The organism is Cupriavidus respiraculi (genome assembly GCF_914271545.1).
GTDB classification, from domain to species: Bacteria; Pseudomonadota; Gammaproteobacteria; order Burkholderiales; family Burkholderiaceae; genus Cupriavidus; species Cupriavidus respiraculi.
Window position 1 is genome coordinate 1 of the sequence record NZ_CAJZAH010000001.1, and the last position, 57,671, is coordinate 57,671.

At 68.3% G+C, this 57,671-nt stretch carries 36 protein-coding genes; 20 read left to right on the forward strand and 16 right to left on the reverse strand.

Annotated elements, in window-relative coordinates:
- The 3 genes from LDO27_RS00005 to fhuF form a co-directional block, all read right to left on the reverse strand.
- Positions 1-1,640, reverse strand: a 1,640-nt coding sequence (locus LDO27_RS00005) for a condensation domain-containing protein (protein WP_224038867.1), incomplete at its 3' end; no start/stop codon positions are given.
- 3 nt (positions 1,641-1,643) lie between these two features.
- Positions 1,644-11,243, reverse strand: coding sequence for a non-ribosomal peptide synthetase (locus LDO27_RS00010; protein ID WP_224038869.1), 9,600 nt, complete (start codon positions 11,241-11,243; stop codon positions 1,644-1,646).
- Positions 11,244-11,358: 115 nt separating this feature from the next.
- The gene (gene fhuF, locus LDO27_RS00015; RefSeq protein WP_224038871.1) at positions 11,359-12,123 is read right to left on the reverse strand and encodes a siderophore-iron reductase FhuF; all 765 of its coding nucleotides are present in this window, start codon (positions 12,121-12,123) and stop codon (positions 11,359-11,361) included.
- 364 nt (positions 12,124-12,487) lie between these two features.
- On the opposite strand from fhuF, the gene LDO27_RS00020 reads away from it, so the two are divergent.
- The 4 genes from LDO27_RS00020 (at position 12,488) to LDO27_RS00035 (ending at position 17,559) form a co-directional block, all read left to right on the forward strand.
- Positions 12,488-14,539 carry a TonB-dependent siderophore receptor gene (locus LDO27_RS00020; RefSeq protein ID WP_224038873.1) on the forward strand — a complete coding sequence of 684 codons (2,052 nt, stop codon included), beginning with the start codon at positions 12,488-12,490 and terminating at the stop codon, positions 14,537-14,539.
- A 179-nt stretch (positions 14,540-14,718) separates the two neighbouring features.
- A complete protein-coding gene (locus LDO27_RS00025; RefSeq protein ID WP_224038875.1) occupies positions 14,719-16,419 on the forward strand; it encodes a cyclic peptide export ABC transporter in 1,701 nt (566 codons plus the stop codon).
- Between the two features lie 117 nt (positions 16,420-16,536).
- Positions 16,537-16,800: a FecR/PupR family sigma factor regulator gene (locus tag LDO27_RS00030; protein WP_222209359.1), complete on the forward strand. Its 264-nt coding sequence runs from the start codon at positions 16,537-16,539 to the stop codon at positions 16,798-16,800.
- Positions 16,801-17,007: 207 nt separating this feature from the next.
- Positions 17,008-17,559, forward strand: a complete 552-nt coding sequence (locus LDO27_RS00035) for an RNA polymerase factor sigma-70 (protein WP_290368783.1) — start codon at positions 17,008-17,010, stop codon at positions 17,557-17,559.
- A gap of 6 nt (positions 17,560-17,565) precedes the next feature.
- Here the strand turns inward: LDO27_RS00035 and LDO27_RS00040 are convergent, their stop codons facing one another.
- Genes LDO27_RS00040 through LDO27_RS00050 form a run of 3 tightly spaced genes read right to left on the reverse strand, consistent with a single transcriptional unit; the run spans position 17,566 to position 20,500 of the window.
- Positions 17,566-18,723, reverse strand: a complete 1,158-nt coding sequence (locus LDO27_RS00040) for a CaiB/BaiF CoA transferase family protein (RefSeq protein ID WP_224038876.1) — start codon at positions 18,721-18,723, stop codon at positions 17,566-17,568.
- A 13-nt stretch (positions 18,724-18,736) separates the two neighbouring features.
- Positions 18,737-19,705, reverse strand: a complete 969-nt coding sequence (locus LDO27_RS00045) for a Bug family tripartite tricarboxylate transporter substrate binding protein (RefSeq protein ID WP_224038878.1) — start codon at positions 19,703-19,705, stop codon at positions 18,737-18,739.
- Positions 19,706-19,741: 36 nt separating this feature from the next.
- Positions 19,742-20,500 (reverse strand): enoyl-CoA hydratase/isomerase family protein, encoded by a 759-nt coding sequence (locus LDO27_RS00050; RefSeq protein WP_224038880.1) that lies wholly within the window; start codon positions 20,498-20,500, stop codon positions 19,742-19,744.
- 83 nt (positions 20,501-20,583) lie between these two features.
- Here LDO27_RS00050 and LDO27_RS00055 point away from each other — a divergent pair, with 83 nt between their 5' ends.
- Positions 20,584-21,240 (forward strand): GntR family transcriptional regulator, encoded by a 657-nt coding sequence (locus tag LDO27_RS00055; protein WP_224038881.1) that lies wholly within the window; start codon positions 20,584-20,586, stop codon positions 21,238-21,240.
- A gap of 151 nt (positions 21,241-21,391) precedes the next feature.
- On the forward strand, positions 21,392-24,973 hold the full coding sequence (locus LDO27_RS00060) for an error-prone DNA polymerase (protein WP_224038883.1): 3,582 nt from the start codon (positions 21,392-21,394) through the stop codon (positions 24,971-24,973).
- 36 nt (positions 24,974-25,009) lie between these two features.
- Here the strand turns inward: LDO27_RS00060 and LDO27_RS00065 are convergent, their stop codons facing one another.
- From LDO27_RS00065 to LDO27_RS00080, 4 genes are all read right to left on the reverse strand, one after another.
- The gene (locus LDO27_RS00065; protein ID WP_222209346.1) at positions 25,010-25,912 is read right to left on the reverse strand and encodes a patatin-like phospholipase family protein; all 903 of its coding nucleotides are present in this window, start codon (positions 25,910-25,912) and stop codon (positions 25,010-25,012) included.
- 227 nt (positions 25,913-26,139) lie between these two features.
- On the reverse strand, positions 26,140-28,104 hold the full coding sequence (locus tag LDO27_RS00070) for a TRAP transporter large permease (RefSeq protein WP_224038885.1): 1,965 nt from the start codon (positions 28,102-28,104) through the stop codon (positions 26,140-26,142).
- The gene (locus tag LDO27_RS00075; RefSeq protein WP_222209342.1) at positions 28,101-28,709 is read right to left on the reverse strand and encodes a TRAP transporter small permease subunit; all 609 of its coding nucleotides are present in this window, start codon (positions 28,707-28,709) and stop codon (positions 28,101-28,103) included. Before LDO27_RS00075 ends, LDO27_RS00070 begins: the two co-directional genes overlap by 4 nt.
- 110 nt (positions 28,710-28,819) lie before the next feature.
- Positions 28,820-29,944, reverse strand: coding sequence for a TRAP transporter substrate-binding protein (locus tag LDO27_RS00080; RefSeq protein WP_224038886.1), 1,125 nt, complete (start codon positions 29,942-29,944; stop codon positions 28,820-28,822).
- Between the two features lie 467 nt (positions 29,945-30,411).
- Between LDO27_RS00080 and LDO27_RS00085 the strand changes: the two genes are divergently transcribed.
- The 10 genes from LDO27_RS00085 to LDO27_RS00130 all read left to right on the forward strand — a co-directional run bounded on the left by LDO27_RS00085 (position 30,412) and on the right by LDO27_RS00130 (position 44,790).
- Positions 30,412-31,338, forward strand: a complete 927-nt coding sequence (locus tag LDO27_RS00085; RefSeq protein WP_224038887.1) for a TauD/TfdA dioxygenase family protein — start codon at positions 30,412-30,414, stop codon at positions 31,336-31,338.
- 92 nt (positions 31,339-31,430) lie between these two features.
- Positions 31,431-32,477, forward strand: a complete 1,047-nt coding sequence (locus tag LDO27_RS00090) for an ABC transporter substrate-binding protein (RefSeq protein WP_224040733.1) — start codon at positions 31,431-31,433, stop codon at positions 32,475-32,477.
- A gap of 1 nt (position 32,478) precedes the next feature.
- Positions 32,479-33,336 carry an ABC transporter ATP-binding protein gene (locus LDO27_RS00095; protein WP_224038888.1) on the forward strand — a complete coding sequence of 286 codons (858 nt, stop codon included), beginning with the start codon at positions 32,479-32,481 and terminating at the stop codon, positions 33,334-33,336.
- A gap of 36 nt (positions 33,337-33,372) precedes the next feature.
- A complete protein-coding gene (locus LDO27_RS00100; protein WP_222209334.1) occupies positions 33,373-34,260 on the forward strand; it encodes an ABC transporter permease in 888 nt (295 codons plus the stop codon).
- Positions 34,261-34,350: 90 nt separating this feature from the next.
- Complete coding sequence (locus LDO27_RS00105) at positions 34,351-35,586, forward strand: bifunctional alpha/beta hydrolase/OsmC family protein (RefSeq protein WP_224038890.1); 1,236 nt, start codon at positions 34,351-34,353, stop codon at positions 35,584-35,586.
- Positions 35,587-35,806: 220 nt separating this feature from the next.
- Positions 35,807-38,575, forward strand: coding sequence for a pentapeptide repeat-containing protein (locus LDO27_RS00110; RefSeq protein WP_224038892.1), 2,769 nt, complete (start codon positions 35,807-35,809; stop codon positions 38,573-38,575).
- A 237-nt stretch (positions 38,576-38,812) separates the two neighbouring features.
- Positions 38,813-41,359, forward strand: a complete 2,547-nt coding sequence (locus tag LDO27_RS00115; protein ID WP_224038894.1) for a pentapeptide repeat-containing protein — start codon at positions 38,813-38,815, stop codon at positions 41,357-41,359.
- A gap of 127 nt (positions 41,360-41,486) precedes the next feature.
- A complete protein-coding gene (locus LDO27_RS00120) occupies positions 41,487-42,518 on the forward strand; it encodes an isocitrate/isopropylmalate dehydrogenase family protein (protein WP_224038896.1) in 1,032 nt (343 codons plus the stop codon).
- A gap of 135 nt (positions 42,519-42,653) precedes the next feature.
- Positions 42,654-43,382 (forward strand): IclR family transcriptional regulator, encoded by a 729-nt coding sequence (locus LDO27_RS00125; protein WP_222209323.1) that lies wholly within the window; start codon positions 42,654-42,656, stop codon positions 43,380-43,382.
- A 172-nt stretch (positions 43,383-43,554) separates the two neighbouring features.
- Complete coding sequence (locus LDO27_RS00130) at positions 43,555-44,790, forward strand: GGDEF domain-containing protein (protein WP_224038897.1); 1,236 nt, start codon at positions 43,555-43,557, stop codon at positions 44,788-44,790.
- A 19-nt stretch (positions 44,791-44,809) separates the two neighbouring features.
- Here LDO27_RS00130 and LDO27_RS00135 read toward each other — a convergent pair whose 3' ends face one another.
- Together LDO27_RS00135 and LDO27_RS00140 are read right to left on the reverse strand one after the other, a co-directional pair.
- Positions 44,810-45,673 (reverse strand): citryl-CoA lyase, encoded by an 864-nt coding sequence (locus LDO27_RS00135; protein ID WP_224038899.1) that lies wholly within the window; start codon positions 45,671-45,673, stop codon positions 44,810-44,812.
- Entirely contained in the window at positions 45,670-46,869 is a 1,200-nt protein-coding gene (locus LDO27_RS00140) for a CaiB/BaiF CoA transferase family protein (protein WP_224038901.1), read from the reverse strand. Before LDO27_RS00140 ends, LDO27_RS00135 begins: the two co-directional genes overlap by 4 nt.
- Positions 46,870-47,140: 271 nt before the next feature.
- On the opposite strand from LDO27_RS00140, the gene hpnD reads away from it, so the two are divergent.
- From hpnD to LDO27_RS00155, 3 genes are all read left to right on the forward strand, one after another.
- A complete protein-coding gene (hpnD, locus tag LDO27_RS00145) occupies positions 47,141-47,989 on the forward strand; it encodes a presqualene diphosphate synthase HpnD (protein WP_377747399.1) in 849 nt (282 codons plus the stop codon).
- A 75-nt stretch (positions 47,990-48,064) separates the two neighbouring features.
- A complete protein-coding gene (gene shc, locus LDO27_RS00150) occupies positions 48,065-50,113 on the forward strand; it encodes a squalene--hopene cyclase (protein WP_377747401.1) in 2,049 nt (682 codons plus the stop codon).
- 14 nt (positions 50,114-50,127) lie between these two features.
- Positions 50,128-50,838: a phosphorylase gene (locus tag LDO27_RS00155; RefSeq protein WP_322790797.1), complete on the forward strand. Its 711-nt coding sequence runs from the start codon at positions 50,128-50,130 to the stop codon at positions 50,836-50,838.
- Here the strand turns inward: LDO27_RS00155 and hpnN are convergent.
- From hpnN to ispH, 3 genes are all read right to left on the reverse strand, one after another.
- The gene (gene hpnN / locus LDO27_RS00160; protein WP_224038903.1) at positions 50,835-53,504 is read right to left on the reverse strand and encodes a hopanoid transporter HpnN; all 2,670 of its coding nucleotides are present in this window, start codon (positions 53,502-53,504) and stop codon (positions 50,835-50,837) included. The two genes, LDO27_RS00155 and hpnN, sit on opposite strands and share 4 nt — an antisense overlap.
- A gap of 103 nt (positions 53,505-53,607) precedes the next feature.
- Positions 53,608-54,768, reverse strand: coding sequence for an adenosyl-hopene transferase HpnH (gene hpnH / locus LDO27_RS00165; RefSeq protein WP_222209312.1), 1,161 nt, complete (start codon positions 54,766-54,768; stop codon positions 53,608-53,610).
- Between the two features lie 52 nt (positions 54,769-54,820).
- Positions 54,821-55,771 (reverse strand): 4-hydroxy-3-methylbut-2-enyl diphosphate reductase, encoded by a 951-nt coding sequence (gene ispH / locus LDO27_RS00170; RefSeq protein WP_224038905.1) that lies wholly within the window; start codon positions 55,769-55,771, stop codon positions 54,821-54,823.
- A gap of 198 nt (positions 55,772-55,969) precedes the next feature.
- Here ispH and hpnA point away from each other — a divergent pair, with 198 nt between their 5' ends.
- Complete coding sequence (gene hpnA / locus LDO27_RS00175) at positions 55,970-56,965, forward strand: hopanoid-associated sugar epimerase (protein ID WP_222209307.1); 996 nt, start codon at positions 55,970-55,972, stop codon at positions 56,963-56,965.
- Positions 56,966-56,970: 5 nt separating this feature from the next.
- On the opposite strand, the gene LDO27_RS00180 is transcribed toward hpnA, so the two are convergent.
- Complete coding sequence (locus tag LDO27_RS00180) at positions 56,971-57,561, reverse strand: hypothetical protein (RefSeq protein ID WP_224038906.1); 591 nt, start codon at positions 57,559-57,561, stop codon at positions 56,971-56,973.
- Positions 57,562-57,671 lie beyond the last annotated feature (110 nt).

A 57,671-nucleotide genomic window follows, 5' to 3' on the forward strand; every position in this document is an offset into this window, starting at 1 on the left:
TGGGACGCCGCATCCAGCTCCGCGTAGCTCAGGGTCTTGTCTCCACACCGCACGGCCACCGCGTCGGGCTGCATCCGGGCTCGTCTAGCGATGGCCACATGCACCGGCTCGACCTCGCGGAAGCGATCATCGACGGCATTCCATTCGCGCATCTGCTGTTGTTCGCTCTCGTCGAGCAGTCCGAGCGTGCCGACCAGCGCATCGGGATTGGCCGCGATCTGCCGAAGGATGGCGACATAGTGTTTCTGTAGCCGTTCAATGGTCCCGTGATCGAACAGGTCGGCGGCATAGCCGAACACGCCTTCCAGACCCCCCGCCTCGTCCTCCTGCGTATCCAGCGCCAGATCGACCTTGGCCGCATTGGCAGTGCGCTCGACCTTCTCCAGCGCCAAGCCAGTCAACTGCCGCAGCGCGCGCAGATCCCGGCGCTGATGGTTGACCATGACCTGGAACAGCGGGTTATGCGAGAGGCTGCGCTCGGGCTGCAGGGCCTCGACCAGTTGCTCGAAGGGCAGTTCCTGATGCGCCTGTGCTTGGAGCATGGTCTCGCGCACCTGCCGCAGCAGCACGGCAAACGACAGCGTGCCGTCGATCTGCGTGCGCAGCACCTGCGTGTTGACGAAAAAGCCGACCACGCCTTCGGTCTCGACGCGGTTGCGGTTGGCGATGGGCACGCCCACGCGCAGATCGCGCTGGCCGGTGTAGCGGTAGAGCAGGACCTGGAAGGCCGTCAAGAGCACGGTGAAGAGCGTGGTGTCGGCCTGTCGGGCCGCGGCGCGCAGCTTGTCGGCCAGTGGCAGTTCCAGTGAAAACGAAACGGCGCCGCCCCGATGTGAAGGCACGGCGGGACGGGGTCGGTCGGTTGGCAGTTCGAGCACCACCGGGTCCATGCCCAACTGTTCCTTCCAGTAAGCGAGCTGGCGCTCCAGTTCGCCGGCTTCGAGCCACTGCTTCTGCCAGGCGGCATAGTCCGCGTACTGGATCGGCAGGTCGGCCAGCCGTGCCGGTGTGCCGAGCACAAAGCTCTCGTAGAGGCGGGCGAACTCGTCGACGATCACGTTCATGGACCAGCCATCGGAGATGATGTGGTGCATGGTGACGAGCAGGATATGGTCGTCGTCGGCCAGGCGCAGCAGGCGCACGCGCAGCAGCGGCCCGCGCTCCAGGTCGAAGGGGGCCTGTGCCTCGGCATCGACCAGCGACTGGACAAGGCTGTCGCGGGCAGTGGCGTCCGTGGCGGTCAGGTCGGATACCGCGATGGTGAAGGGCGCCGGCGCATGGATGCGCTGCACGGCGGCCTCGCCCTCCTGGTGGAAGGTCGTGCGCAGGCTTTCGTGGCGGGCGACCAACGCGTCGAAGGTCTGGCGCAGCGCCGCTTCGTTCAGCGTGCCGCGCAGTCGCAGCATGCCCGCGAGATGATAGGCGCTACCCTCGGGATCGAGCTTCCACAGGAACCACATGCGCTGCTGCGCCGGGGACAATGGCAATGCCGCGTCGCCGGCCCTCCAGTCGGGGGTGATCGGCAACACGGAAAACTCGACGCCCTGATCGCGCAGCCGCTGCAGGAGGAGGGTCCGCTTGGCGGGGCTCAGGCTGATGAAACGCCGGATAAGCTCGCGGCTGGCTTGCTGGTCTGTCATCAATTACGAAGCCTCAAGGTCGGCCATCAGGTCATCGAAGGTCTGCAATTGCTGCGCGGCGGCGGCTTTCTGCTCCGACGGCTTGCGCATGGCGACCCACAGTGCGAGCTGTTCGACCGTCGGCAATTCCATCGCCTCGCGCAGGGTCAGGGTGACGCCGAGGTCGGCCCGAAGCCGGGACACAAGACGGGTAAGCAGCAGGGAATGGCCACCGAGCTCGAAGAAGTTGTCGGTGATGCCCACTTTCTCGACACCGAGCACCTCCTGCCACACCTGCGCGAGCAGGGTCTCGGTGTCGTTGCGCGGCGCGACGTAGCCCTGCGTCTCCCATACCGGCTCGGGCAGTGCGCGGCGATCCAGCTTGCCGTTGCCGGTGACCGGCAGGCGCGCCAGCGTGATGCACTGCGCCGGTACCATGTAGGGCGGCAGGCAGTCTTCCAGATGACGACGGACCGCTGCGGCCGGATCGTCCTGCGGATCGGTGGGAACTACGTAAGCGACCAGTTGCTTGCCACCCGGCCCGTCATGCGGCACGACGACCGCCTCGCGCACCGCCGGATGCGCCCGCAGGCGGGCCTCGATCTCGCCCGGCTCGATGCGATAGCCACGGATCTTGACCTGATGATCCAGACGGCCGACGTACTCGATATTGCCGTCTGTGGCCCGGCGCACCAGATCGCCGGTGCGGTACATGCGGGCACCCGCGGCGAAGGGGTCGGGCAGGAAGCGCTCTGCGGTCAAGGCGGGTCTGCCGACATAGCCGCGCGCCAGCCCGAAGCCGCCGATATAGAGTTCGCCGGTGACGCCGACCGGAACGGGGTTCAGGTCGGCATCGAGTACGTACGCAGTACGGGTGCCTACGGGACGGCCGATGGGCACATACGGCGCCGTGCACTCATCCTCGGGCGAGGCGACCCATGCCAGCGGCGTGACGACGGCCTCGGTGGGACCATACCCATTGATCAGCGTGCGGGCGCCAAAGGTGCGGCGGATGCGGGCAAAGCTTTCTCGCGACATCGCCTCGCCACCGAAGGACAACAGGCGCATCGAGATCGAGCCCGGTGTGGCGGCTTCCGCCAGTCGCTGCAGATAGGCGGGCGGGAAGCCCGCGTTGGTGACACCGTGCTGGCGGAAGGCGTCCAGCGTCTGCTCGGCGCTCCACAGTTCGTCGTCACGCAGCACGACTTGCGCGCCGGCGATCAGGGGCACGAGCCAGCGCTCGTGGGCGCCGTCGAAGTTGAAGGAGAGGAAGTGCAGCTCACGGTCGTCCGGGGTCATGCCGTACTGCACGGCGGTTGCGTGGCAGTGCATGGCCAAGGGGCCGTGTTCGACAGCGACGCCCTTGGGGGTACCGGTGGAGCCGGAGGTGTAGATCAGGTAGGCGAGTTGATGGGGGCTGACCGAAGGCAGTGTTCCGTCCTCTTCACCAGCATCCTCCATTAGCACCGTCGGCAAACCGCTTGGGATGCGGTCGACCAGATCACCGGTCGTCAGGATCATGGACACGCGGGCATCGTCGAGCAGGTAAGCGATGCGATGCGAGGGAAGCTCCGGATCCAGTGGCAAGTAGGCGGCGCCAGCCTTCAATACGGCGAGCAGGCGAACGAGCAGTTCGGGCGACCGGTCCAGCGCTACGCCAACAACCGTCTCCGGTCCAACGCCAGCGTTATGCAGGGCGAGAGCGAGACGATGCGAAGCCGCATCCAGCTCCGCGTAGCTCATGATCTTGTTCCCACACCGTACCGCCACCGCATCGGGTTGCATCCGGGCTCGTCTCGCGATGGCCACATGCACCGGGTCCGCATGGCGGAAGCGGGCATCCGCGGCATTCCAGTCGCGCAACTGATGTTGCTCGACCCCATCGAGCAGCGTTAGCGTGCCGACCAGCGCGTCGGGACCGGTGGCAATCCGTTCGAGGATGGCGACGTAGTGCCGCTGCATGCGTTCGATGGTTTCGGCATCGAAGAGGTCCGCGGCATAGCTGCACACGATCTCTAGCGTCTCGCCGGCGGAGACGACCAGCGTCAGCGGATAGTTGGTGGTGGCGGCATGGTCGACCTCGCCCAGTTGCAATCCGTGCTGGTTGCGTTCACGCAGGGCCGCGTCGACCGGATAGTTCTCGAACACGAGGATGCTGTCGAACAGCGCCTGCCCGCCAAGGCCGGCCCAGCGCTGGATGTCGAACAGTGGCACGTGTTCGTGCTCGCGCAGCGCGATGTTCTCGGCTTGCAGCGCTTGCAGCCAGCTGCCGATGGACTGCTCCGCAGACGGCGCCTGGATCACCGGCAGCGTGTTGATGAACAGCCCCAGCATGGTGTCGGCGCCGGGCAGGGCGGCGGGACGACCCGAGACGGTGGCACCGAAGGCGACGGCGCGCTGGCCGGTATAGCGCTGCAGGACGACGATCCACGCCGCCTGGAGCAGCGTGTTCAGCGTCAGGTGCTGTTGCTGCGCGCAGCGCTGCAACGTAGCGAGCGCGGCGGCATCGAGGCTCGTGCGGCGCACCGCGTGGCCCTTGGCGGGATGGCGCACCGGGATGGCATCGGCCAGCCGCGTGGGCATCTCCAGCACTTGCAGGCGCTGGCGCCAGAAGGCTTCGCTGGCGCTGGCGTCCTGCTGCTGCAGCCACGCGATATGGTCGCGATAGCGGCCCGGCGAGGCGGGCGGCGTCTGGCCGTGATAGCGCTGCAGGACTTCGCCGATCAGGCAGGCAGTGCTCCAGCCGTCGAGCAGCAGATGGTGGCTGGTCCAGATCATGCGGTAGCGCTGGGGTTCGGTACGCACCAGGCGCACGCGCATCAGCGGGGCGGTGTCCAGGGCAAAGGGCCGCTGGCGTTCGTTGAGGGCGATGGCATCAACGCTTGATTCGATAGCATCTTCGATGCACACCGGCGACGGCACATGGCGGTGCACCGCTTGCAGCGCCTGTCCGTCGAGCTGGATAAAGCTGGTGCGCAGAATCTCGTGACGGGCGACGGCCTCGTCCCAGGCGCGCTGGAAGCGCGGGGCGTCCAGGCCATCGAGCGTGATGGCAAGCTGGTTCACGTAGATGCCGGCTTCCGGGGTGTAGAGGGTGTGGAACAGCATCCCCTGCTGCATGGGGGTCAGGGGATAGAGGTCGTCGATCTGCGCGTGATCGAGCGGCAGCCGATCCAGTTGGGCCTGCGTCAGCGCGGCCAGCGGCACGTCGGAGGGCGTCAGCGCACCGGCCGGCGCTTGCAGGCAGTGGTCGATGGTGGCGTCCAGTGCTGCCTCGCAAGCGCGCACCAGCGCGGCGACGGTGTCGCGGTCATAGCGGGCGGTGCTGAAGGCGAAGTCCAGTTCGAGCGCGCCGGCCGCGACCTGGCCGTTGACGGTGATCCAGTTGCCAAGCGGCGCGTCGGGACTGCGCGGCGCGCCGTGCGGCTCGGAGGCGCGCGCGAACAGCGCGTCGTCGCCGAAGCCCTGGTCGAACTGGCCGAGGTAGTTGAAGGTGAGGCGGGGCAGATCCAGTGCAGCGAGTTCGTGCCGCACGGCCTCCGGTCCGAGGTAACGCAGCACGCCGTAGCCGAGACCGTTGGCCGGGATGGCGCGCAGCGCTTCCTTGACTTGGCGGATCGACTGCGCCGGATCGTGCAGCACCGGCAGCGCCACGGGAAACACGGTGGTGAACCAGCCGACGGTGCGGGACAGGTCGGTGGACTCGGACAAGGCTTCGCGGCCGTGGCCCTCGAGCAGGATGCCGGCGCGGTCGGTGCCGGCCCACTGGCCCAACGCTTGCGAGAGGGCGCTCAGCAGCAGGTCGTTGATCTGCGTGCGATAGGCGGCGTGGGCCTGGGTGAGCAGCAGACGGGTGCGCTCGGGGGAGAGGCGAAGGGTCAGGGTGTCGGCGTCGGCGATGCGGTCTTGATGCGGCTGCCGGTCGCAGGGCAAGGTGGGCGCCTGCTGGGCGAGCCAGTAGCCGACATGCTTCAACACGGCGTCTTGCCGTGCATACGCTATCAAGGCTCGGGCCCATGCCTGATAAGAGGTTGTACGAGCGGGCAGCACGATCGCTTGGTTATGTGCTGCCTGCGCATACGCGGCCTGCAAGTCTTCGAGCAGGATGCGCCAGGAGACGCCGTCGACCGCGAGATGGTGGATGGCAAGGAACAGGCGCTCGGTGCCATCTGGCAGCCGCAGGTGCAGCGCACGCAGGAGCGGCCCGCTGTCCAGGCGCAGGCTCTGTTGGGCGCGGCAGCACGCGTCGGTCAACTCGGCGGTATCGGCGACGGATTGCTGCCACAGCAGATCGGCCGGCACTGCGTCGGCATAGTGCTGCTTCCATTGGCCATCCACTTGGGTGAAGGACAGGCGCAGCGCGTCGTGGTGTGCGACTACCGCGTGCAAGGCCCTGTCCAGCACGGACGTATCCAAGGGTTTCACCGGCCGCAGCAACGCCGACTGGTTCCAGTGGTGCCGGTTCGGGATGGCCGATTCGAAGAAGGCCGTCTGTACCGGCAGCAGCGGAACGTCGCCACGCGGCACGGCTTGCGTCACGGATGGGCTCTTGACCGCCGTAGCGACCTGCGCCAGCGCCTGCACGCTTTGATGCAGGAACAGGTCCTTGGGCGTGAAGCGCAGCCCGGCACGCCGCGCGCGGCTGACGGCCTGAATGGACAGGATCGAATCGCCGCCGAGCTCGAAGAAGTTGTCGGTGATGCCGACCTTCTCGACGCCGAGCACGTCTTGCCAGACCTGCGCGAGCAAGGCTTCGGTGTCGTTGCGCGGGGCGACGTAGCCCTGCGTCTCCCATACGGGCTCGGGCAGTGCGCGGCGGTCGAGCTTGCCGTTAGGCGTGACCGGCAGGCGGTCCATCGGCACGATTTGCGCCGGGACCATGTGGTCGGGGAGGTGGGCTTTTAGCGCGGCCTTGAGCGTGGCGGGGTCGGTGTCCGTCAGCACGCAGTACGCGACCAGCTTCTCATCGCGAACTAGCACGGCGGCATCGACCACCCCGGCTTGTGTGCGCAGCATGTGCGCGATCTCGTTGAGCTCCACGCGGTAGCCACGAATCTTGACCTGCTCGTCGGCACGGCCAAGATAGTGGATGCGGCCTTGGCGGTCTTCCTTCACGCGGTCGCCGGTGCGGTACATGCGGGCACCCGAAACAAAGGGATCGGGCAGGAAGCGTTCGGCTGTGAGTCCCGGCCTGTTCAGATAGCCGCGCGCCACCTGCGGTCCACCAATGTACAGTTCACCCGCGACGCCTGCGGGAACGGGGTTCAGGTCGGCGTCCAGCACGTAGACGTGCGAGCCGGGAAGCGGCTTGCCGGTCGGCACGGGGCCGTCCTCGACTTCTACCGCGTGGTGCGTCAGCACGCCGACCGTGGTCTCGGTGGGGCCATAGTGGTTGAACAGCTGGCAATCCGGCCTCAGCGTACGAATCGTCTGCGCCAGATCGGCGGAAGTCGCCTCACCGCCAAGAATCAATGCCGCATGCGGCAGCACATCCGCCGGCTTACCGGCCTGGAGCAGGGCACGTAGATGGCTGGGCACGATCTTGAGGACGCCGACGCCATGACGCGCCATGTAGGCGGCGAAGCGGTCGGGATCGAACGCGTGATCGTGCGGCAGCAGGTGAAGCGTCCGACCGCTGTACAGAGCGCCGAACAGCACGGTATGCCCGAGGTCGGCGGCCGTGGTGGACACCATGGCCATCGAGGCGTCGGCAGGCAGGTTCAGTCGTTGCAGCACGCCGCAGACATAGTGTGCAAGTGCGCCGTGTCTGACGACGACACCCTTGGGCGTGCCGGTCGAGCCGGAGGTGTAGATCAGGTAGGCCGCCTGGTCGGGAACGACGGTTACGGCAGGCGCGAGATCCACAGGCGCCAGCCCATCCGGATCGATCGATTCGACACCTTCCAACCTCCCGACGACAACGCCCGCCCCCGCATCCTCCAGCAACTGCCGCAGCCGTTCCACCGGCTGACCCGGATCGAGCGGCACGCAGACCGCACCGGCCTTCAATATGCCAAGCCAACCGATGGGAAAGGCGAACGAACGCTCCACGCACAGCCCCACCGTGGACTCCACACCAACGCCTCGCGCCACCAGCGCCTGCGCCACGGCATTCGCCAGCCGGTCCACCTGCAACCGCGTCAGCGTGGCGTCCCCAACTTGCAGCGCAACGGTGCAAGGATCCTCTGCAACGTTACGCCGCCACGCGGTCACGACATCCACCGCTTCCGCAGACGCCTCCGCAATCAGGCGTCCGTCAGTTCCGCACGGCAATGCCAGCGCCCCTACAACGCCCTGCGGGTCGTTGGCGACCTGTTCGAGGATGGCGACGTAATGGCCTTGCAACCGCTGGACGGTCTCGCGCTCGAAGAGGTCCGTGGCATAGGAAAACCTGGCGCTGATCGTCGTCTGCTGGTCGCTCACGTCCAGCGCAAGGTCGAAGCGCGTTACATCCCCTTCGATCTGCTCCGCCTCGACGGCGTGGCCAGCGAGCCGGGCCGGCGCGGCAATCGCCAGCGCCTGATTGAACTTGACCTGGAACAGTGGGTTGTGCGCGAGATTCCGGTCAGGCTGGAGTGCGTCGACCACCAGCTCGAACGGGACGTCCTGGTTGGCCTGGGCCTCCAGCACCGCCTCGCGTACGCGCGTCAGGACCGTCGCAAAGGGCAACGTGCCATCGATTTCCGTGCGCAGCACCTGCGTGTTGACGAAGAAGCCAACCAGCCCTTCGGTATCGACATGGCCGCGGTTGGCCGCCGGCACGCCGACGCGCAGGTCGCGCTGCCCGGTATGGCGATGGAGCAGGACCTTGTAGGCCGCGAGCAGTACGGTGAAGAGCGTGGTATCCGCTTGCCGGGCGAGTGCGCGCAGCCGGCCCGCCAGTGCGGGGGCCACGCTGAAGTCGACGGCGCTGCCCCGACAGGAAGGCACGGCCGGGCGTGCGCGGTCGCAAGGCAGGTCCAGCACGACTGGTTCGCTGCCCAGGCTGGACTTCCAGTAGGCGAGCTGGCGTTCCAGCTCCCCGCCATCGAGACGGTCACGGTGCCACGCGGCATAGTCGGTGTACCGGATCGGCAGCGCGGGAAGCTGCACGGGATTGCCTCGTGCAAAGCCCTCATAGAGCCGCGCAAACTCGCCGATCAGTACGTTCATGGACCAACCGTCGGAGACGATGTGGTGCATGGTGATGGACAGCCATTCGCGCTCGTCCGCCACGCGGAGCCTGGCGATGCGCAAGGCAGGCGCGGCAAGCAGGTCGAACGGCTGCTCGCTCAGCGTGCGGGCACGCGAGCGGGCGAGGTATTCGGCATTGCCTTCGCCATTGCTGTCGGCGTCGCCGCTCTGCCCGGCGGCTCGCAGATCGAGTGTCGCGATGTCGCAGCGGTACGATGCCAGCACGCGCTGGCGCGGTTCCTCGTGCTGGTCCAGCGCGATGATCGTGCGCAGCGCCTCGTGCCGGGCCACGAGCGCGTCGACCGTGCGCCGCAGTGCCTCGTCGTCGAATCGCCCCTGCACTTTGAGCACGCCGGAGACGTTGTAGGCCCCGCTGTCCGGCTGCATGCACCACAGCACCCACAGGCCCCGCTGCGCCGCGGACAGCGGTGCGTCGCCGTCGCGCTGCTGGCGCGCAATCTTCGACTGCGCGGCGACGGAGCCGTCCGCGCACAGCCGATCCAGCATCGCGGCGCCGTCGCGCAGCGCAGGTTCGGCGAACAGGTCCTGCAACGCATAGCCGGCATGGAGCCGTTCCCGTATCCGCGCGACCAGTTGCACGGCCTTGACCGAGTCGCCGCCCAGCGCGAAGAAGCTGTCGCGCGGCGTCGAGGGGGCAACGCCGAGGACTTCGTGCCACAGGGCTGCCAGCCGCGCCTGCGCGGTGGTGAAGGCGGGAACGGACGATCCCGGCGGAGAGGATTCGTCGCCGGCCCGCATGCCGGCCTCGAAGGCGGCCCATACCTGCAGTTGCCCGGCGCGCCAGGCCGGCAGGCAGCGCGAGCGTTGCAGCTTGCCGCTGGTCGTCTTCGGCAGTTCGCCCGGCATCAGAAGAAGCACCAGCCCGGGCGGCTCCCCGCATGCCTGCGCCACGGTCTCGCGTATGGCGCGCTCGACCGCTTCGGGGGAACCGAACTTCAGTGCGCCGCGTGCGATCTCGGCCGCGATGCCGATGGTTTCGGCGCCTGCAACGGTGGCGGGGAAGGCCGCGACACGGCCCTTGCGGACGATGTCCACGCCAGCTTCCACCGCGATCTCGATGTCCTGCGGATACACGTTGTGCCCGCGAACGACGATCAGGTCCTTCAGGCGCCCCGCGATATAGAGCTGGCCGTCGTGGCGGAAGCCGAGGTCGCCGCTGCGCAGCCACGTGCCGTCCTCGCCGAAGACCTGCGCGGCGGCATCCGGGCGCTGCCAGTAGCCCGCCGTGACGCTGGGGCCGGAGATGCAGAGCTCGCCGATCGCGCCGTCGGCCACGGCACGACCGGTCTCGGGATCGCGAATCTCGACGCGATGGCCCGGTGCGGTATCGCCACAAGCGACCAGCCGCATGCCCTCCGCGCCGCCGATGACACGGGCGGCGGCCAGCGCGGCGTCGTCGAACGCGGTGACGGTCGCGCCGGCACCGGGCCGGCCACCGCTGACCAGCAGGGTGGCTTCGGCCAGCCCATAGCAGGGATAGAGCGCGCCGGGATCGAGTCCCGCGGCAGAGAAGCGATCCGCGAATGCCCGCAGGGTATCTGGACGGATCGGCTCGGCGCCGCAGAACGCGATGCGCCAGCTGCGCAGCGACAAGGCTTCCGCCTGCGCCGCGCGAATGCGCTCGACGCAGAGCCGGTAGGCGAAATCCGGCCCGCCGCTGATGGTGGCACCGAAGCGATCGATGGCGTCGAGCCACCGGCGCGGCCGCTGGAGGAAGTACCCCGGCGACATCAGCACCAGCGGCACGCCCATGTACAACGGATGCAGCAGGCTGCCGATCAGACCCATGTCGTGATACAGCGGCAACCAGCTGACCATGATGTCGTCCGCCGTCGTGCCGAACTGGCTGGCGATGGCATGCTGGTTCGCCACGATATTGCCGTGCGTGACCATCACGCCCTTGGGCGTCGCGGTCGAGCCCGAGGTGTATTGCAGGAAAGCCAGGTTTTCCGGGCGCACCGCCGGCGGCGCGAACGCCGATGCCGCGGCACTGTCCGGCACCTCGCCGCTTGAAAGATCCAGCGTGGACAACTGCCCGGCCGGCAGCGCCTCGGCCCAGCCGCGGGACAGCGCGGTGTCGATGACGGCCACGCGCGGCTGCGCATCCTTGGCGATGGCGTTCAGCCGGGCCAGATGCTGGGGCCGCAGGGATTCCGGCGGGAACGCGGGCACCGCCACCATGCGTGAGAGCAGGCAGCCGAGGAAGGCGCTGACGTAATGCATGCCGGTGTCCATGACGAGCATCACGCGGTCGCCGGGGCCGGCCAGCGTCGACAGCCGGCTGGCGCAGTGCGCGGCCTGCGACCAGAGCTGGCGATAGGTGCAGGCCAGCCCTTCGGGATGGTCGTCGTCGAGTACGGTCAGCGCGGTGGCGTCGGGCCGGGTGTGCGTCAGGTGCCAGAGTTGGTCGAGCAGCGTCTCGCGTGTCATTGCTGTCCTTCGGAAAAGGGTGGCGGCCCATCGGCCCCCGGGTGCGCCAGCGCATCCGCGTTGCGGTACGACAGGCCCGGGTAACAGAGGGGAGACGAACCGGCGGAGGTGGAATTTAGCGGGGGGGCGCGCCGGTTTCGCGCAGCAGCGGACAGACGCCGCAGTAGTCGTCGGCGGGCAGGCGGTACTTGAGACAGCACACGCGGCGCACGCGGTCGGTGGACGGTGCGTGCGCCCCGGCGGATGGCGGCCGGGCGGGCCGGTAGGGCGACCGGTACGGGTGAACGGCGCCGCTGTCGCCGGTCTCCCGGACCAGCCATTCGGCGATGGCGGCGCGCCGTTCGCCGTCGAGCGCCGGATGCGGTAGCAGCGCGGCGCCGACCCGGTGGGCGATCTCGGCCGCATGGCTCCACAACACCCGCGGCGAGACCTTCGACACGCCGGTGAGCGCCGCAAAGACCGGCCCGAATTGCTCGCGCGTCAGTGGCGCGAGGCACGCGTCGAGACTGTCCTGCGCCGGCCAAGCGCCGGGCCGGTCCATCGATTCCGATTCCAGATGCAGCCGCTGGATGCGGCCATCGGCAGCGAAGGCAACCTGGACCTGAGGCAGTGCAACCGGCGCCGCGCGCCGCCATACGGCCGCCGCCACCAGCACCGGGGGCAACACCAGCAGGCAATAGCGCCGCGCCCACCACGAGGCGATGGCCGGCGGATCGCCGCCGCCCAGCGTGGCGCCGTACTGGGCGAGCCGTCGCGACAGGGCATCCGGTTCCAGCAGGCGCGTTCCCGGCCAGGCATCGCGCGCCGCCGGCTGCGCCGTGACCCCCTCGCCGAAGGCGCGCAACTGGCCGGGAAAGAAGGGCGCGAGCTCGGCAATCAAGGGCTTGTCTCCGGTGCAGGACGGTCGGTGGCCGGGGCGCGGCGCATGCCGGAGCTGGGCCTGGTCCGGTAGAGACGGATAACAACGCGCTGTAGTTACCCCACCACCAAGGTATTGCTCTATAGACGCCGTCAAGCAATAATTGCGAATCATTATTATTCGCAATTGATGATCGGCCTAGCCCGCCGACGTCACCACAACGAAGAAGCAACGAAGAAGAAAGGGGAGTCTCATGCAACGGGTGTCTCACTCCAGCCGGACTGAAATCCGGCGGGCGGTACTGGTTTTGTTCGCGCTTGCGGGAAGCGCGCACGCACAGCAGCAGGGCACTGACCCGGCCACGGGGCAGTTGCCACAAGTCACGGTGCGGGCCGCTTCCGCGGAAACCGCCACCGGCCCGGTGGGCGGTTATGTGGCACGGCGCAGCGCCACGGCCACCAAGACGGATACCCCCATTGCGGAGACGCCCCAGTCGATCTCGGTGATCACCCGCGAGCAGATGGAAGATCGCGGCGTGCAGAACCTGTCGGACGCGTTCGCCTACTCGGCCGGCGTGATCGGCGACAACGTCGCGGAAGCGCGCTACGACAAGCCGGTGATCCGCGGCTTCTCCGCGCGGCAGTACATGGACGGCCTGTACGTCAACTACTACGCCAGCGGGTACCTGATGCCACGCGTGGAAACCTACGGCCTCGAACGCGTCGAGCTGCTGCGCGGCCCGAGTTCGGTGCTGTACGGCGCCAACGCGCCGGGCGGCCTGGTCAACCTCGTCAGCAAGCGGCCCACGGCCGAGACGCTGCGCGAGGTGAACCTGCAATACGGCTCGCACGATCGCAAACAGGCGAGCTTCGACCTGTCCGGCGCCGTCGACGCGAACCAGACCGTGCTGTACCGCCTGACCGGCCTGTTCCGCGACAGTGACACGCAGACGGACTACGCCAAGGACGATCGCGTCTTTATCGCGCCCTCGATCACCTTCCGCCCGTCGGCGGATACGACCTTCACGCTGCTGAGCCATTACCAGCACGACAAGCAGGGCACCGCCATCAACTTCCTGCCGCGCGAAGGCACCATCATCCCGACGGTCGGCGGGCGCAAGATATCCTCGTCGTTCTTCACCGGCGAGCCGGCGTTCAACAACTTCGATCGCGAGGAAATGGCGATCGGCTACGCCTTCGAGCATCGCTTCAACGACACCTTCAAGGTGCGCCAGAACGTGCGCTACATGCACAGCAACCTGGCGTACAACGGCGTCTATGCGGTTGGCTGGGCCTCGCCGGCCATGACGCAGCTGCGGCGCGGCTCGCTCGATTCGAGCGGCAAGCTCGATACCATCGGCATCGACACGCAGTTGCAGTCGGACTTCGCCACCGGTCCGGTTCGGCACACGCTGCTGGTGGGCATCGACTACCAGCACGGCGACTTCGACGACCGCCAGGGCTTCGGCACCGTGGGCGCCGGCCTGGGGCTGATCGACCCGTTCAATCCGGTCTATGGCTCCAGCATCAACCCGATCACCTCGTACACCAATGTCGAGCAGTCGCAGCGGCAGCTTGGCGTGTACTTCCAGGACCAGATGAAGCTGACGGACCGCCTGACCTTCGTGGTCGGCGGCCGGCAGGACTGGGCCGACTCGAACACCACGTCCACACGCATCACGCCCACGGCGCAGACCCCGACGCGCACGCGAACCGACCAGGAAGACTTCACCTATCGCCTGGGCCTGCTGTACCAGGCGCCGCTGGGCATCACGCCCTACATCAGCTATTCGACCTCGTTCCAGCCGCAGGCCGGTACCGACGCGGGCGGTTCGCCGTTCAAGCCCACCACGGGCAAGCAGACCGAGATCGGCGTCAAGTACCAGCCGGTGGGCCTGAACAGCTTCATCACTGCGGCGGTCTACGACCTGCGCCAGCAAAACGTGCTGACGCGCGATCCGGTGCGGCCCACGTTCCAGATCCAGACCGGCGAGCAGCGCTCGCGCGGCTTCGAGCTGGAAGGCACGCTGGACTTCGAGAACGGCCTGAAGGCCATCGGCTCGTACACGCTGATGGACATGGAAGTGACCAAGAGCAACGGTCCCGACCTGAACAAGACGCCAACCAACCGTCCGCGCCACGTCGCATCGCTGTGGGTCGACTACACGTTGCGGGCCGGCGTCGCGAAGGGGCTCGGCCTGGGGGCGGGCGCCCGCTATATCGGCTCGAGCTGGGGCGACAGCACGAACACCTTCAAGGTGCCGTCCGTGTGGCTGGCCGACGCGGCCATCCACTACACCTTCGATCGCCACTGGCGTTTCGCCCTGACCGCAAGCAACCTGTTCGACAAGGAGTACATCGGCCAGTGCGGCAGCGCGACCACCTGCTACTACGGCTATCGCCGCAACGTGCTGGGGACCGTGTCGTATCGCTATTGACTTGCCGGCGGCGGGATCGACCGCCGCCGGCCCTTGTTCCCGTGATCCAGTCCGGAGCGCGGCGTATCGACGGATACGCCGCGTTTTTTGTTTTGGGGCCACCGCGCGGCGCGCTGGCCTAATTCGCGCGCGGCGTCGTTCGTCACCTGTCTGAACCCATCCATGTGAGAGCCAACGCCGTGACCGCCATTCCTTCCCTGCGCAGCGTGCTGTTCGAGGCCTCGGGCCGGCTGCTGGCCAGCGCGACTGTGGCCAGCCTCGCCGGTGGGGCCGCCTCCGTGGCGCTGATCGCCACCATCAATCGCGCGTTGTCCGCGACCCCGGCCGAGCTGGGCGGGCTGGGACTGCGCTTCGCCGCGCTGGCCGTGGCGGTGCTGCTGTGCCGCACCGCGGCGCTGATGCTGTTCGTGCGGCTCAATCAGACCGTGCTGGCTCGCCTGCGCGAGCATATCGGCGCGCGCCTGCTCGGCGCGCCGTACCCGGACCTTGAACGCATCGGCGCGAGCCGCGGGCTGGCGCTGCTGGGCGACGATACCAACCACGTGGCGACGCTGCTGGTCGCCATGCCGTTCATCGTGATGAACGGCACCATCGTGCTCGGCTGTCTGGGATACCTCGCCTACCTGTCGTGGGAAGTGTTCCTGTTCGCGCTGGTGGCCGTGACGGCCGGTTCGTTCTGCTACCAGGCCAGCCGCAAACGCTCGCAGCGCTATCTGCGCGAGGCGGGCAAGTGGCAGGACGTACTGGTGTCGCACTTCGGCGCCATCTTCGCGGGCGCCAAGGAACTCAAGCTCAATCGCGCGCGGCGCCACGGCTTTGCGAACGGGCCGCTTGCCGAGGCGATCGGCGCGGTGCGGCACAACCGCACCGCGGGCCTGTCGCTGCTGTATCTGTCGCTGACCATCGGCAGCACGCTGTTCTTCGCCGTGATCGGCGTGATCCTGTTCCTCGTTCATCGCCCGCTCGGCGCCGATGCCGGGGTCGCCAGCGGCTATACGCTGGTGTTCCTGTACATGATGGCGCCGCTGGAGGGGCTGCTGAACAGCCTGCCGCACCTGAGCATGGCGCGCGTTGCCTATCAGCGGATCATCGAGACCACGGGCACGTTGCCGGAAGAGGAGCCCGATGCGGGGCTTGCCGGACAGGCGGACGAGGGGGCACAGCCCTCGCCGGTACCTTCCTTTCGCGAACTGTCGCTGCACCAGGTCAGCCATCGGTATTTCCGCGAGCAGGAGGAGGGGGCCTTTACGTTGGGGCCGCTGGACCTGGCGCTGCGCGCCGGTGAGATCGTCTTCCTGGTCGGCGGCAACGGCACGGGCAAGACCACGCTTGCCAAGCTGTTGGTGGGACTGTACGACCCGGAGGCCGGGACGGTTGCCGTCGACGGCGAAACGCTCTCCGGCATGGCGGGCCGCGAGCGCCACCGGCAACTGTGTACCGCGGTGTTCAGCGACTTCCATCTGTTCGACAGCCTGATCGGGCTGTCCGGCGCGACGCTGGACGACCGGGCCAACCGGCTGATCCAGCGTCTGCAACTGCAGCACAAGGTCACGGTAAGCAACGGCGTGTTCTCCACGCTCGCGCTCTCGCAAGGGCAGCGCAAACGTCTCGCGCTCGTCGCCGCCTGCCTGGAGGAGCGCCCGGTGATCGTGCTCGACGAATGGGCGGCGGACCAGGACCCCGCATTCAAGACCATCTTCTATCGCGAGATCCTTCCCGAGCTGCGCGCGCAGGGCAAGGCGGTGCTGGTCATCTCGCATGACGACCGCTATTTCGAGTGCGGCGACCGGGTGCTCGCGCTGGAGAACGGGCAACTGCGCGAGCGCGACGATATCGCGCCCGCCGATACCTCAACCGAGGTCCGGCAGCGTGCCGCATAGGGCTGAAGTCAGCGGTTGGTGTCCTTTAGGTAACGTGCGCGACGAAATGAGTACAATCGCGTAACAGTCGCCGTCTCAGGGAAGCCGGCATGGAACAAGGCTTCAGGAGAGCTTTACGTGGTCGATTTACGGTCGTCTGGCACGGACCCCGCCTGGGAACAGGCCCTCGATTGGGTCATGCTGATGCGCGATGGCATGCTCGATGCCGAGGGCCAGCGGCGCCTCCTGCAATGGCTGGACCAGTCCGGTGGCCATGTCGAGGCGTTTCGCCAGGCGCTCCATGTCTGGCAGGCCACCGGCGCGCTGGCACCCGAATTCCAGGCGGCGCTGGAGCAACGCCTGATGCCGCCGTCCGACGATCGCTTCGTCCACGGTAGCTGAGCCTCCGGGGCTCGCTCCCATCCCCATCCCGGATCCCCATCTCCGACTCGCTTCTGTCATCTCCGCCGGGTAACGTTGCCCGGCGACTCCCCGCGCCTTGGAAAAATCGGCAAATCTGTTCGCTTCCAGATCAGTGTTCAATAATGCTTAATTGCGAATGATTCCTATTTGAGCTAGGATGACCGTCGATTTACGTGGGGGGAGAAGATGAACGAGCAGTCGATCACCGAGACCCGCGCGGCAGCGGAACCGCGGCAGATGAGCCAGGATCTGTTCGGCGCCTTTGTCAGCTACCGCCGGGCCCTGATAGACGCGGCGGCGCGCATCCTCGGATGCCGCGCCGGCGCGGAAGACGTGGTGCAGGACACCTTCGTCAAGCTGCTGGACCAGGACAACGGAATCATCGTCCGCCAGCCGGTTGGCTATCTGTTCCAGACCGTGCGCAATCTTGCCATCGATCGGCACCGCCGTGCGGCTCTCGAGCAGCGGCATGCCGGCAGCGAGGAGGACGGTCTGCTGGTTTCCAGCGATGCCGCCTCGCCCGAGGCCATCTCCCTGGGCCGCGAAGCGCTCGGCACCGTGACGCAGGCGCTGGCCGAACTGCCCGAACGCACGCAGATGGCATTCGAGATGTATCGCATTCGCGGGATGACGCAGAAGGATATCGCCGCGACGCTCGGTGTGTCCCCGACGCTGGTGAACTTCATGATCCGGGATGCGATGACGCATTGCCGGGAGGCGTTGTTCGCGAAGTCGTAGTCGCGTTCAGACGCCAAACTCCCTCACCAATCTGTGCCGATGCTCGTCGAGCTTCGGCGGATTTTTCACGTTGTCCAACCGCGTGGCCGTGCCCAGCTTGATCGGGTTGCCGGCGATGCGCAGCGATTTGCCGTCGCCGATCGTGACGTCGAGCAGCATGTCGCGCGCCTGCACATGCGGGTTGTCGAGCAACTCGGGCACCGTGTTCAGCGGCCCGTGCGGAACGCCCGCGGCCTCGAGCACCGTGGCCCAGTGCGCGGTCGTCGCCGCGCTCAGGCGCTCGTCCAGGCAGGCCTTGAGCGCGACATGGTTGTCGTTGCGCGCCTTCACGCTGTCGAACCGCGGGTCCGCTGCCCATTCGGGCCGGTCCAGTGCCTCGCATAGCCGCCGGAACAGCGCATCGTTGCCCACCGCCACGACGATAAAGCCGTCGCCCGTGGTGAACATGTCGAATGGCGTGATCGACGGATGGCGGGTGCCGAGCGGTGCCGGCACCTGTCCCGTCGCGGAATAGCGCGCGATCGGATTCTCCAGCAGGGCCACCTGGCAGTCGAGCATCGAGATGTCGACCCGCTCGCCGGTTCCCGTATGCGCGCGCTTGAGCAAGGCCGACTGAATGCCGATGGTCGCGTAGAGCCCGGCGCCGATATCCCCGATGGACACGCCCACGCGCGACGGGCTGCCGCCCGCTTCGCCGGTGACGCTCATGAGCCCGCCCATGGCCTGCACGACCATGTCGTAGGCGGGCCGGTTGCGATAGGGACCGGTTTGCCCGAAGCCGGAGATCGAGGCATAGACCAGCCGCGGATACTTCGCGTGCAGCGCGTCCCACGTGTAGCCGAGCTTCTCCATCACGCCGGCGCGGAAGTTCTCGACGAGGATATCGGCCTTGTCGAGCATCGCATCGAGCAGCCGCCTGTCGTCGGCCTGCTTCAGATCCAGCGCGATGGATTCCTTGTTGCGGTTGATCGAGGCGAAATACGCCGACTCGCCGTCGATGAACGGCCCGACGTGCCGCGAGTCGTCGCCTCCGTCCGGGTTCTCGACCTTGATGACGCGCGCGCCGAGGTCGGCCAGCATCATCGTGCAGTAGGGGCCGGACAGCACCCGCGTCAGATCGACGACGGTAATGCCGGCCAGCGGGAGGGAAGGGCTTGGGTTCACGGTGTGTCCTCGTTCAATCCAGCTTGGCGCCGCTCGACATGGCCAGGTCCACGCCGATCTTGCCTTCGCGCGCGGCGAACTCCTTGAATTCGGCTTGCGACGTTGAAGGCGCCACCTCGTCGCCATGCGCCATGAACTTCTTCTTCAGTTCGGGATTGGCGAGGACCTTGGCCGAGGCGGCGAACAGCTTGTCCACGATGGCCTGCGGCGTCTTGGCCGGGGCAAACAGGCCGTACCAGGCCGAGATGTCGTAGCCCTGGACGCCGCCTTCGGCGATGGTCGGGTACTGCGGCATGGCGGCCGAGCGCTTTGCCGAAGTCACGGCGATGCCCACGGCCTTGCCGCTTTCGATCATCGGCTGGATGGAAGGGGCGGTGGCGAACGTCAGCTGCACGTCGCCGGCCCCAACCGCCTGTGCGGAAGGGGCGCCGCCCTTGTAGGGGACATGCGCCATCTGCACGCCGGTCATCTTGCTGAACTGCACGCCGGCCAGATGCGTGATGACGCCGTTGCCCGACGACGAATAGTTCAGGGCGCCGGGTTTGGCCTTCGCCTTGGCGATCAGGTCCGCCACGCTGGTAATGCCGGCGTCCTTGTTGACCGCCAGCACCAGCGGCGCGGACACGAGACGCGTGATGGGAATGAAGTCGGACGGCTCGTACTTGATGTTCTTGTAGAGCACCTTGTCGCCGCCCATGACGCTGGCCGTAGCGATGTACAGCGTGTAGCCATCGGGTGCGGCCTTCGCGACGGTGTCGGCCGCGATGGTCGTGCCCGCTCCGGGCTTGTTCTCGATCAGCACGGGCTGGCCCAGTTCACGGCTGAGGGCATCGCCATAGAGCCGGGCGGTGTTGTCGGCACCGCCGCCGGCGGGGAAGCCGATCACGATGCGGATCGGCCGGTTGGGGTAGTGTTCCTGCGCCGCGGCCGTGCCTGCCAGCGTGATGGCCGCGACTGCCAGCCAGATGTTCTTTGTCGTCATCGTCCTTGTCTCCTGTGATCGGCTGCAGCTGTATCGCTACTTGCCCTTGAAAACCGGTGGCCTCTTTTCCTTCCAGGCCGCCGCTCCTTCCCGGATGTCCTCCGAGGATTCCGAGCGCCGCATATCCCGCTGGAGTGCCGCCGTGTCCAACGCCCCGCGGGAAATCGCATTCAGGTGCTGCTTCATGCCGAGCAGCGCGATCGGCGCCATGCCGGCCAGCGTGTCGCTCAGCGCTTCCACGCGCGCGGCCAGTGCGTCGGCCGGAACGAGCTCGGTCAGGAAGCCCACTTGCAGCATGGTGTCCGCATCGATCCGCTTGGCGGTCAGGAACAGCCGCTTGGCGGCGTTCAGGCCCAGCCGGCTGACATAGCGCTCCAGGCCGCCGCGATAGAAATGCAGACCCAGCCGGGCGGCTGGCATGAACATGTCGCACTCGGGTACCCCGATGCGGAAGTCGCAGGCCAGGCAAAGGTCGGTGGCGCCGCCATAGACGCCGCCCTGGATCGCCGCGATCGTGACCGGGCGCGCGTTCTCGATGGCGTCCATGACGTCGCCGAACACCACGGCGCCTTCCTCGGCGGCGCCACCGAGCGCGCCAATGTCGTAGCCGCTGCAAAAGTACTTGCCGGTGCTGGCAAAGCGCAGGACCAGCACGCTGTCGGTCGCATTGACCGTGTCGAGGTGACGTTGCAGGGCGTGGAGATCGGCGGGACTGAGCCGGTTCGCCACGTCGGGGCGGCGCAGCGTGATGGTGGCGACCGCGCCTTCGACGGTCAGTTGCGGGGTATCATTCATCGCGAGATATATCTGGTTTCGCTATTGATATATCTACGAAGGGTATAGATATAAGAGAAACCGCGCAAACAAGGGTATACCCCGTGCAATCACTTCAAGACCGTATTCGCGAATCCGTCGTGTCCGCCATCCATTCGGGGCGTCTGACGCCCGGCTCGCAGCTGGACGAACGGGCTCTGGCCGAGGAATTCGAGAGTTCGCGCACGCCGGTGCGCGAGGCGCTGCTGATGCTGGCGGCGCAGGGGCTGGTCACCATCGTGCCGCGCGCCGGCATCTTCGTGCACAAGCCGACGGCCGCCGAACTGGTGGCGATGTTCGAGACGCTCGCCGAGATGGAAGGGGTGGTGGCGCGCCTGGCCACGCAGCGCATCTCGGAGGCCGGCAAGAACGTCCTCGTGCGGGCGCACGAAGATGCGGGCCGTTATGTGGAAGCCGGCGATACGCCTGGCTACGTCGAGGCCAACCAACGCTTTCACGACGTGCTGTACCAGGCGACCGCCAACGCGTTTCTCGCCGAACAGATCGTGCAGTTGCGCCGGCGGCTGGCGATCTATGGCAACCGGAAGGGACTGATCAGTCCGGCGCGCGTCCCCAGTTCCTACCGCGAGCACGGCCTCGTGGTGGAGGCGGTGCTGGCCGGCAACCCCGACATGGCGGCCGAGGCCATGCGCAGCCACGTGTCGGCGGGGGGCAAGGCGATTGCGGATCTGGTGCTGATGGCCGGCGGGGCGGCGCCGTAAGCGCATCGCCGGGCGCTGGCTTCGCCGGCATGCCGTCCTGTGAGATACTGTATAAACATACAGTATCCAACATCGTCATCCCTCTCTCGCTGTTTGAGCCTGAAGCGGCATATTTTTGCAGCTGCCGACAGCGGGTTTGGGCGCAAGCGCCGTGTCCTCGCATTTCCCACCGCCCTCGCTGGCGGGCCTCTTTCCCTCGCTGCCCGACTATGTCGAGCTGCACTGCATATCGAACTTCACGTTCCTGACGGGTGCGTCGCATCCGGGCGAGTTGCTCGAGCGCGCGTTCGCGCTCGGCTATCGCGGGCTGGCGTTGACGGACGAGTGCTCGGTGGCCGGTACGGCGCGGGCGCACCATGCGCTCAAGACCCTGCGCGAGAGGGCCCGCGAGGCGGTGGCCCGCAGCGCGGCGCGGCTGGCGCGGGGCGACGCCGTCGATGACGAGGACCACGACGAGGATCTCGAGTGGGACGATATCGAGGCGGAGGTGGAAGCGGAGGCCCATGCCTATCGCAACGGGGAAAGCGCTGGCAACGGGGGGATTGGGGGCCAGGGCGGCCAGGGCGCCCAGGGCGCCCAGGGCGAGCCGCACCGTGCGCCCTTCGACGCCACCCTTGCCACGCTGACGGCGATGGCGGCGCTGCGAGGTGGCGGACATGGCGCGGCGCTGCAGGAGCGCTTGCGCCGCCATCACCGCCTGCAGGCCCGCGCGCGGGCCGCCGAGGATTTCAATCTGCTGATCGGCAGCCGGTTCAGGCTGACCGCCCAGGGGCCGCTGGCCGGCGCACCGTCCACGCTGTCGCCGCTGACGCTGGTGCTGATCGCGCAGGACCGCGACGGCTTCGGCAACCTGTGCGAGTTCATTACGCTGGGCCGCACGCGGGCGGAAAAGGGCAGCTATCTGCTGCATCCCGAAGACCTGGCCGAGCCCCAGCCGGCGCAGGCGCACCTGCGCGGCATGCCGGGGTGCCAGGCGCTGCTGCTGCCGGACTACTGCGTGGAACCAGACGTGTTGCGCGAGCAGGTGAACTGGTGCCGCGGCGTTTTCGGCGACCGCGTGTCGATCGCGCTGGAGCTGTTGCAGGGGCACGCCGATGCGCTGCACCGCGTCCGGCTCGAAACGGTTTCGGCCGAGACCGGCGTGCCGCTCGCGGCGGCGGGCGCCGTCACCATGCATGTGCGCTCGCGCAAGCCGCTCGCCGACGTGGTGACCGCGATCCGCCTGAGCCAGCCGCTGCCCCAGTGCGGCATGGCGCTGGCGTCCAATGCCGAGCAGCATCTGCGCATGCGCCAGCGGCTGTCGCGCCTGTATCCGGCCGAGGCGCTGGCGCAGACGCTGCGCATCGCGGCGGCCTGCGATTTCTCGCTGGACGCGCTGCGCTACGAGTACCCAGAGGAACTGGTGCCCGCGGGCCAGACGCCGATCGGCTATCTGCGCGAGCAGACGCTGGCCGGTGCCGCGTTGCGCTATCCGGGGGGCGTGCCGGCTTCGGTGCGCGAGCGGCTGGAGGACGAATTCCAGCTGATCGAGGAGAAGCGGTACGAGCCGTTCTTCCTCACCGTCTACGACATCGTGCGCTTCGCGCGCAGCCGCCAGATCCTGTGCCAGGGCCGCGGCTCGGCCGCCAATTCGGTGGTCTGCTATTGCCTGTACATCACCGAGGTGAGCCCGCAGCAGACCAATCTGCTGTTCGGCCGCTTTATCTCGCGTGAACGCGACGAGCCGCCCGATATCGATGTCGATTTCGAGCACCAGCGGCGCGAGGAGGTGATCCAGTACATCTACGAGAAGTACGGACGCCACCGCGCCGCGCTGGCCGCGTCGCTGATCACCTATCGCGCGCGCAGCGCGCTGCGCGACGTGGGGCGGGCGTTGGGTATCGACCCCGGTATCGTGGAGCAGGTGGTCAAGGGGCAGGCGTGGTGGGACAGCGGCGCCGAATTCATGAACCGCATCACCCGCTACGGACTTGACCCGGATGCGCCGGCGGTGCGGCAGTGGGCCAGCCTGACCGAGCAGTTGCGCGGCTTTCCGCGCCATCTGTCGCAGCATGTGGGCGGCTTCGTGATCGCGCGGCACAAGCTGTCGCGGCTGGTGCCGATCGAAAACGCCGCGATGAAGGATCGCAGCGTGATCCAATGGGACAAGGACGACCTGGAGTCGCTGGGCCTGCTCAAGGTCGACGTGCTGGCGCTGGGCATGCTCACCGCGATACGCCGGGCGCTCGCGCTGGTTCCGCGGCCCGGCGCCCCGCAGCGGGGCGAGACGTGCCGGATGGAGGATATCCCGCAGGACGACAAGGCAACCTACGAGATGCTGTGCCATGCCGATAGCATCGGCGTGTTCCAGGTGGAGTCGCGCGCCCAGCAATCGATGCTGCCGCGGCTGCAGCCCCGCCAGTACTACGACCTGGTGGTGCAGGTGGCCATCGTGCGGCCCGGCCCGATCCAGGGCGGCATGGTGCATCCCTACCTGAAGCGGCGCGAGCAGATGCGGCGCACCGGCAAGCCGCCGGTGTACGAGGACGAGGTCATCCGCAACGTGCTGGGCCGCACGCTGGGCGTGCCGATCTTCCAGGAGCAGGTGATGCAGCTGGCGATCGATGCGGCCGGCTTCACGCCGGGACAGGCCGACCAGTTGCGCCGTTCGATGGCGGCGTGGCGGCGCAAGGGCGATCTGCAGCGGCACCAGGCCGCCCTGGTGCGGGCGCTGACGCGCAACGGCTACCCGGAGGCCTTCGCGCAGGCGATCTGCAAGCAGATCGAGGGCTTCGGCGAATACGGTTTCCCGGAAAGCCACGCGGCCAGCTTTGCCAAGCTCGTCTATATCAGCGCCTGGATCAAGTGCCATCATCCGGCGGCGTTTCTCTGCGCCTTGCTCAACAGCCAGCCGATGGGCTTCTATTCGCCCTCGCAGCTGGTGCAGGATGCGCGGCGCCACGGCGTGCACACGCAGCCGGTCGACGTGACGGTGAGCCAGTGGGACAGCACGCTGGAGGCGCGGCCCGGCCAGCCGCATCCCGATGTTCGGCTGGGCCTGAACCGGGTCGGGGGCATGCGCGAGGCCGCGGCGCTGCGCATCGTCGCCGCGCGCGACGCGCGGCCGTTCGCGAGCGTGGAGGACCTGGTGCTGCGCGCCCGGCTGGACCGCCACGATATCGACGTGCTGGCCGCCGCCGACGCGCTGGCCGCGCTCGCCGGCCATCGCCGCCAGGCGCGCTGGCAGGCGCGCGCCGCCGCGGTGCAGGCATCGCATCGGGACCTGCTCTACGACGCCCCGCCGGCCGAGAGCGAACTGTCGCTGCCGGCGCCGCGCCTGGGCGAGGAACTGGTGGACGACTACGCCAGCCTGGGTCTGTCGCTGAAGGCGCATCCGCTTGCGCTGCTGCGCCGGCGGCTGGCGGCGATGGGTTTCGTCACGGCGCAGGATCTGGCGCGCTGCGGCAACGGGCGCAAGGTGCGCGCCTGCGGCATCGTCACCGTGCGCCAGCGCCCGTCCACCGCGAGCGGCACCATCTTCGCGTCGATCGAGGACGAAACCGGCTCGATCAACGTGATCCTGTGGCCCGATTTGGTGGAGCGGCAGCGCAAGGAAGTGCTGGGCGCGCCGTTGCTTGGGGTGACCGGCATCTGGCAGCGGCAGGGCGAGGTGAGGCACCTGGTGGCCCACGAACTGGTGGACCTGAGCCATCTGCTGGGCAGGCTGGTGGCGAACAGCCGGGACTTCCATTAGCGCGCGCGGCCAACAGGCATGGCCGACGCGGCGCCGCTAATGCGGTGCGGTGGTATGCAGATCCACGCTGCAGCTGGGATTCTCGGCGTCGTGCGTGTGCGGATGCAGGGCGCCGGGCACATGCCGCGCCGCCAGTCCGTCGGCCTTCAGCCACGCCATGGTGGCGGCGGCCGCGCGGTCGATCAACGGGCCGCACTGCGAGTAGTCGTAGGGCGATACGTCGAGCGGGCACAGCGGCGGCACCACGGAGATATGCGCGTGGTCGGACCACCTCTCCAGATCCTGCACCAGCTGCCGCGCGACCAGCAGCGACAGCGCATTGAAGGCATGCTCGATGGGCCCGCGCGGCTCGCGGCGCATCGCGCAGGCAAAGCCCGCGGGCAGCACCACGATACGGGTGGCGCCCAGCCGGATGGCGGTCGACACCGGCGTATTGTTGGCCACGCCCCCGTCGATCAGCGCACGGCCGCCAATCTGCACGGGCGGAAAGACGCCCGGGATGGCGGCGCTGGCCAGCACGGAGTCGACGATGGTGCCGGAGGACAGCACCACCTCCTCGCCGGTCTTCATGTCGGTCGCCACCACGTGCAGCGGCAGGGAGGCGGACTCGACCCGCTTGTCGCCGAAATGCCGGCTCAGCAGACGATGCAGCCCGATGGGCTCGACCAGATGATGGCGCCGGCCGCGCAGCATGTTCACTATGCCCGCCCAGGTCCACGGCATCACCTCCGCACGGCGGATGGTGCGCCACAGCGCCTCCAGCGTGCGCGTGCCTTCCACATGCGGATTGCAGGCGAAGTAGGCGCCGTTGATGGCGCCGGCCGATGCGCCGACCACGAAGTCCGGGGTCATGCCCCAGGCCACCAGCTCGCGCAGCATGCCGGCCTCGATCGCGCCCAGACTGCCGCCCCCGGCAAATACGAATGCGGTCTTTTCCATCTTGTCCCCGATGCAGCGCCGCTGTGCGCCGTCGTTACCTCGTGCTGAGGATAGGCGAGATTGGGCGGGATGGGCAATGGGCGGGGCGTGCCGCTATTGCGAAGGGTCACCCTCGCCCCGGCCCTGTCCCGCGAGCGGGACAGTGAGGCCACCGCGGGTTTGCTTCCCTTTCCCCGCCTGCGGCAGAGGGACGGAGGGCGACCGCCCCCACGAAGTCCCACCCCCGCTCACCGATACAACACCGTAGGCAGCCACAACCCGATCTCGGGAAACACATACAGCAGTACCAGCGCGACCACCTGGATCGCCATGAACGGCAGCATGCCGCCGAAGATCTGGTTCAGCGTGACGTGTGGCGGCGCCACGCCCTTCAGGTAGAACGCCGCCATCGCCACCGGCGGCGACAGGAAGGCGGTCTGCAGGTTCAGCGCCACCAGCAGCCCGAAAAACAGCGGATCGATGCCGAAGTTGTCCAGCAGCGGGATGAAGATCGGCATGAAGATGATGATGATCTCGGTCCATTCGAGCGGCCAGCCCAGCAGGAAGATCACCACCTGGGCCAGGATCATGAATTGCACCGGCGTCAGGTTCAGCGACAACACCCATTCCTCCACCAGCGCCTGTCCCCCCAGCAGCGCGAAGGCCGCGGAAAAGATGCTGGAGCCCACGAACAGCCAGCACACCATGGCGCTCGTCTTGGCGGTCAGGAACACCGATTCCTTGATCACGCCGAAGTTCAGGCGGCCATACGCGGCCGCCAGCACCGCGCCACCGACGGAGCCGACCGCCGCGGCCTCGGTGGGCGTGGCCAGACCGAACACGATGGAGCCCAGCACGGCGAGGATCAGTACCGCCAGCGGGAAGAACGACGACAGCAGCAGCTTGAAGATTTCCAGCCGCGCGAAGTCGAAACGCCAATAGAAGTACAGCAGCGCGATGCACGCCACGGCAAGCGTGATCCAGAACCACATCGGGGCCGGCAGCCGGGCCGGCCCGGACGCCTCGCCGTTGGTGTCGCTTTCGGCCGCCGTCGCCGGCGCGGCGCCCGACGGTGCCGGGGCCTCGGGCGCGGTCGTGGATGGCGGCGGTGACAACTGGTCTGCCGGGGGCGGCTCCAGGCTGTCCACCGGCGGAGGCTGCAAGCCGTCGGCCGGCGGCGCCTGCAGGCTGTCCACGCTCACGTCCGCGCTGCTGCCCAGGCTGCCCATCTCCACCAGTTCGTCCGCCGGCGTGATCGGCACCGGAGATGTCACCACGCTGTAGATGCCGGCCAACATCGCCGCCACCACCACACCCGGCATCAGCACGATGGCCAGCTGGCGCAGCATCACCCCGGTCGGCACGCCGGCATTGCGCGGACCTTTGATGCCCCGGACCAGCGCTGGCAACGCGCGGTCGCCGATGGTATCGCGCAGGCTCAGCGCGAACGCCGGCAGCGCGACTGCGCGCTCCTCTGCCGACAGCGGCGGCGCCAGATGCGGCTTGAGCTTGGCGATCAGCACGACATAGAGGATGTACAGCGCGGTCAGCATCAGGCCCGGAAAGAAGGCGCCCGCATAGAGCTGTACCACCGATACGCCGGCGGTCGCCCCATAGACGATCAGCAGCACCGACGGCGGAATCAGGATGCCAAGGCAGCCGCCGGCGGTGATCGCGCCGGCCGATACCGACGTGCTGTAGCCCGCGCGCAGCATCGCGGGCAGGGCGAGCAACCCCATCAGCGTAACCACCGCACCGACGATGCCCGTGGCCGTGGCGAAGATGGCGCAGGTCACGAGCGTCGCCACGCCGAGCGAGCCCGGAATCCAGGCCAGGGCCAGATGCAGGCTGCGGAACAGCCGCTCGATCAGGTTGGCGCGCTCTACCAGATATCCCATGAAGACGAACAGCGGCACGGAGATCAGCACGTCGTTGGTCATCACGGCGTACGCCCGCTGCACCATCAGGTCCAGCGTCTGCTGCACGGCGATGTTCGGGTCGGCATGCCGGTAGGCCAGCCAGGCGAACAGCACGCCCATGCCCATCAGCGTGAAGGCGGTCGGAAAGCCGAGCATGATCGCCACGACGATCAACGCCAGCATCAGCAGCCCCAGATGTCCGTTGGTCCACGTCGACGGCGCCGGCATGAACACGAACACCGCGATCACGATGGCGGCCATCAGGGTCACGCCGAACCACAGTTCCTTTCTCATCGTGCGGCACCTCGCGCGTGCGCCCCATCCGCGGGGTCTTCCACGCCGACCATCTCCTTGAGCTTGCCGACGTCGACCTCCTCCACATCGTCCTCGCGGCGTGGCCAATGGCCCCGGCGCAGGCACACCACGCAGCGGATCACCTCCGCCAGGCCCTGCAGCAGCAGCAGCGCGCCGGCCACGGGAATCACGGCCTTGAACGGATAAATTGGCGGCCCGTCCGCCGCGATGGACGAATGCTCGTTCTGCGCGAGCGAGACCTCGAAGAAGTCGATGCCGGCCCAGGCCAGTGCGATCACGCCCGGAAAGAAGAAGGCGAGATAGAGCACAAGGTCAATGCTCGCCTGCGCACGCGGCGAGAGAAACCCGTAGAGGATGTCGCCGCGGACATGGCCGCTCTTGGCGAGCGTATAGGCGCCCGCGAGCATGAACAGCGCGCCGTACAGCATGTTGCTGGCGTCGAACACCCACGCATGCGGTTCGCCCAGAACGTAGCGCGAGAAGACTTCGTAGCCGATCATCAGCGCGAGTGCGACGATCAGCCACGCGCCGGCCTTGCCGACGAAGGTGCTCACCTTGTCGATGAAAAAGAGTAGCGATTGCACGGGACCAGTCCCCTTGATGGCCGGCATGCGGCGCGCGGTGGCGCGCATGCCGGCGATTCCCCGTCAAATATCCCGTTGGCAGCCCCGCGCGCGGGCGGGGCCGGGCTGGCCTAGCCCTTCTTGGAGAAGTAGTGGTTGGCGGCCAGGCGGAAGTCCACGTCGGTGTCGTTCTGCCACTTGGTGCTGCGCTGGGCGAAGGCCTTCATGGAGTCGTTCACCTTCTTGAACATGGGGTTTTCCTTCTCCTTGCGCGCGACGATCTCGTCCCAGATCTTCAACTGGGCCTGCAGCACCGAATTGGGCGTGGCATAGAACTTCACCCCCTGCTGTTGCAGCGCCTGGTAGTCCTTGGAGTAGCGGTCGATGGCCTTCATCGACATATCCGCGGAGGCGGCGTCCACGGCGTTGGCAATCAGCGCCTTCATCTTCGCGGGCAGCGCGTCGTAGCGCTTCTTGTTGAAGATCACCTCGAACTGCTCGGACGACTGGTGGAAGCTGCGCAGCATGCAGATCTTGGACACGTCCTGGAAGCCCAGCGCCCGGTCCGAACTGGCGTTGTTGAACTCCGCCGCGTCCAGCAGGCCGCGGTCGAGCGCCGGCACGATTTCCGCGCCGGGCAGCGCGTTCACCGCGGCGCCCAGGCCCGTGAAGATGTCGATGGACAGGCCCACCGTGCGGAACTTCAGCCCCTTGAAATCCTCCGGCTTGGTGATGGGCTTCTTGAACCAGCCCAGCGGCTGCGTCGGCATGGGCCCGTAGAGGAACGAGACCACATCGAGGTTGAGGCTGCGGTAGATCTCCTGCTGCAATTCCTTGCCGCCGCCGTACTTGTGCCAGGCGAGCAGCATGTTGCCGTCCATGCCCCAGGCCGGGCCCGAACCCCACAGCGCGAGCGCCGAATTCTTGCCGTACCAGTACGCGATCACCCCGTGGCCGCCGTCCAGCGTGCCCTTGCTGACCGCGTCGATGAGGTCAAAGGCCTTGACCACCGCGCCCGCGGGCAGCACTTCGATCTTCAGGTCGCCGCCGGACATATCGTTGACCTTGGTGGCGAAGTCGGTGGCGAACTCGTGAAAGATGTCCTTGGTCGGCCATGTACTCTGCCAGCGCATGGTGACCGGACCCTGCGCCTTGACGATGGCGGGAAAGCCCAGCGTGGCCGCCCCGGCCGCTACCGTCGCGCCTCCCAGAAAACCCCGGCGGGATACCGCCTTGCCTTTGCTCTTCGCTGCCATGTTGTCTCCTGCCTCGTTGGAAGATACGGGTACTGCCGGCGTCGGACCGGACATGTCCCGCACTGTTGCTACCCACCCCTGAAACGACCTGAATGCGGAGAACCTGTGGCAGCGCGAGCGGAACGGCGATCCGCCTGCTGAGGGTTCGTGACTCGATTCATGTTAGGAACTGCGCTCATTGGCAACAATTTAGGGAATACCCGTGACGGCAGTTTCGCCGCGCCGCGGCGACGCCGCGCCATGGCGCCGCGCAAGGCCGGCGAGGCGGAGGGCGCAAGCGGCGCGGTCCATTTTGTTGCAGCGCCCGAACTGCCGCGATGGCCGCCGACGGCCACCTTTGGCTATCGGATCGACGGCGGGGGCCGGGCCGGCATTATGCGGAAACCGGATAACGGAGGGCGATATCGTTCGTTGTCGCGGCGAGGGGCGGCCCGTAGCATGGGGTCATCCATTTCTGAACCGAAGACATGACAACCGCCACGACCCTGTCGCTCGCCAGCGCTGCCCACCCTCTCTCGCCGCCATCGTTGCCAGCCACTGACCAGGACTTCGAGATCCTGCCGCTGGATGCGCCGCTCGGCGCGCAGATCGTGGGCCTGGATCTGTCGCGGCCGTTGTCGGCGGCGGCGTTCGCCCGGATTCACCGTGCCCACCTGGACTACCACGTGCTCGTTTTCCGCGAGCAGCGCATCACCCCCGCGCAGCAGATCGCCTTCAGCCGGCGTTTCGGTCCGCTGCAGATCCATGTGCTACACCAGTTCCAGCTTGCCGGCCATCCGGAAATCCTGATCGTGTCCAACGTGCTGGAGAACGGCAAACCGATCGGCCTGGGCGATGCGGGCCATTTCTGGCATTCGGACCTGTCGTACAAGGAAAAGCCGAGCCTCGGATCGCTTCTCCATGCGCAGGAGCTGCCGGAGCAAGGGGGCGATACGCTGTTCGCCAACATGCATGCGGCATGGGAGACGTTGCCCGCGGAACTGAAGCGGGCGGTGGAAGGCCGGCAGGCCGAGCACACCTATCTGGCCCGCTATGCCGAATTGCAGCAGCGCAGCCCGTGGCGCCCCAACCTGACGCCGGAGCAGATCGCCCAGGTCAAGCCGGTGCTGCAGCCGGTGGTGCGCACCCATCCCGAAACCGGCCGCAAGGCGCTGTTCGTCAGCGAACACTTCACTACGCGCATCGTTGGCCTGCCGGAGGACGAAAGCCGGGCGCTGCTCGACGCGCTGTTTGCCCACAGCGTGAAGCCGGAACACATCTATCGCCACCGATGGCAGGCGCATGACCTGGTGTTCTGGGACAACCGCTCGCTGCTGCATCTGGCAGCCGGTTGTCCGTCGCACATGCGGCGCGTGATGTACCGCACCACCATCGAAGGCGACATCCCGGCCTGAGGGGTACGCCGAGCGCCGCCTTTGCGGGCGCCGTTCCGGCGCCATCGCCACACGCTACCTGCTTTCCTGCCTATTCCGGAGTTCGTATGCCCATGAAGTTCTTCCCATGGACGGCGCTGTCGCGCGCCGCCCGTGGCGCCGCTGCGCTGAGCGTCGGCGCCGCCGTCGCGGTGTCCACGCTGGCCATTCCCGCGACCGCGCACGCCGAAGGCCGCATCCGTGTCGCCGAGCAGTTCGGCGTCGTCTACCTGTTGCTGAATGTCGCGCGGGACCAGCAGCTCATCGAGAAGCACGGGCGCAAACAGGGCATCGATATCAAGGTGGAGTGGAAGCAGCTGTCCGGGGGCGCCGCGATCAACGATGCGCTGCTGTCCGGCGCCATCGATATCGCCGGCGCCGGCGTGGGCCCGTTGCTGACCGTGTGGGACCGCACGCGCGGCAAGCAGAACGTCAAGGGGGTAGCCTCGCTGGGCAATTTTCCCTACTACCTGGTGACCAACAATCCGAAAGTCAGGACGATCGCCGATTTCACGGACAAGGACCGGATCGCGCTTCCCGCGGTCTCGGTCTCGGTGCAGTCGCGCGTGCTGCAACTGGCGGCGGCAAAGCAGTGGGGCGACCAGGCATTCAACCGGCTGGACAAGTGGACCGTGGCGCTGCCGCATCCCGACGCCGCGGCGGCGATCATCGCCGGCGGCACGGAAATCACCGGCCACTTCGGCAATCCGCCGTTCCAGGAGCAGGAACTGGCCGGCAACCCGAACGCGCGCGTGGTGCTGAACTCCTACGACGTGCTGGGCGGCCCCAGTTCGGCCACCGTGCTGTATGCGACCGAAGCCTTCCGCAACGACAACCCGAAGACCTACCGCGCCTTCCTCGACGCTCTTGCCGAGGCAGCCAGCTTTGCAAGCGCCAACCCCGAGGCCGCCGCCGACCTGTATATCCGCGTCAACAAGGCCAGCATCGACCGCGCGCTGCTGGTCAAGGTGCTGAAGAACCCGCAGGTGCAGTTCAAGATCGCGCCGCAGAACACCTTCGCGCTCGCCGAGTTCATGCATCGCATCGGCGCCATTCGCAATCAGCCGAAAACCTGGCAGGACTACTTCTTCCAGGATGCGGCGACGGCGCAGGGCAGCTGAGATGGCGGCCAATACCTTGCGCGTGGTGGCGGGGCAGGGCGCCGGCGCGGACCATGGCGGGCCCCTGTTGCAGGTGGACGGCGTCTCGCTGGAATACCGCACCGCCGAGCGCGTGGTGAGGGCCACCCACCGTGTCAGCTTCGATGTGCACGGCGGCGATCGCTTCGTGCTGCTCGGGCCGTCGGGCTGCGGCAAATCCACCCTGCTCAAGGCCGTGGCCGGGTTTGTGGCGCCGGTGGAGGGCGAGATTCGGCTGGAAGGCCGGCGCATCGCCGCGCCAGGGCCGGACCGGCTGGTGGTGTTCCAGGAGTTCGACCAGCTCCCGCCCTGGCAGACCGTGCGCGAGAACGTCATGTTCCCGCTCGTGCGTGCCGGTGGCATGACGCGGCGCGAGGCGTCGGACTGCGCGCTGCATTTCCTCGGCAAGGTTGGCCTTGCGGGCTTCGCCGATGCCTATCCCCATACGCTGTCCGGCGGCATGAAGCAGCGTGTGGCAATCGCCCGCGCGCTGGCCATGCGGCCCAAGGTGCTGCTGATGGACGAACCGTTCGCCGCGCTCGATGCGCTGACCCGCCGGCGCATGCAGGAAGAACTGCTGTCTCTGTGGGAGGACGCGGGTTTCACGCTGCTGTTCGTCACGCACTCGATCGAAGAGGCGCTTGTGGTGGGCAGCCGCATCCTGCTGCTATCGCCGCACCCCGGGCGCGTCCGTGCCGAGCTCAACAGCCATCAGTACGACCTCGCAAGCCAGGGCAGCGCCGAGTTCCAGGCGAGCGCGCAGCGTATCCACCGGCTGCTGTTCGAAGAGCCGGCGGCCGTGCCGGAGGCGCCGTTTCCGCGCGCGGCCGAACGCCGCTGAAACCCCTCCCGTCACATCACCGATCTGGAAGGCCCGATGCCCGTTTCTCTCTCGTCCACGCATGCGGCGCCGCTCGTGCGGCCCGAATACGAGCGCCAACCCGAGCCCGTCCTCGCCGTTCCGGTGGAGCGGCCGCTGCCGCTGCGCCAGCGCCTGTGGCGGCAGGGTTGGTTGCGCAAGACCGTGATCCTGCTGGCGCTGGCCTTGCTGTGGGAGATCGTTGCCCGCGTGCAGAACAACGCGCTGCTGCTGCCGGGCTTTGTCGACACCGCGCGCGCTTTCGTCCAAGGCGTGACCGACGGCGACCTGCCCGGCAAGGCGGCGGTGTCCCTGTCGGTGCTCGTGCAGGGCTATCTCGGCGGCATCGTGCTGGCCTTCGTGCTGACCACGCTCGCCGTCTCCACCGAGCTCGGCCGCGATCTGCTGGACACGCTGACCTCGATGTTCAACCCGCTGCCGGCCATTGCGCTGCTGCCACTCGCGCTGCTGTGGTTCGGACTGGGCAATGGCAGCCTGGTCTTCGTGCTGGTGCACTCCGTGTTGTGGCCGCTCGCTCTGAACACCTACGCCGGCTTTCGTGGCGTACCCGAGACGCTCCGCATGGCGGGGCGCAACTACGGGCTGCGCGGGCTGCGGTATGTGCTGCTGATCCTGGTGCCGGCGGCGCTGCCCGCGATCCTGTCCGGCCTGAAGATCGGCTGGGCCTTCGCCTGGCGCACGCTGATCGCCGCGGAGCTGGTGTTCGGGGCGTCCTCCGGCAGCGGCGGCCTGGGCTGGTACATCTTCCAGAACCGCAATGAACTCTACACCGACCGGGTGTTCGCCGGGCTGGCCATGGTGATCCTGATCGGCCTGCTGGTGGAGAACCTGGTGTTCCGCTCGCTGGAGGAAATCACCGTGCGGCGCTGGGGCATGCAGCGCTGAGCCGGGGGCGACGCGCGCCTGGGATGCCGCCCTGGAATCGGGCTACATTACGGCCATCGGCCGCTCGTGCCACCTCCGGAGGATCCCGACATGCCCAACCAGCGCCTGCAGTTTGCCGGACGCGACGGCCAGCAACTGGCGGCCCGGCTCGACACGCCGGCCGGCGCCATCCAGGCTTTCGCGCTGTTCGCCCATTGCTTCACCTGCGGCAAGGACGCCCTGGCGGCCAGCCGCATCGCCCAGGCGCTTACCCAGCATGGCATTGCCGTGCTGCGCTTCGACTTCACCGGGCTCGGTGGCAGCGATGGCGAATTCGCCAACACCAACTTCTCTTCGAACGTGGCGGACCTGCTGGCTGCCGCCGATTTCCTGCGAACCCAGTATCAGGCGCCCGCGCTGCTGATCGGCCATAGCCTGGGCGGGGCGGCCGTGTTGGCCGCGGCGGGCGACATCCCGGAGGCCAGGGCGGTGGTCACCATCGCGGCGCCAAGCGATCCGGCTCACGTGGTCGGCATGTTCGGCGACCACAGGCCCGCCATCGAGGCCGATGGGGAGGCGCAGGTAACGCTCGCCGGCCGTCCTTTCCGCATCAAGCGGCAGTTCCTGGACGATGTGGCCGAGCAGCGGCTCCTCGCGAAGGTATCGGCGCTGCGGCGCGCGCTGCTGGTCATGCATTCGCCGGCCGACGACACCGTGGGCATCGACAATGCGTCGCAGATTTTCAGCGCGGCGCGGCATCCCAAGAGCTTCGTGTCGCTGGACAAGGCCAACCATCTGCTGTCGGGGAAGGAAGACGCGGCCTACGTAGCGAATACCATCGCCGCCTGGAGCCAGCGCTACCTTGGTATCGACGCCGCCGGCATGACGGCCGAGGCACAGGAGGAGGGGCTGGTGCGTGTCGAGGAAAACCATCTGGGCAAGTACCAGCAGCAGGTGACAGTGGGTCCGCACCGGCTGCTGGCCGACGAGCCGGTGTCGTTCGGCGGACTCAATGGCGGCCCCGCGCCGTACGACCTGCTGCTGGCTGCCCTGGGCGCCTGCACCGCGATGACGATGCGCATGTATGCCGAGCGCAAGGGCCTGCCGCTGGAGCACGTATCGGTGGCGCTGCGCCACGAGAAGATCCATGCCGCGGACTGCGCGGAATGCGAGAACAAGGAAGGCAAGGTGGACTGGATCGAGCGCGAGATCGATATACAGGGCCCGCTCGATGGCGCGCAGCGCGACGCCCTGATGGCGATCGCCGACAAGTGTCCGGTGCACCGGACCCTGCATTCGGAAGTGGTGATTCGTACCCGGCCGGGCGGCCAGCAGTCCGCGGAGTAAGCCGGGGCGCCGCCCAACAGGGCGGCGCGGGACCATTTCCGAAAGCCGCGGTGTGCCGCGCAACAGCAATGACGGGTCGGGTTCGCGAGAATGCGCCGTTGCCCTGAACCGGAGCGACTCGCCTCCGATCCGGCAGCAGCCGATCGAAGCGGGCGTGGTGCATCGCATCCCGATGCGGTTCCCGAGGGCGACATGCTGCCAACTACGTCCGCCTTCGATCATGCCCGCGCTCGGTTCCCGCAACACTTCCCTGCAATGCCGCGATGCCGCGGCGCTCACCCGCCTCGACCCGGACGACATGCGCGCCTTGCGCGAATGCGGTCGGCTTCGCCTGGGCAAGACTCTCTACCGGGTAGCGTGGGGCGCCAGGACCCAGGGCGGCTGCCCTATCGCGGTGACTTCCCCGCGCGGCGATGCGAAGGCGGCAGCAAGGGTGCAGGCGCTGCTCCATCGGCGGGAGAACGAGCTCTCGGTCCAGGGGGGCGACTACGCCGACCTGCGGCGGCTCGGACAGATCTGTGAGCTGGCATCCGTTGGCACTACCGCGAAATTCGCGGAGCTGGCTCCGCTGAAGCGCGTCCTAGCCGCCGGAGCGGGGGAACTGCGTTGCGGCGGCCACCGCTATGCGGTAGCCGTTCACGCCGCGGGCGGCGGCGTCTCTGTATCGGTGCGCCGTACCGACCTGGCACAGCATGGCGCGCTGCGCTTCTTCCAGGCCTTGCTGGATGTATTCCGGCGTGGATCGCTGCGCTCGCGGGCAAGCACGATCCGCACGATGCTGCAGGAGCTTGCCCGCGCGCCAGCGATGCAATCCCGGTGTACGGGCAGCGTGGCGCGGGGTGCCGGCGCCCCGGCATCCGTCGAGCCGGCGGAATCACCGGCAATGGCACGTGCACGCGCGGCCATCCAGCAGATCAGGCGCGAGTGGGCCGCCGCCAAGCCAATGATGGGCTTGGGCGGCAGTCGATCCGATGAGTACCCCAAAGTCGATCTTTCGCGCATTGGGCCGCCCGATCTGAAGTGGGCGCACATCGACCTGTCGGGGCTCGACCTGAGCGGCACGAACCTGAAGAACTTCAATCTCGCCGGGGCGCACCTGCGATACACGCGGTTGCGCGGCGCCGACCTTTCGGGCGCGGTGCTGGCCAACGCCACCCTCATCGAGGCGGATCTCAAGCGCGCCAACCTGACGGGCGCAAATCTCGTGGGTGCCACGCTGCAGGATACGGTTCTCAACGGCAGCAAGCTGCGGCATGCCAACCTGTCGGGTGTCGACCTGAGGCGGGCCAAGATCAGCCACGGGACCGATTTCTCCGGCTGTTGCTTGATTGGAGCGACTCTGTCGGGCAGGAACAGGGACTTGCGCAACGTGCGGTTCGTCGGGGCCGATCTATCGCGCGCGAACCTTGGCGGATGCCTGTTGTGGCATGCCGTATTCACGGGGGCCAGGCTCGTCGGGGCTTCGCTGGATCGGTCATCGCCCGAAGGAGCCTGTTTCAAAGGGGCCGACCTTCTGGGAGCCAGCATGAGGGAGATCAAGGCCTGCACCGGAGGTTTCCTGAAGGATGTGACGGATGGCGGAGCCACGGATATCAGTTTCAACGCGCTATGGCTGTCCAGTGCCGATACGCACGAAGAGTTCCTGAACCACCGGGCCAACGGCACCAGCCTGCAAAGGAACATCGACGCCATCGCCGACGACGCGCTGAAGGTTCGCCTGATGCGACATTTGCTAGACGTGCTGGAGATGTCACGGCCGCGGTTGATGGACGGGCCGGACGTCGCCCGCGGCGCGTTCCTCGCGATGCTGGAAGTGCTGATGGGCAATCCGGTCTATTGCCGGGAAGACGAGTCCATCGCGAGACGGGTCGCCGCATCCTGCGAAACGGAGCGATCGCGCTACAACGTGCAGTTCCTTCCGCCGAACCTCGCCGATGCCCAGTTGTGCTACCACATGGAGTCCCTGTTGGCCTGCATCCGCGAGTCTCCGGATTCCGCCCGTGTCCATGGGGTCAGCGTCATGCAGTTCGTCTTCGCTGCGCGCGCCGAAGGAAGGGCGCCGCATGTGGAGAAACTCGCCGCGAACCTCGAACGCGCCTGGCGGGACATCCTGCCTGAAGCGCTGATCGGCCGCCTGGAGTGGGCGGAGGACGTGGCATGCGAACCGCTGTTTCCGCTGATGGGACCGGACACCGAAGGCGGCATCCTTGTCTCGCTGGATTACTACACGAACCGCATATTGGGTAAGCCGCTGAGCGGTGAGGTCAAGGACCTGACCTGGGAGCACTTGTGGGCCTGCCGGCGGGTACCGCCGGAGCCCGGCGACATGCCGGAGTCGTATTCCACGAGCCAGGTGACCGACGTCCGCGAGGCCCTGGCGCCGTTTCCGCTGCTGCGCAAGGTGTTCGACAGGCGGAATGACGAACAGAATCGCCATCGGCTGCTGGAGACCATCGGGCTTGGCGCGCTCACGCCCTACTTCGTCAAGGCCATGGCGGCGTCGCGCAGCGGCCAAAAGTTGACCGATCCCGCCCATCACGAAGCGCTGACGCAATGCTTGGGACCACATCTGGCAGGGGAGTGGGAAGGGGCGGTCCTGACCGACCAGCATGTCGAGGCCCTGCTCCGGACGTATCCGGCATTGGGCCTGGCCAATGATCGCGAGGCGAAGGCCTTCTTCCTGCTCTGCCTGTCGGCGATCATGACCAGACTGACTTCAAGCTACTACTTTGGCAGCAAGTTCGATTCCCCGCAGGCGTTGCGAGGTTATGCCGGCGCGCTGTTGAACCATGCGCGGCAATTGGCGCCGGATCTGCTCAGGCCTCGCGTGTGGGACGACTGGAAGGCCCGCTTGTTCGGTCTGGGCGACGCGTTCACCTGTACCGCCATTCTGAGCGACATGATGCGAAGCGAGCTGGCCCGCATTGCATCGCACGACGAGCGCCGCAGAGCGATCCGCGAGGCCCTGATGCCCATGGCGTGGAGTTGAAATATCGCTGGGCGTTTGCAGCCCGCATCCCCATCGAGGTCCGCTGTCCCGCGTGGAAAGCGGCCGCCTTTCCCGCAACGCCTTTCCCCCTTTGCCATGCTATTTCTCCACGTCGACAGCATTCCGGTTCTGGACAGCGAAGCCCGGGCATCGGACCGGCTTCCGGGGCCGGAATCCGATCCCGCATCCGCGCACTGCGGACGCCTTGGCCTCGGCGGCACCGCGCATCGAACCGCCTTGGGCGCCGACGCCGGGCGCGCTGCTGCGGAGACGGCTGAACCCATTCACGCTGGCAACCATGCCTCGCTGCCGCGCCTGAAGCAGGTGTGCCAGCTGCTGTGCGCGCCGGCCACGACGGCGATGGACGAGGCCCAGCCGCTCAGGCGCTTGCTGGCGGCAGGGAAAGGGGAACTGGGATGTGGTGGGCACCGGTATGGGATCACGGTGCATGTGCATCGCCACGACGTGCGGGTATCGGCCCGCCGCCTCGATCTTGCCGGCAACCGGCTGATCCGTTTCATGCAGGCCGTCGCCGATGTGTTCCGGCGGTGCTCGTTCGGTTCGCGGGCCGATGAGATCGGCCGGATGCTCACGGCGGTAGCGCGCTCGCCGGTCGTCGCCGGAGAGCAGATCGTGCCGCTGCCCGAGCCGCGCCGGGCCGGACCCGGGAATGCGCGTCGCGCCGCGGACAAGGCGCGCGCCGTGGACGCCATCAAGGCGATTCGCTCGAAGACCAGGGCCAGGCAGCGGGAAAAGGGCATCAGCGGCAATCTGCCCCGCGACTTTCCCAAGGTCGATCTGTCGCGCATCGGACCGGCCGACATGGACTGGTCCGGCATCGACCTGTCCCGGCTCGACCTGAGCGGTACGTCTCTGAAGCGCTTCAACCTCGCGGGCGCCAACCTTCAGGAGTCGCTGCTGTACTTCACCGACCTCTCAGGGGCGGACCTGGCGGGCGCTGACCTCAGCGGAGCCCGCACGTGCAAGACGAAACTGACTGGCGCGAACCTGATCGGCGCCAGGCTGGCGAAGATGCATCTGGATCGCGGCGACTTTCGCCATGCGAACTGCGCAGGCGCCGATTTCTCGACGGTGCTGGTGGAACGCGCCTATGCGTTGGACTTCACCGATGCATGCCTCGTGGGGGCCAGTTTCTCGCGCCAGTATCTTGCGTACACCAACTTCGCACGGGCCGATCTCACGCGCGCGAACCTGTCCCATACGATCCTCTCCGACACGAGATTGGAGGGGGCACGGCTCGCCGACGCCTGCCTGGATCGTTCCTTCCTGACCTTGCACCCGCTCGTCAACGTGGATCTCCGGGGAGCAAGCCTGCGCGGCGTCTATGTCGAGCGTGGGGAATGGCTCAAGAGCGCCGTGGACGCCGGTGCCAGGGACATCGAGTTGCAGGTGGCGTCCCTGAGCATCGTCGACACCCAGGAGCACTACCTCAATCACCGCGCCAACGGCACGAGCCTGCAAAAGTGCATCGACGCAATCGGCGACGATCAGGTCAAGGTCAGGCTGATGCGGCAACTCGTGGACGCGCTGATGCTGGCCCGCAATGCGCCCATGAGCGGCACGGCGCCCGCATTGCGGGACATCTATTTGTCGATGCTCGATGTGCTGGCCGGCAACCCCTTGTATGCGAGAGAGGACGCGCAGATCGCGGAACTGGTCGCCGCGTGTTGCGAGAGGGAAGTCCAGCGCTACGACACGAAGCTGCTCGTCGAGCCGCTGCCGGAAGGCGTGCTGATCCGCTTTATGGAAGAGGCCCTGCGCCAACTGGGAACCAGCGGGGCCGCCAGGGGCAGCGGCCTCGGCATCATGCAGCTCGTGTTTCGCGCGCGGACGGAATGCAAGGATCCCCGCGCACTGGACGTGGCCGAACGGTTGACCACGTGCTGGCTGGATGCGCTGCCGGGGCCGTTGCAGGACGCCACGAAGCAGGCCAGCGAGCTGGCCGGCGAGGCACTGTTCCCGCTGGTTTGCCGGGAGACCGGCGCGGCCATCATGGTGTCGGAGGGCTACTTCGCCAATCGTTTCCTGGAAAGGAAACTTGGCGGCGAGTTTCCGGACGCGAGATGGGACATGCTGTGGGAATTTCAGCCCGACAACGCCGGACCGCGCGCCATTCCTGTCGGTCAGGCGCGCGACGTCGGTGCAGCCTTGCGCCCCTTCAAGCCGCTGTCGGACATCTACGAGCGGCGGGACTGCGCGAAGTCGCGCCCGCAGTTGATCAAGGCCATGGGCCTGGAGCCCTTCGCGCCCTTGTTCCTTGCCGCGATGCAGGCGGGCAAGGGGAAAAAAAATCTCACCGCGTCGGCGCAACAACAGCGCCTTTCGGCCTGTCTCGCCGGCAACAGTGCGGGAAACTGGGTGGATGGCCAGGTCACCGACGAGCATGTGGCGGCGCTGGTGGACGTGTATCCCCGGCTGCCGATGCGGGACGATCCCCGGGCGGTGGCGTATTTCCTGCTGTGCCTTTCCGCAATGATCACCAAGCTGTCCTCCAGCCAGTACTTCGGCACGGAGCTCGAATCGCCGCTGGCCTTGCGCGGCTACGCCGGCGCGCTGCTGAACAAGGCATGCGCGCTCGCGCCGGGGCTCGTGCCGAACGCCATATCGGCGGACTGGAAGAATCGCCTCTTCGGCCTGCACAAGGCCTTCGATTGCACCGCCATCCTGAGCGGGATGATGCTCCAGCGCCTGGCTTTCATGGCACGCGGCCACGAAAGCTTCCAGGCGATTCACCGGTCGCTGCTGCCGGCCGTGTGGCAATAGGCGCGGTGCGTTCGGTGGCGCAGCTTCACGAGGCGCGTAAAATCGGCGGGCGAAGTCCGTCGGCCGGTGCGATGTAGTGTTTCCACATCGGATCGGGTAACCGCCGGCGCCAACCCAAGGAGATCCGATGCAGACGAGCACCCGCGACAAGATTCCGGCCACGCTGATTCCCGGCGATGGCATTGGCCCCGAGATCATGGAAGCCACCCTGGCGGTGCTGGACGCGCTGGGTGCGCCATTTGCCTGGGAAAGGTGCGAGGCCGGCATGGCGGCGGTCGATAGCAGTGGTGATCCGCTGCCCGACGCGACGCTGGAATCCATCCGCAAGACGGGGCTGGCGCTGAAGGGCCCGCTGACCACCCCGGTCGGCGGCGGCTTCCGCTCGGTCAATGTGCGGCTGCGCGAAGCGTTCCAGCTCTACGCCAATGTGCGCCCGGCCCGCACGCTGATTCCCGGACGATACGAAGACATCGACCTGGTACTGGTGCGCGAGAACGTGGCGGGCTTCTACGTGGCGCACGACTACTACATCGGCGTGGGCGACGACCCGCGCGCGGTGGCGGTCTCCACCGGCACCAACACGCGCGACGGCTGCCGCCGCATCGCCCGCTTCGCCTTCGAATACGCCGTGCGCAATGGCCGCAAGAAAATCACCATCGTCCACAAGGCCAACATTCTGAAGGCGCTGACCGGGATCTTCCTGGAAGCCGCGCGCGATGTGGGCAAGGAATATGCGGGCCGGGTGGAGGTGGACGACCGCATCGTCGATGCCTGCGCGATGCAACTGGTGCTCAATCCATGGCAGTTCGACATGCTGCTGTGTACCAATCTGTTCGGCGACATCCTGTCCGACCAGATTGCGGGGCTGGTCGGGGGTCTCGGCATGGCGCCGGGGGCCAATATCGGCGAGAACGCGGCCATTTTCGAGGCCGTGCATGGCTCGGCGCCGGACATCGCCGGCAAGGGCATCGCCAATCCGATCTCGCTGATGCTGGCGGCAGGGCTGATGCTCGAGCACGTCGGGCGCAACGATCTCGCCGAACGGCTGCGTGCGGCCATCGGTGGAACGCTGAACGAGGACCAGATCAAGACCGGCGACCTGAAGGGCAAGGCGAATACGCGCGAGTTTACGGATGCGGTGATTGCGCGGTTGCGGTGAGGGTGCGGGGGGCGCGGAGTTCGTGGCGACGCCCCGTCAAGTGCCACGAAGCCTCGCATTGACAAACCCCCCACCGTTCTATAGCGTGGAACGCCCCTTCATCCAGCGCTCCACCGCCAGCATTTTCCTCCCAGCATGCCCCGCAAAGCCGCCCAAGTTTCCGTCGCCGATCAGCATGCCGCCGACGGTGGCGCGGTCGCCGTCGATCGTGCCCTGTTCGTGCTGCGCGCGTTCCGTGCGGGGGACACGACGCTGAGCCTCGTCGAACTGGCGCAGCGCTCGGGCCTTTACAAGAGCACCTTGCTGCGTCTGCTGGCGTCGCTCGAGCATGCCCGCCTGATCGTGCGCCACGGCGACGGCCGCTATGGCCTCGGCCCCGAGGTGGCACGCCTGCATGCGGTCTATGCCGCCTCGTTCTCGCTCGAGCGCGTCGTGATGCCGGTGCTGCAGGAACTCGTGCGCACCACGCGCGAGAGCGCGGCGTTCCATATCGATCAGGGCGAGCATCGTCTGTGCCTGTATCGCGTCGATTCCCCGCAACCGGTGCGCGACCACATCCGCGCGGGGGACCTGTTGCCGCGCAACCGCGGCACCGGCGGCCGGATATTGAGCGCGTTTTCGGGGGCGAGGGGCGAGATCTACGACACCATCCGGCGCGAGGGCGTGGCATCGATGGTCGGCGACCGGGTGCCGGATATCGCCGGGGTGTCGTCGCCGGTGTTCGGCCCGGACGGCGCGCTCAAGGGCGCGGTGACGCTGACCTGTCCGACCGTGCGCTTCGACGAAGGCTTCCGCGGCCATGTGCTGGCCGCGGCCCGGCAGCTGACGCTCGCCTTGGGTGGGGATTTCCCTTACCCGGCCTGAGCGGCACGGCGGTGGGCCATGCCCATCCGCAGGGGTATGCCCGGCACCGCCGAGGATCGCTATCATCGCTGCTTTCGGCCCGCGGGACCGGCGCGCACGGCGACATGCCGCGCGGCATGCCAGCACCCGGCTTCGCGGCTCGCAGCGCAGGCGTCATCTTCAGAGGACTACCGTGCAGCTAGACCAGCACAGCATCGTGATTGTCATGGTGGTGGTATTTTCGAGCACGCTGCTGATCTCGGCGGGCCTGGTCTTCGCCATGCAAGGCTGCGCCTCGGGCCGGCTGTGGGCGGTGGGCCATCTGGTGCTGTCCTGCGGCGGACTGGGGCTGGCGCTCAATGCCGGCCCGGACCACGCCGTGGTCTTCGGCGCGTTCGGCGCGATGGTGTACTTCGCCGGCCGCCTCATCATCTACTGTGGTATCCGCGTCCATCACGGCCTGCCGGCGTGGAGCCATTGGCTGACGCTGGGCATGCTGGTCGGCATCGCGGCGATCGGCAGCGCGCTCACGGCTCAGGAAAGCCTGGCCCGCCTGCATGTGATGGGCTACGGGGCGCTGGGAATCCTGAGCGTGGTGTCCATGCGGCAGCTGCTGCGCACCGCGCGCGACCACAGCCCGATCGGCACGCCGCTGGTGCTGGCCGCCTGCGCGGTGCAGCTCATTTCGCAGCTTGCCGGCGTGGCCGGCGGACTGCGCGGCGCGCCGCTGGTCAGTCCGCTCTTTGCCGGCGGCCACGTCGCCATCCTGCTGCTGGCGCCGCTGGTGGCAACGCTGCTCGCCCTGTTCGGCTTTACCGTGATGGCGATGGAGCAGATCGTCGCCAACAAGGAGCGCGGCGCCAGGACGGACGGCCTGACCGGCCTGCTCAACCGCAGCGCGCTGGACGGCGCGGCGATCGCGCTCGTCTCGAGCTGGCAGCGCTACCGCCAGCCCCTGTCGTGCCTCGTCATCGACGTGGACTATTTCAAGCAGGTCAACGACCGCAGCGGCCACTGGGCCGGCGACGCGGTGCTCAAGGCGATTGCCGGCGCCCTGGACCAGTCGCGCCGGGCCTCGGACGTGGCCGGCCGCTACGGCGGCGAGGAATTCTGCATCCTGTGTCCCAATACCGACGAGTCGCAGGCCACCGCGCTCGCCAACCGCATCCTGCGCAAGGTGCGCGGCGTGCCGCTGCCGGGCAAGCACGGCGCCTTCGCCAGCGTCAGCATCGGGATCGCCGAGCTGAAGGGCGACGCCGGTTCGGCCCAGGTCCTCTGGCAGCGGCTGTTCTGCGCGGCCGACCAGGCGCTGTATGTCGCCAAGGGGAAGGGTCGCGACCGCTATATGCTGGCTTCCGCGCTGGAGACGGCAATCGCCGGGCCCGCGGACGAGGCCTTCGCGCACGCCGCCGGCCCGCAACCGACCTGATGCCGGCGACGCGGCCGGATCACGACCCGGACGCCGCATCGGCCGCCGGCACATCGCGCGGCGCGGGGCCGTCGTAGGTCCACAGGTATTCGCGCGGGATCGGGCCCTTGTTCCGGCCTCCCTGCTGGCTCTGCTCCCAGGCATGCGCGAGGATGCCGACCGACCGCGACAGGCAGAACAGCCCGCGCGCCAGCGGTGCGGGAAATCCCAGTTCGGCGTAGATGACGGCGGTGGCGCCGTCCACGTTCATCGGGATGGGCTTGCTGCGGCCGGCGCCGAGCGCGGCCTCCACCGCGCGCGCGATGGTGGCGAATCGCCCCGACACCACGCCCTGGGCCGCCGCTTCGTCCACCAGCGCCAGCAGCCGCGGCGCGCGGGGGTCCACCGGATGGAAGCGATGGCCGAAGCCGGAAACGAACTTCCCGTGCGCGTCGCGGAAGTCTGCCAGCGCGCCGCGCACCGCCTCGTCCCGGGCGATGCCTTGGTCCATGCGCCGCGCCACATCCTGGTACAGCTCCACCGCCTGTTCGCCGGCGCCGCCGTGCACGTCGCCCAGCACGTTTACCGCCGAGGCCATCGCATTGTTCAAGCCGACGCCGCAGGTGGCCGCCATGCGCGCGATGGCGATGCTCGGGGCCTGCGGGCCGTGGTCGACGGCCGACATCAGCGCGGCGTCGAGCAGCTCGCCCTGGGCGCGTCCCGGCAGCTCCCCGCGCAGCATCAGCCAGATCATCTGCGCGAACGACACCTGGCCGATCAGCTGTTCGATCGGGTAGCCGCGGTAGCGGATCACGCCCGGCTGCATGTCGATGACGCCGGTGCGCCACCAGTCCTCGGTGCGGCGCTGGCCGTCGTCCATGGGGCGGTCGAGCTTGTCGGTCATATCGCGCGCTCCTGCTGCAGTTGGTCGATGTCGGCGTCGGCATAGCCGAGTTCGGCGAGGATTTCCCGGGTATGCTGGCCCAGTTCGGGCGGCGGGGCATCCACCGAAGGGGCCTCGCCGTTGAGCTTGAAGCCGGTGCGCACCAGGTCGATGTCGCGCCCCACGCCCGGCGCGTTCGCAAAGCTGCCGATCATGCCGCGTCCGGCCACCTGCGGGTGCGCCAGCGTCTGAGGCACGCTGTAGACCGGCCCTGCGGGCACGCCGGCGTCGTTGAGCAGCGCCCACCATGCGTCGGCGCCCTGGCGCGCCAGCTCGCGCTCCAGTTCCGCCTTCAGCGCCTCGCGATGCTGCAGCCTGCCCTGGCGCGCGGCAAAGCGCAGGTCGGTGGCCAGTTCCGGGCGGCCTACCACGCGGCACACCGCCTCGAACTGTTCCTGCTTGTTGGCGGCGATGTTCAGCAGGCCGTCGCCGGTCTGGAACGTGCCCGACGGGCTGGCCGTCATGTTCTCGTTGCCCATCGGGGCGGGCGGCTTGCCGGCCACCAGATAGTTGGAGACCACCCAACCCATGGTGGCCAGCGTCGATTCGAGCATCGACACGTCGACGAAATAGCCCTCGGTGCGCTCGTGGTCGGCCAGCGAGGCGGCCACCGCGAAGGCGGCCGTCATGCCGCCGATGGTGTCCGATACGGGATAGCCGACGCGGTACGGCGCGGTGTCCGGGTCGCCGGTGATGCTCATGACGCCGGACATGCCCTGGATGATCTGGTCATAAGCGGGCAGGTCGCTCAGCGGGCCATCCTGGCCGAAGCCCGAGATCGCGCAGTAGATCAGGCGCGGATTCTCCTGCTTCAGCGCTTCGTACCCGAGCCCCAGGCGCGCCATCACGCCGGGACGGAAGTTCTCCACCAGCACGTCGGCCGCGCGCACCAGCCGGCGCAGGACTTCCTTGCCGCGCGCGTGCTTCAGGTTCAGCGTGATCGAGCGCTTGCCAGGATTCTGCGCGAGGAAGGAGACGCCCATCAGCGCCTGGTTGAGCGCCGCGTCGGCGCCCAGTTGCCGTGCCAGGTCGCCGGTGCCCGGCGTTTCCACCTTGATGACTTCGGCGCCCATATGCGCGAGTTGATGACAGCAGAACGGACCGGCCAGCACATTGGTGAGGTCGAGTACGCGGATATGACGCAGGGGTTTTCGCATGAGGCGGGAAGGCGGCGGTGAATCGAAAAGAGCGTAGCGGGGGCACCGGACGGAGGGAGGCACCCCCGCTACGACGTTCTGTAGGACAAAACGGCGAGCCGTTAAAGAGAACGTCGACAGAGAATAGGAAAGGGCGGGACGCCTGTCAAGGCGGCAGGGTCCGTTGCTATAATCGCCGCACTTCGGAACCATCGCCCCCCGCCGCCCGGCCAGTTCTTTCGCGCCGCGGCCCGGCGCACACCATGCGATGCAACGCGTGACGAGGAGTTGCGTGACAGGTATTCAGAACGCCATGCAGGGCGCCACCCCGGCCGCCAGGTCCGCCGCCTCCGGCAGTTCCTTCCATGCCGCCATGCGCGTGTTGCCGGCATCCCAGCGGCAAGCCATGTTCGAGATCTATGCGTTCTGCCGCGCGGTGGACGATATCGCCGATGGCGACGCGCCCCGCGCCGAGCGGCTCGCCGGCCTGCAGGCGTGGCGCCGCGAGATCGCCGCCTGCTATGCCGGCGCCCCGTCTTCCTCCCTTGCCGATCTCGCTGCGCAGATCGAGCGCTTCCAGTTGCGCCGGGACGATTTCCTCGCGGTGATCGACGGCATGGAGATGGACGCGATGGAAGACATCCGCGCGCCCGACGATGCGACGCTGGACCTGTATTGCGACCGCGTGGCGAGCGCGGTGGGGCGCCTGGCCGTGCGCGTGTTCGGCCTGGACGACGACTGCGGCCTTCCGCTCGCGCACCATCTGGGCCGCGCGCTGCAACTGACCAATATCCTGCGCGATATCGACGAGGACGCCGCGCGCGGCCGCGTGTATCTGCCCGGTCCCGCACTGGCCGCCGCGGGCGTTACGCTGGACACGCCCGCACAGATCGTGGCGCATCCGGCCATCGGAGCCGCGTGCGCGGCGGTGGCGCGCGAGGCGCAGGCGCACTACGACAGGGCGCGGGCCATCATGGATCGTTGTCCGCCGGGGCGAGCACGGTCGCCGCGCATCATGGCGGACGTCTATCACGGCATACTGACGCGATTGCAGGCGCGCGGCTGGAGCGCGCCACGCACGAAGGTGCGCGTGCCGCGCGCCCGGCTGCTGTGGATCGTGCTGCGCCATGCGATGGCCTGACGGTCGCCGGTAGCGGCGCAGGGACCCGCGCCCAGGCCGGCGTCGCGGGATGCGGTTCGATGCATTGTGGAGGACATGGCCTTGCCAACGACAGACCACGCTGCCCGCTTCGCGCATTTCCCACGCGACTTCCCCGACGGGCAGGAGCCCGTTCCCGGCACGCTCGCCTTCGCGATCGCCAGGGCGGTCGAAGCCCTCGCCGCCAGCCAGCAGGCCGACGGCCACTGGGTCTTCGAACTGGAGGCCGACGCCACCATCCCCGCCGAATACGTGTTGCTGGTGCACTACCTGGGCGAGTCGCCCGATACCGTGCTGGAGGCGCGCATCGCCCGCTATCTGCGCCGCCTGCAGAACGCCGACGGCGGCTGGCCGCTGTTCCACCAGGGACGGTCCGACGTCAGCGCGAGCGTCAAGGCGTACTTCGCGCTGAAGATGATCGGCGACGATCCCGAGGCGGCCCATATGCGTCTGGCGCGCGAATGCATCCACCAACTGGGCGGTGCCGAGTCCAGCAACGTCTTTACCCGCACGCTGCTGGCGCTGTATGGCGCCATGCCGTGGCGCGCCGTGCCGATGATGCCGGTGGAAATCCTGCTGCTGCCGCTGTGGTTTCCCTTTCATCTGTCCAAGGTTGCCTACTGGGCGCGGACCGTGATGGTGCCGCTGCTGGTGCTCAACAGCTTGCGCCCGCGCGCGCGCAATCCGCGCGGCGTCGGCATCGCGGAGTTGTTCCGCCGCGCGCCCGCGTCGGCGCGGATGCCCGGCAAGGCGCCGCATCAGAGCTGGCGCTGGCATGGTCTGTTTCGCGCGTTCGACGCCGCGCTGCGCATCGCGGAGCCGCTGCTCGCCGCGAGCCTGCGCCCGCGCGCGTTGCGGCGCGCCCAGGCGTTCGTGCGCGAGCGTCTGAATGGCGACGACGGCCTGGGCGCGATCTTTCCGGCCATGGTCAACGCGGTCATGATGTTCGATGCGCTCGGCGTGCCGCGCACGGACGCCGGCGCGGCGCAGGCGCGCGCGGCGCTGGACCGGCTGCTGGTCGTGCGCGGGGACGAGGCCTACTGCCAGCCCTGCCTGTCGCCGGTGTGGGATACCTCGCTCGCCTGCCACGCGATGCTCGAGGCGGGCGGCGAGCGCGCCTGGGCCGCGGCGGACCGCGGGCTGGACTGGCTGCGGCCGCTCCAGGTGCTGGACCTCGCCGGGGACTGGGCGGTGCGCCGCCCGCATCTGGCGCCCGGTGGCTGGGCGTTCCAGTACGCCAATCCGCACTACCCGGACGTGGACGACACCGCGGTGGTCGCGATGGCGCTGGACCGCGCCAGTCGAGACGGCCTGCGCGGCGCGACGCTGCGTGCGGTGTCTGGCGCCCGCGACAACGCGGCGCTGGCCCGCGCTGTCGAATGGGTAGCGGGCATGCAGAGCGCCAATGGCGGCTGGGGCGCCTTCGATCCCGACAACACGCATGGTTACCTGAACAGCATCCCCTTCGCCGACCACGGCGCGCTGCTCGATCCGCCCACGGCCGACGTATCGGCGCGCTGCCTGTCGATGCTGTCGCAACTCGGCCAGGGGCCGGCCAACAGCGGGCGCGCACAGGCGGCGCTGCGCTATCTGCTTGGCGAGCAGACCGCCGACGGAAGCTGGTACGGGCGCTGGGGCATGAACTACATCTACGGCACCTGGAGCGCGCTGTGCGCGTTGCAAGCCGCGGGCGTCGCGCACGACGCCGCGCCGATGCGGCGGGCGGTGGACTGGCTGCTGTCCATCCAGAACGCCGACGGCGGCTGGGGCGAGGACGGCAGCAGCTACCGGCTCGACTACCAGGGACATGAGAGCGCGCCGAGCGTGCCGTCGCAGACGGCGTGGGCCCTGCTGGCGCTGATGGCCGCCGGCGAGGTCCGGCACCAGGCGGTGGCGCGCGGCGTGGCGTGGCTGCTGGGCGCGCAGCAGGCCGACGGGCTGTGGCAGGAGGAGCGCTACACGGCGGTGGGCTTTCCGCGCGTGTTCTATCTGCGCTATCACGGCTATGCGCGCTATTTTCCGCTGTGGGCGCTGGCGCGATACCGCAATCTCGGCGCGGGCGGGGATGGTGGAGTCCCGCCCGATGCCATCGCCTGGGGCATGTGACGGTGAACGCGGCGGTGCCCATCTTCCGCGACGGGCCGGGCGCCATGGCGCCGGTGCTGGTGGTCAGCGGCATGGCGTTCGAGGCGGCGCTGGCGGCGGGGCCGGATGTCGAGACGCTGCACGGGTTTGGCGGCGCGCGCCTGGCCGACCGGCTGGGATCGCGCCTGCGCAAGCCGTGCCGCGGCGTGGTGAGCTTCGGCTTTGCCGGCGGCCTCGATCCCGCGCTGCGGCCGGGGGCCGTGGTGATAGGCGACGCGGTGCACGGCCCGGATGGCGGTCTTGCGGCGGATCCTGCCTGGACTGCGGCCCTGCTGGCGGCCTTGCCGATGGCGCGGCGCGGTGTGCTGGCCGGTGTCGATCTGCCGGTCGCAACGGTGGCCGCAAAGCGAGCGTTGCATCGCCGCCATGGCGCGCTGGCGGTGGACATGGAGTCCCACCTCGTTGCGGCGCTGGCCCGGGCGCATGGCGTGCCATTCGCGCTATGCCGGATCGTGGTCGATCCCGCGCAGCGCCCGGTGCCCGCCGCGGCCCTCGCCGCGGTGGATGCATCGGGCGCCGTGCATGTGCCCGGCGTGCTGCGCGCGCTGGCGGCGCACCCGCTGCAACTGGGGGCGCTGCTGCGGCTGGCCGCCGACGCCTTCGCGGCGCGTCGCGCACTGCGCGGAGTAAGGCAACGGGTGGGGGCGGGATTCGGCCTGCCGCGCGACGCCGGACTCGCCGGCTAGGCGTCCGGACCCGGGTGCGCCGCCAGCGGCGGCTCGTATTCCTTGCCGCGCGGCCGTCCCATCAGCACGGGCTGGAAGAACACCGCGCCGATCAGCGTGCACACGAGCGACAGCGCCAGCAACTTGCCCATGCTCGCCGTGCCGGCGTGGTGCGACAGCCAGAGGCTGCCGAAGGCCACCGCCGTGGTGGCGGCGCTGAACAGCACGGCATGGGTCAGGCTCGATTGCAGCAGGCCGGTCTTGCCCTCGCGCCACGCGATCACGTAGTAGATCTTGAACGCGACCCCGATGCCGAGCAGCAGGGGCAGGGCGATCACGTTGGCGAAATTCAGCGGGATATCGAGCAGCACGCAAAGCTCCAGCGTCACCACCGCCGACACCAGCAACGGCACCAGCGTACGCAGCACGTCCCCGAAGCGGCGCAGCGTCAGCCATAGCAGCACGGTAATGGACAGCACCGCCCAGGCGCCGGCCTGCGCGAACGACGTCATGATGGTGCGGGCCGAGCCCGCGATGGAGATGGGCCCGCCGCTGGCTTCCGGCGCGGCCGTGCGCATCGCCTCGACGAAGCGGTCGAGTGCAGCGGCGCGGGCGGGGTCGCCGGGCGGCGGCAGCCTCGGACTGATGGCGACCAGCGCCCGGCCATCGGGCGCCTGCCAGTCGCGCACCAGGCGCGCCGGTAGGCTGGCGAGCGTGACGGGCGCCGGCATGAGCGCCGAGCGCAACCGGGCCAGCGCGAGGCGCAGCGGCAGGGCGAGGGCCTGTTCGGCGCGGTCGCGCATGGCGGCATCGCTGGCGGCCAGCTTGTCCAGCACCGTGGCCAGGCGGCGTGCCGCGTCGGCGCCGGTGCCATCCCTGCCTGTCGCCGCGGCAAGCAATTGCTTCGCGGCGGCGCGCAGCGACGCGACGCGATCCTCGTCCGTGGCCGCGGGTGCGGGCTGTTGGGACAACACCGGCAGCAACTGGCGGGCGGCGGCCGCGATCAGCGGCAGCTTGCCCGCCTGGTCCGATGGCACGAAGCTTTCGAGCGTGATGACGCGCTCCACCTCGGGCAGCGTGGCGACGCGGGCGGCCTGTGCGGCGGCCGCCTCCAGCGATGGCGCCAGTACGCTCACATCGTTGGTGCCCGCCTGCGGTGCATCGCGCAGCGCGCGCAGCGTCGCCATCGATTCGGATTGCGGGTCCTTCAGGTTCAGCGGGTCGAAGTCGAAGCGCAGATGCGGCAGCAGCGGGGAGGCCGCCAGGATGACGGCACAGGTCACCAGCAGCACGGCCTTGCGATGCCGGTCGAAGAACGCGTCCGCCGGCGCCATCCATGGCAAGCCCGGTGGCGACGCGCCGCCGCCGGGATGCAGCACCGCGATCAGCGCGGGCAGCAGCGTCAGGGTGCCGACCAGCGCGATCACCATGCCCACGCCCGCGATCAGCCCGAGTTCGGCCACGCCGCGGTACTCCGTCGGCAGGAAGCAGAAGAACGCCGCGGCCGTTGCGGTGGCGGCCAGCGTCAGCGGCACGGCCAGGGCCCCCGCGGTATCGCGCAGCGCGTCCGCGAGGTTTTCCTGCCGATGCCGCTCGGCGCGATAGCGCACGCCGAACTGGATGCCGAAGTCCACGCCGAGCCCCACGAACAGCACGGCGAAGGCGACCGAGATCATGTTGAGCGCGCCCACCATCGCCAGACCCAGCGCGGCGGTGATCGTCAGCCCCGCGAACAGGCTGATCAGCACGGCGGCGATCAGCCGCCCGGAGCGCAGGGCCAACCACAGGATCGCGATCACCGCGAGCACCGTCAGCGCGCTGTTCAGCAGCGCGCCCTCCTTGACCGAGGCGAACTCGTCGTCGGCCAATGCCTGCGCGCCGGTCAGGCGCAGGCTGGCGCCGTAGCGCTCGCCCAGCCGCAGCCGGGCCGCACTGTCGCGCACGGCGGTGGAGGCCTTGGCGCCGGCCTGCAGGTCGCCGTAGTCGAGCACCGGATTGACGGCGACGAAGCTGCGCGCGGGACCGGCGGGTGGGCTGGACGAGGGGCCAGACGATGCGCCGGACGATGGGCCGGCCATCAACGCCGACCACGACAATGCGGCCGGCTTGCCCGCCAGCACCTGTTCGAGGGTAGCCGCGCTGCCGGCCAACACGGGCGCCATCGCGTCGAGGTTGACCTGGCCCATCTGCAGCGGCATGCCCAGCATGCCCGTCAGGGTGTTGGCCAGTCCGCGCAGGCTGGGGTCCTGCGCCAGCGCCTGCAGCAGCGGGCGTGCGGCCTGCAGTTGCGCCAGCGTGGCCGCAAGCTGGGCAGGTTCGAGGAACAGCAGGCCGTGGCGCTCGAAGAACTCGCCGCCACCGGGCCGGTCCACCGCACGGAAGCGGGCGGGCTGGCGGCTCAGGTCCCGGGCCAGTTCGTTGGCCGCGGCGTCGGCCAGCTCGGGGGACGGCGCCTCGATGACCGCGAGGATCATCTGGCCCCGCTGCGGAAAGGCCGCGCCGAGCGCCGCGTCGCGCCGCGCCCACGGTTCGTCGGCATCGAGCAGCTTGCCGATATCGGTATTGATGGCGAAATGCGTGGCCGCGTACCAGCCGCCGAACGCGGTCGCCGCCAGAGACAGCGCGATCACCAGCCAGGCGCGGCGGGCGGAAAACACGACGATGCGGGCGATCAGCGACGTCAGCATGGGGCGCGGTCTATGACGGATGGTGCGTGGCGGGCCTGGCGTTCGCGGCCACGCGGCGCGGCCGGCATTGCAGCGGCAATGACGGCGGATATCACAGCGGATATCACACCGGATGCGAAGCGGGGGAAGCGTCCGTCTTCGGGCGCGATGCGGTCCGGCCGATCTCCGCCAGCTTGATCTCGACGTGCCGGGAGAACACATAGTCGGCCGGGCGCTGCGCATCGAGCGGAATATCCGGGGCCATCGGGCCCTCCGTGCGCACCCCGCGCAGCGCCACGCCGAGCGCCTTGAGCGGATGCGCGACCGTATCGGCCACCGCCGTGGCCTCGTAGCCGCTGTGCACCATGCAGTCCGCGCACTTCTCGTAGTTGCCGGTGCCGTAGGCGTCCCAGTCCGTCTCTTCCATCAGTTCGCGGAAGGACGCGGCATATCCCTCGCCGAGCAGATAGCACGGGCGTTGCCAGCCGAACACCGTGCGTGCCGGATTGCCCCAGGGCGTGCAGTGGTAGGTCTGATTGCCGGCGAGGAAATCGAGGAACAGGGTGGACTGGCTGAAGGCCCACGCCTTGCCGCCCCGGCCGCGCGCGAGGATGTCGCGGAACAGCTGGCGCGTCCTGCCGCGGTGCAGGAAGTGTTGCTGGTCCGGCGCGCGCTCGTAGGCATAGCCGGGCGAGACGGTGATGCCGTCCACGCCCATGGCCTTGACGGTGTCGAAGAACGCGGCCACCCGTTCGGGCTCGGCCTCGTTGAACAGCGTGCAGTTGATGTTGACGCGAAACCCGCGCGCCTTCGCCTGCCGGATGGCGGATACCGCGCGCTCGTAGACGCCCTGCTGGCAGACCGAGTGGTCGTGCATGTCGCGGTCGCCGTCGAGGTGGACCGACCAGACGAAGTAGGGGCTGGGCCGGTATTGGTCCAGCTTCTTCTCCATCAGCAGCGCATTGGTGCACAGGTAGACGAAGCGGCGCCGGGCGACGATGCCCTCGACAATGGCCGGCATGTCGCGATGCAGCAGCGGCTCCCCGCCGGCGATGGACACCACGGGCGCACCGCATTCGTCCACCGCGTCAAGGCACTCGTCGACCGACAGGCGCTGGTTCAGGATCGGGTCCGGATAGTCGATCTTGCCGCAGCCGGCGCAGGCGAGGTTGCAGCGGAACAGCGGCTCCAGCATCAGCGCCAGCGGATAGCGGCGGTTGCCGGCCAGGCGCTGGCGAACGATATAGGCACCGACGCGGGCGACTTGCAGCAAGGGAATGGCCAAGGCAGCGTCCTCTCGTGTGTGGTTCCGTGGGCGAACGGCCGGCGCCGCGGCTTCAGCGTGCCGCGCTGCGCGCCGGGGCGACGTCGGCGAGCTCCGCGGGCAGGCGGAAGTGGGCCGACTCCTCGCGGCCGTCCATGGTCGATACCTCGACCGGTCCCAGGCGCCTGAGCGCCGCGAGCACGTCCTCGACCATCTCCTCGGGCGCCGACGCGCCGGCGGTGATGCCAACCGCGTGCGCATGGCGGACCCAGTCCGGATCGAGTTCGCCGCCGTCGGCGATCAGGTAGCTGGGCACGCCGCTTTCGCTGCCGATCTCGCGCAGGCGGTTGGAATTGGAACTGTTGGTGGCGCCGATCACCAGCAGCACGTCCACGCGCCGCGCCAGTTCACGCACCGCGCTCTGGCGGTTCTGGGTGGCATAGCAGATATCGCGCGTGTCGGGACCGACCAGGTTGCTGAAGCGCCTGGCCAGCGCGGCGATGATGCCGCGCGTGTCGTCGACGCTCAGCGTCGTCTGGGTGACATAGGCAAGGGGGGCATCGGCGGGCAGGTCCAGCCGGGCTACATCGGCCTCGCTTTGCACCAGCTCGACGCGGCCGGGAATCTGGCCCATCGTGCCTTCCACTTCGGGATGGCCGGCATGGCCGATCAGGATCACGGTGCGGCCGCTGGCGGCGTACTGCCGCCCCTGCGCATGGACCTTGATGACGAGCGGGCAGGTGGCGTCGATGGTATGCAGTTGGCGATCGCGGGCCTGCTGCTCGATCTTCTGCGCGACGCCGTGGGCGCTGAAGATGGTCACCGCGCCCGCCGGCACGGCCTCCAGGTCTTCCACGAAGCGCGCGCCCTTGCGCCGCAGCCCTTCGACCACGTGCCTGTTGTGCACAATTTCGTGCCGGACGAACACGGGGACGCCATGCTTGACCAAGGCCCGGTCCACGATGTCGATGGCCCGCACCACGCCTGCACAGAATCCGCGGGGTTGAGCAAGAATCACCTGCATGGATGGGTCCCCCGACCTGGCTACGATTTCCGTCTACGGAAGTGTTCCCGACCCGCCTTTATGGGATACGGTGGCTACTATATACCCGCCGCGGCGGCGGCACCCACCGGGTTTGCCGCTTGCGGCGGCAGGCGTCGCGCCGGGACACCGGCGCGCGATGACCGCAACAAGGCCGGACAACGAGGGCGAGGCACGACGATGGGGGATGACGTTCTGGTGACGGGCGCTTCGGGCTTCCTGGGCTCGGCGGTCATGCGCGAGGCGCTCGCCCGCGGCCATCGGGTGCGGGTGCTGGTGCGCCCCGCCAGTCCGCGCCGCAACCTCGAAGGCCAGCCCGTCCAGGTGGTGGAAGGGGATATGCGCGATGCCGCCACCATGGCGCGCGCCTTGCACGGCGTGCGCTACCTGCTGCATGTCGCGGCCGACTACCGCCTGTGGGCCCGCGATCCCGAGGAGATCGTGCGCGCCAACGTCGGCGGCACGGAAACCGTGATGCGGGCCGCGCTGGACTGCGGCGTCGAGCGCATCGTCTACACCAGCAGCGTGGCGACGCTGCGCGTGGCGGGCGCCACGCAGGCCGTCGACGAGACGGCGCCGATGCAGGCCCACGAGGCGATCGGCGCGTACAAGCGCAGCAAGGTGCTGGCCGAGCGCGCGGTGGAGGCGATGATCGCGCGCGACGGCCTGCCGGCGGTCATCGTCAACCCATCCACGCCGATCGGGCCGCGCGATGTGCGGCCCACACCTACCGGCCGCGTCATCGTGGAGGCGGCCACGGGCCGGATTCCGGCCTTCGTCGATACCGGCCTCAATCTCGCGCATGTCGACGATGTCGCGGCCGGCCATTTCCTTGCGCTCGAACGCGGCGTCATCGGCGAGCGCTATATCCTCGGCGGCGACGATGTTCCGCTGCAAACGATGCTGGCCGATATCGCGGCCCTGGTCGGCCGGCGCGCGCCGGTGGTGCGGCTGCCGCGCTGGCCGCTGTACCCGCTGGCCCACGCGGCCGAGGCGGTGGCGCGCTGGAACGGCAGGGAGCCGTTCCTGACGGTGGACGGCCTGGCGATGTCGCGCTACCGGATGTTCTTCCGTTCGGACAAGGCGCGCCGGGAGCTGGGCTATCGGGCGCGTCCCTACCGCGAGGGCCTGCGGGACGCGCTCGACTGGTTCCGCCTTGCGGATTACCTGCGCTAGCGGCGCTACCAGCGCATCTGCAGGTTCTTCTGCCCAGAGCGCAACGTCGCGCGCTTGGTCGTCCCCTGGTACGTGGCGGCGATCTGGTAGGTGCCGCGCGGTCCCTTGATCAGGCAGCGCGGTCCCGTGGCCATGAAGTTGGCGACTTCCTTGCCGCCCCGCGACAGGCTGACTTCCACATCGGCCAGATATTCGCCGCGTCCGCCCTGGGTGAACAGCACCTGCATGTCGAACTCCCGCGCGCGGGCCCGCATGGCCGCCTGTTCGTCCTGGCCGATGCCGCCGCACAGATAGGTGAAGGCGCCGGCCGTGCGTTCGGTCAGCCCTTGCGGCGGCGTATGCATGCGCGCGGGAAGGTTGGAGGAGCCGGTGGCGGTGCTGGGACTGGGTGCGACGCCCGGTGTGGTGCTGGGTGAGGTGCCAGGGACGGTGGTGGGTGGCGCGGCGGGGGAGGGCATCGGCTGGGCCGGGGTCTGCGCGACCGTGGTGGCCGCGGTGGCGGCCCCGAGCGCCAGCAGCGCGAGAGCCGCGAGGCGGGTCTTCAGACGGGACGCGCCCGGACTGCAAGGGCGATGGATCGGGGTGGTTGTCTGCATGGTTCTTCTCCGGTTGCCTGCATAGCAGGTTGGACGGGGATGCCCCGTGCTTGTTCTGCGTCGGTGTGGAGAAAGTTGCTTCCGGGCAGGGGGCGACGTGGCGTTTGTGG

Bases quoted from the DNA above. Each gene is read 5' to 3' on its own strand.
- LDO27_RS00135 (WP_224038899.1), bottom strand. From the start codon at position 45,673: ATGACCGACAAGCTCGACCGCCCCATGGACGACGGCCAGCGCCGCACC.
- LDO27_RS00035 (WP_290368783.1), top strand. From the start codon at position 17,008: ATGAACGAGCAGTCGATCACCGAGACCCGCGCGGCAGCGGAACCGCGG.
- LDO27_RS00120 (WP_224038896.1), top strand. From the start codon at position 41,487: ATGCAGACGAGCACCCGCGACAAGATTCCGGCCACGCTGATTCCCGGC.
- LDO27_RS00090 (WP_224040733.1), top strand. From the start codon at position 31,431: ATGAAGTTCTTCCCATGGACGGCGCTGTCGCGCGCCGCCCGTGGCGCC.
- LDO27_RS00050 (WP_224038880.1), bottom strand. From the start codon at position 20,500: ATGAATGATACCCCGCAACTGACCGTCGAAGGCGCGGTCGCCACCATC.
- LDO27_RS00070 (WP_224038885.1), bottom strand. From the start codon at position 28,104: ATGAGAAAGGAACTGTGGTTCGGCGTGACCCTGATGGCCGCCATCGTG.
- LDO27_RS00110 (WP_224038892.1), top strand. From the start codon at position 35,807: ATGCCCGCGCTCGGTTCCCGCAACACTTCCCTGCAATGCCGCGATGCC.
- LDO27_RS00095 (WP_224038888.1), top strand. From the start codon at position 32,479: ATGGCGGCCAATACCTTGCGCGTGGTGGCGGGGCAGGGCGCCGGCGCG.
- LDO27_RS00100 (WP_222209334.1), top strand. From the start codon at position 33,373: ATGCCCGTTTCTCTCTCGTCCACGCATGCGGCGCCGCTCGTGCGGCCC.
- LDO27_RS00105 (WP_224038890.1), top strand. From the start codon at position 34,351: ATGCCCAACCAGCGCCTGCAGTTTGCCGGACGCGACGGCCAGCAACTG.
- LDO27_RS00125 (WP_222209323.1), top strand. From the start codon at position 42,654: ATGCCCCGCAAAGCCGCCCAAGTTTCCGTCGCCGATCAGCATGCCGCC.
- LDO27_RS00080 (WP_224038886.1), bottom strand. From the start codon at position 29,944: ATGGCAGCGAAGAGCAAAGGCAAGGCGGTATCCCGCCGGGGTTTTCTG.
- LDO27_RS00045 (WP_224038878.1), bottom strand. From the start codon at position 19,705: ATGACGACAAAGAACATCTGGCTGGCAGTCGCGGCCATCACGCTGGCA.
- LDO27_RS00180 (WP_224038906.1), bottom strand. From the start codon at position 57,561: ATGCAGACAACCACCCCGATCCATCGCCCTTGCAGTCCGGGCGCGTCC.
- hpnN (WP_224038903.1), bottom strand. From the start codon at position 53,504: ATGCTGACGTCGCTGATCGCCCGCATCGTCGTGTTTTCCGCCCGCCGC.
- LDO27_RS00085 (WP_224038887.1), top strand. From the start codon at position 30,412: ATGACAACCGCCACGACCCTGTCGCTCGCCAGCGCTGCCCACCCTCTC.
- hpnA (WP_222209307.1), top strand. From the start codon at position 55,970: ATGGGGGATGACGTTCTGGTGACGGGCGCTTCGGGCTTCCTGGGCTCG.
- shc (WP_377747401.1), top strand. From the start codon at position 48,065: ATGGCCTTGCCAACGACAGACCACGCTGCCCGCTTCGCGCATTTCCCA.
- LDO27_RS00140 (WP_224038901.1), bottom strand. From the start codon at position 46,869: ATGCGAAAACCCCTGCGTCATATCCGCGTACTCGACCTCACCAATGTG.
- ispH (WP_224038905.1), bottom strand. From the start codon at position 55,771: ATGCAGGTGATTCTTGCTCAACCCCGCGGATTCTGTGCAGGCGTGGTG.
- LDO27_RS00010 (WP_224038869.1), bottom strand. From the start codon at position 11,243: ATGACACGCGAGACGCTGCTCGACCAACTCTGGCACCTGACGCACACC.
- LDO27_RS00065 (WP_222209346.1), bottom strand. From the start codon at position 25,912: ATGGAAAAGACCGCATTCGTATTTGCCGGGGGCGGCAGTCTGGGCGCG.